The organism is Mucilaginibacter metallidurans, from assembly GCF_003286435.2.
In the GTDB taxonomy this organism is placed as follows: Bacteria; Bacteroidota; Bacteroidia; order Sphingobacteriales; family Sphingobacteriaceae; genus Mucilaginibacter; species Mucilaginibacter gossypii.
Genome location: NZ_CP043449.1, coordinates 2823680 through 2881350, shown reverse-complemented (window position 1 = coordinate 2881350; position 57671 = coordinate 2823680). Strand labels below are relative to the sequence as shown.

The following is a 57671-nucleotide window of genomic DNA, read 5'->3' as shown; positions in this document are numbered from 1 at the left end:
ACACGCGGCCGATCCGGAGTTGTATATGCGGTGGGTGCAGTTTGGTATGTTCAGTCCGGTAGCCATGGTATTTGGTATGGATCATCCGGGTTATAAAGAACCATGGAACTATGGGGCCGAAGCTTTAGCCAACTTTAAAAAATACGACGATCTCCGTTACAGGCTGATACCTTATATCTACAGCAACGCATATACACAATATCAAACCGGCATGCCGCTTATGCGCGCCTTGGTGCTGGAATATCAGGATGATCCCAACACGTACAATATAGCCGATCAATACCTGTTTGGGGATAACTTGATGGTTTGCCCCGTTACGGAAAAAGGCGCACAAACGCGTACGATATACTTGCCCCACGGAACCTGGTTTGATTACTGGACCGGTACAAAATATACCGGAAAGCAATATATCCACATCCTAACCCCTCCCGATCATTTGCCCATTTTTATAAAAGCAGGAGGTATTATCCCAATGCAACCGGCCATGAAATATATGGATGAAAAACCGGTGGATATGATCACGTTTGATATATTTCCTGACAAGGGATCGTCGGAGTTTAAATTGTATGAAGATGACGGTGTTAGTTTAAAGTATCAGCACGGCGATAAGGCGATCACTCAAATTACTTTGGCAAATACAGCCGGTAGCTATGAATTGCAGATTAAGAAACCGGCAGGTAGTTTTATCCCTGCACAGCATAGCTATCTGGCCAAAATACATTGGGCCGGTGATAAGGAACCATCTTCAATAACAGAAAATAAAGCACCACTGAAAATGGCCGATGGTGTTGAGGCATTAGATAAAGCAGCGGGCTGGTATTATGATAAAACAACTCATTTGCTTTGGATAAAAACTTCCCATAACAACAGGGAGGATATTGTTCTTAATTTCAAATAGATTGCAATAATTGTCTTCCATGAAAAAGTTCCTTCAAATCATTTTTCTTTTTGCAGTGGCAAACAATCCAATATTTGCCCAGGATAAGCATGCGGCTAAGCGGCCAAACATCATTATTATTTTGGCTGATGATATGGGTTACTCAGATATCGGCTGTTTCGGGTCCGAAACGCAAACACCTAATTTGGATGCGATGGCCAAAGGCGGTTTGCGGATGACCCAGTTTTACAATGCGTCGCGCTGTTGCCCAACCCGGGCGTCGTTACTTACCGGGCTTTATCAGCACCAGGCGGGAGTGGGCGATATGGTAAACCACCGTGATGTGCCGGCTTATCAGGGCTACCTGAATCAAAACTGCGTAACCATAGCCGAGGCACTTAAAGAAGGCGGCTATAATACGCTGATGGCAGGCAAATGGCATGTGGGTACAGACCCTTCGCGCTGGCCGGTTAAACGTGGATTTGATCATTACTTTGGTTTAATTGATGGGGCAAGCAGTTATTTTAATCCAACAATGCCTTATCGTCCTAATCAAAAACTTACCATTGCTTTAGATGATAAAGAATACACACCAGGGCCAAACTGGTATTCAACCAATGCGTATGCCGATTATGCCCTTAAATTTATTGAGGGGAATAAAGGCACGGGCAAGCCATTCTTTTTGTACATGGCTTTCACCAGTCCGCACTGGCCAATTCAGGCATTGCCCGGAGATATTGCCAAATACAAAGGCAAATACCTGAAAGGTTGGGATAAGCTCAGGCAGGAGCGGCTCGAACGTCAAAAGCAATTGGGGATCATTGCTAAGGATGAAAAACTTTCGCCAAGGGATAAGAGCGTACCGGAATGGGATAGCCTTACCCCGGAAGAAAAAGAGCAGTTTGATACTAAAATGGCAGTATATGCTGCTATGGTTGATCGGATGGATCAGAACATAGGCCGCATCAGGAAAAAACTTAAGGAGTTGGGTGAGGATAAAAATACAGTGATCATGTTCCTGTCGGATAATGGGGCCAGTAACGAAACTATTGCCGGGCCGGGTTTTACCCCCGAAGTCCTGGCCGCAAACAGTAAGCCTGCAAGTGATCCAACATCTTTTACATCGTACGGAGCATTGGGTGCCAATGTAAGTAATACACCGTTTCGCTTATTTAAGCATTGGGAATATGAGGGCGGTACGGCTACCCCTTTTATAGCTTATTACCCCGATGTGATTAAACCCGGCTCAATTGTTAATAAGCCCGCTCATATTATAGATCTGATGGCAACCTGCCTTGATTTGGCCGGCGCAACTTATCCTAAAGTTTATCATGGAAATAACATTACTCCAACAGAAGGTATAAGCCTGGTGCCAGTATTTAAAGGCCAGAAGTGGCAAGGGCATAACGGGCTGTTTTTTGAACACGAAGGCAATCGTGCTGTAAGACAAGGCGACTGGAAACTGGTTTCTCAACGCCCCGAAAATAAATGGGAACTATATAATATCAGCACGGACCGCTCCGAGTTAAATGACCTGAGTGTCCAATATCCTCAAAAAGTAGCCGAGCTTGAAGCAATGTACAAGCTATGGGCCACCAGGGCAGGAGTGGTGGAGTATGATAAATTAGCAAAAGCGAAAGGCGAATAATTAAAAAGTATAAATTAGCCTTAAGTTTGTGTATTCCTGCTTCCAGCTTTTACCAATGCCAATGTTTTAGCTCAGTTCCACATAGTACCGTTAAGGCCCATCCACAAACCGATGAAATAACGAAGGCCCGCCGCCCCTGTTTACACTGCTGCTATCGGCGAGCCGTCTATTTTTCTATGGTGAGGTAGAGGAACTGCAATTATCAATTTGTTGTTTTCATGGTGATGTTATTATAACAAAAAAAAAGGTGATTTTCTTTTACTGCGAAGCCGGGCTCTGCCCGGAGGAAGATAACTGATGTTGTGCTTGGGTTTACTTTTAATAGGTGTCGCCTTATCCGTTTACTACTTCGCCGCCGTTCACATGGATTACCTGGCCTGTAATAAAGGAAGAGTCGTCTGAAGCCAGAAAAACATAGGCGGGGCCAAGCTCAGAAGGCTGTCCGGCACGTTTCATAGCCGTTTCGCTGCCAAACTTTTTGATCTTTTCTTCGTCGAAGGTGGATACAATAAGTGGGGTCCAGACCGGTCCGGGTGCTACGGCGTTAACCCGGATCCCTTTTTCTGTCAGGTTGGTAGCCAGTGATCGTGTAAAGGTAGTGATAGCGCCTTTGGTTGATGAGTAATCAATAAGCGAAGGCGAAGAACGATAGGCGGTTACCGAAGTGGTATTGATAATGCAATCGCCGGCATGCATATGATCTAAAGCAGCTTCTGCAAAATAGAAATAGGCAAATATATTGGTGCGGAAGGTAACATCCAGTTGCCCGGGATCAATTGCCCTGACGTCTTTTTGCGGGAATTGCATACCTGCATTGTTCACCAGGATATTGAGCTTGCCAAATTCTTGTATGGTTTGTTGTACCGCGTGTTTGCAAAAGGCCGGGTCTTTTACGTCCCCTTTAATGAGCAGGCATTGCTGGCCTGTTAATTCAACCAGGTCCTTTGTGATTTTGGCATCTTCGTCCTCATCCAGGTAAACGATGGCCACATTAGCACCTTCCTGCGCAAAATGTACGCTTACCGCGCGGCCAATTCCACTGTCGCCCCCGGTAATGAGGGCTATTTTTTCCTGCAACTTGCCGGCAGCTTTATAGTTGTCTTTAATGTATTCCGGAGCCGGATGCATCTTTGCTTCAATACCTGGCTGCCTATCCTGCTTTTGCGGTCTTTCTTCTTTGGTTATCATAGATTCTTTTAAAAAAGTGTTGTTGTTGAGTTGACTAACGAAAGCCGAAACACAGACGCTTATTGAAAGTTGTTTAAACTTTCTTAAAAAATCGTTAGCTGTAAAGCTTTCGAAAAGGGGGGAGTTAGCGCCATTAAAAATGCCTGGGCAACTGTTTAATAAAAGCCGTCATCAGCAGGATGACGGCCGGTAGTTTTTTTTAAGTATTTCAGGCCCTTTTATTATTATCAGGATAAATACTCCATTGCGCCACGCCTTCGGGCTCGGCATCCTTTACTTCGGTACTTTTTTCCTGGCTCATTTGCTTATTCAGCTTTTCGGCCTGTTTAAGTTCCCTCGCCTTATCGTCTTCCAGTTGGGTGAGGCCCTGTGTTTCCCTGACGTGCTTGATCGGGTCAGCTATGTAGATGAATTCTTTTTCCAAATCAGGCATTTCGCCTTCATTCCACGGTCCGTGAACGTCGGCACCATTAGACAGATTGAAATACTGCTGGGTAAAGCGTGGATCGGCCGCCAGTACGCCTGGTGGAAAGTTCGGCTGGATATCGTTTAAAGCCGCTTCAAACATCTTGTAATGTGCCACTTCACGGGTCATCAGGAAAGACAGTGTTTCATGAATGTAAGGATCATTAGTGAACTTCATCAGGTGTTCATAAACCAGTTTGGCGCGTGACTCTGAGGCAAGGTTACTGCGAAGATCGACAGTCAGGTCGCCATTTGAATGGATATAACTTGCACACCATGGTATGCCCTGGCTGTTGCGGGGCGTAACACCGCCGCCTGTAATAACGCCAAACTGTGGATTGGCGAATACCGCCTGGTGAATTATATCTTCTTTGGCAGCTTTACCATTCAAAACCTGCATGATCTCAGAACTGTCGGCAGCGTTCTTAAGTTCGCCATTAACGCCTTTGAGCAACATTTGAATAGTGGCGCCCACAATTTCAAGGTGACTGAATTCCTCGGTGGCGATATCCATCAGCATATCATATTTGTCGGGGAATGGAACCTTGGCTCCAAAGGCCTGCGTGAAGTATTGCATGGCTGCGGCCAGTTCGCCGTTTTCTCCGCCAAACTGCTCCAGTAATAAATTGGCAAACTGTGGGTCGGGGCGCGATACGCGCGCGTTAAATTGTAGTTCTTTTACATGGTGAAACATAACATTTGATTTTGGTAGATAGTGTTATGATACAACCATGGGTAGTGCTTTATGTTTTATAATTTAATAAATTTATTTAATATGAAAATAAAAGTGATCTATTTTACCAATCATTAATATGATTACTGTTTCAATAAACTGCAAAATTTGAGCATCGACTGCGGAGTAATGCTCCAGTTAGGGGCTTTAATATCACCCCAGGCCTTGGGGTTGTCATATAAATTAAAGTAGCAAACGCCAAAAATATGAGGGTTCGCATTTATTGTTTCAGCGGCATCGGCAAGCCATTTGTCCTGAAAGCTTTCTGATCCCTTTACACCGAATTCGGTTATGAACAAAGGCTTATCAAGAAACCTCATCCGAAAATATTTTCGGTTAAATATGGTGCTGAAGGCTTCCTGCTTATCCTGATCGGTAATGTTTTTATCCGGCAAACCGTAAATGGCTATACTGATATAATCTACTACATCGCTTCCGGGCCAAAAATCCGCCGAGCCCCGGTCGCCGGCAGGTCCCCAAACCTTTCTGACATTTTTGCCCGGCCCTCCGTCAAACTGCATAAAATATCTGAAGGCATTGATGTAGTTAACCGGATCCTGACTTTGCCACTTGTACCGGTGGATAGGGATCTCCATTTCATGCATCCATCTGAGATAAACGATATTCTGTGTGGCAGAAATTATACTAAATAATTTTTTGATCTGCTTATTATAACGGCCGTTTAAAATACTTTCCGTGACAACAGTATCCGATATTCCGCTGGTGTCACGCCATGGTTCCATGGTTACAATAACGTCATGGTGACGGCTAATGACCTCCGAGAATTTTTTCTCAAAATCGCCTCTTTCAACTTCGCCCCAATCTGTAAAAAGATGTTCTACACTAATTCTTGGTTGATTGAGCAGTTTTTTATTTGGGTCAAATACCCCAATCTTGAGCGAGGCCCTTACCGGCTTTTTAGCGGCACTATCCGCGTAGTTGTCGGCACTGTATACGGTATTCCGGTATTTTATAAAATAGTCTTTTTGTTCGTTTAGCCAACTGTATTTAAAAGGTGTTTTTCCGGTATTATTGTCTATGATCAATACCGGTTTGTCTATAAACCTTAAGCGATGGAGCTTATGTTTTAACATATCAGAAACCGCACTGTCTTTTGGATAAAAGTTAGTGCTATCTTCTGATTTGCTTCCAATTGTTATACTTACATAATCAACAGCCCTATTGCCGGGCCAGTATTCGGTATCGCCGGGATAACCTGAGGGTCCCCAGATGATTTGTGCCCTTGGGGCAATCATTTTAATTTTTTTTGAAAAATAATTAAATGAAGTAATATAGTCTTTAGGCGATTTATATTGCCAGGGAAATACACTGGCCGGTACTTCCATGTCAGGATTCCAGCGGATAAAAACCTGATGGTGACTTTTTGCCGCCAAAACAGCCAGCTCATGGATCTGCTTATCAAAACCACCATTAAGCACTTCAGTTAAAACGTTGTTTTGATAATTTACGCCTTTAAGCCAGGTTTCCACGGTAATTAATACATCATTGTTAGCCAAAGCTGTTTCAACATTGCCCCGGCTTGACCTTATAGCCGTATTTTTAAACACTGCCGTGTAACAACTAATGGGTTTGGCCGGTAAGGTATCACTTAAATTCCTGCGGTTAAATATGCCAACCACCTGCTCGTTGCTGCGGTAGTAGTCATTTGTAAAATAATCACTGCGAAAAAGTTTAATTCCCCAAAAGGATATAACGAAGATTATACCTAAACTGATCGCTAAATAAATCTTTACGGACTTTTTTTTCATTGACGATTAATTTTGAAGAGGGGTATTTAATGTTGCGTAGTCAACAGTTACATTATCGCCATCGGTTGCAACAAGGTACAGCCTGTATCTGTCATCATTTTTTGGGATTGTAACGTATACCTCCGGACTGCTTCCTACCTTTTTCATGCCGGTTGCATTACCCCAATTGTCTGTTTTGACAAGATACCATTCAAATTTCAACCCGGTTTTTAAATAGGCGGCGATGTTCCAGTGACCGTAGGAAAATACCAGGGCGTTATAGCGCAGGGATGCTCCGGGAATAGTTGTTAATGCAGGTTTTAGTATTTTAACATCGGGCAAATTATAGAAAGGTGTATTGCCATTCCAGTTCCTGCTTATTTTATAAAGGTAACGTTTATTTCTGCCCCATACATCTTTTAAGCCGTCAAACGTGACAGCGATGCCGCTTTGTTGATCCTGCCAGTTAGCGTAAAAAATTCCGCCGGAATGCTGTACACCTTCGAGTGCGCCGGGATCAGTGCAACTGAAAAAATAAGGTGTTTTAAAATCACGGCTAACATATTTCAATGACTGTTTATTATCAACAATTACTCCGAAAGCATCAATTGCCGGTATTTGCTCCTTTAATATTTGCATAGCAGGGTTAAGTGTGGGAGAGGATAAAAGGTCAATGGTTAATGGCCTTGTTGGGTCTTCATGTTTGATTTCATTTACCAAACGTTTTAACAAATTGATATAATGCTGTTGGGCCCAGTACAACTGTGGCCCATGATAAAATTGGGATAGCTGCTGGTAGGTACTATTGCCTAAGTTCCAGGCACTGATGTTAGGGTTTAATTTATTTTTATTTATGGTGTTAAGGATGATATTGAATTGCTCGTGCAGGTAGGTGGTATCATTAATGAAGCTTGATGGGGCAGGCACCCAGAAGCTATAATTAATTTTTAAGCCCTTTTGTGCCGCTGCTTCAAAAATTGAGTGATCGTAAATATTGGGCCCATATATTTTTACAGTATTTATCCCCGCTTTTCGAATGTCTTCAAAATCATTAACTATCATTTTTTTGGTTAGCGGAGCTATGTTCTTGTACCAGTAGTTTCCTTTAGAGTAGATAACGCCTTTTACTGAAGAAAAAAATGGAGGGTTTACTGATAAACGTTTTTGACCGGTGACTGGATCTTGTTCAATAATATTTATCGAAGTATCTGAAGTCGCTCGCGAAGTGCTATTGTAAAGTCCCGATTGCCTGATCAATTGCGATAACCCGGTGGTGTCTGATGAAGAGATGAACTCTGAAGACTTTTTGCTATTATCATTGTTAGCATCAAAACCACGCGCAACATTAAAGTTTGCATCTTCATCCGATTCCTGAGACACATATATACAGATGGCAACCACTAATATGCTAAGTATCAGGCTAACTTTCCTTACACCGAAATATATCTTTCTTCTTAGCAGCCAAAAAAATATTTTAACATGCTGTATTTTTGAAACGACCGTAAATAATGTGGTATGTTTATCCAGGTAGGCCTGAAACTTGAGTTCTGAACTTGCGATAAGCATAAATATCATGAACATACAGTTCAGACCAACGATGCCGGACATGAAAAGTGTATAAGGGTTCCAGTCGTTGTAAAGGCCGTAAATAATAGCCGCGATGGATACAGCCAACACTACAATATTGGGTAAGTTGTTTTTTAAATTCTTTTCATCTTTGATATCCTTTGGGGTTGCTATGTAGGGAACATTCTTCCTGATAACAGTATAGACAAAACCTAATATAAAAACCCACCATGTACCTATAAGCAGTAATCCCCCACCACATGAAACCCCGCTCATTATCCTCCATTACCCATTGCTGAACAAAATGCCTGATCAGAACTACTGAAGTTATAAAAGGAACACTGATAACTAAAAACTCAGAAAAGTCCATCCTTAACGGAAAAGCATCTGTGAACAGGGATATAACCGGAATTGAGAAATTAATAAGAAATACAAAACCAGATAAGTAAAATAGAGGTAAAAGACCGTAATGAAGTTTCTGCCGCCAGTTAAATTTTCTAAAAAGTTTAACGTAGGAAGTCACAAGAAGCTCAAAAACACCCCGCGACCATTTCAATTGTTGCTTATAATAAGCTGACAAAGTAGCCGGAACCAGGCCCCGGGTCAATACAGCGGGTACATAAACGGATTTCCAATTGCGTGCATGGAGCTGCATTGCCGTATGCATATCTTCAGCCAGCCCGGCCGCATGTCCGCCAATGGATTCCAAAGCTGTTCGCCTGAAAGTACAATTGGCGCCTATAGCCTGCACAGTGCCATAACTGTTCATGCACATCATCATAGGGCCATAAAACTGATAGGTTTGTTGTGCCGCGCCTTTAGCTATCCATCCAATGTCATGATTGTAATAGGCCTGCACAATTTGCACATAACCAATTTCCGGGTTATCAAAATGAGCTATTATCGGATCCAGAAATTCGGGTACGGGTATATGGTCAGGATCAAGAATTACACATAGTTCGCCTGATGACTGGGCTAATGCGTTATTAATATTGCCGGCTTTGGCGTTGATTTTTTTAGTTCTTGTTATGTGATGAACGCCCAGTTCTTTACAAACTGATTTCAGGTAAGGATCATCGGCCTCGTCACACAAAAAGGTTTCATGAGGATAATGTATAGCCTGAATTGCAGTAAGTGTTTCAACAATCATTTCATATGGTTCACCGGCGCAAAACGTGGTAAATATGTCTACCGTATATTGTTTCGTTATGGGTAAAGCAGGCGGAACGCTTATTGACCAATAATGATACCACTCATATATTACCTTAAAAAAGGTATAAACAAAGGTTGATATTAATAGCCAATATAGTGGCCGATAACCAATAACTGATTGTCTGAGCAGGCTATGTATTAAAAAAAACATACAAAGTAAACCGATGATAATCATCAGCCTTAAATAAAATAATTGCCGTTTGGAAGGTGGTTTTATAGTATTGTTCATGGATTTTTTAATACATAAAAGGGAGTGTTTGAGGTAGCAAAAGAGCCCTTTTGATCATATACATAAACCAATAAGCGATAAGGGCCTTCTGTGGCGGGTACTTTAAACTTCAAGTCCGGCCCGCTTTGCCCGATTATTAAATTTTTAATCTCCTTTGGTTTCTTTTGGTTAAAAGCGCCATTGGGTTTGAACCAATCCTCCGCAAATATTTCCCATTTAAATGTTAAGCCGGTGGTGTCCGGATCTTCAATATACACTTTGCTGTTTATTGTTATGCCAGGCTTAAATAAGATATTGTCCCTGGCTCCTTTTCCATCTACCAACATATATTTCAAGACAGGGGCCTTCTTAGGCGCTTTTTGGCCCGTCCAGATATAATGCATTACCTGAACGGCCTCGGTTTCAGCGCCATTTTCATCAAACATACTGAACCAGGTTGGGGTTAGTTCCTGTTTTTGCCCCAATAAAATACCATCGACCCAGAAACCTGGAATTATTAATCGGCATATACTTTTCATAGGTTGAAAGATATTGCTCTGCCTTTTTTGTACTGGTATTTTCAATATAAGCCCCCATGCATTTTGACTGTCGGCGGTCCAGGGACCTTCAATTCCCCATTCTGTTATTAAGAACGGGCCATCCCAAAACCAATTGAATTTCTGAAGATCTTCATTTAAAGTTTGGATCGAACCAAAAATATTGAACGAGATGAAGTCAATCTTGGTCCGTAGCTTAATATTGACAATGTTTTTCTTTTGAAAGGACATAATGGTTGTAGTAACCGGGTGCTGCGGATCGTCCTGGTGGATCATGTCGACTACGTCATTAAATATGGTATAAAACTGATTGTATTTCGGCTTGTAAGGGAATGCAAGCTCATTGCCCACGCACCAGCTCAAAAGCGCGGGGTGATGCTTAAATCTATTAACAATCCCGGCAATCTTGCTCACATGGGCACTGGCCTTCGGGGTTTTATAAAAGTCATCTATGCTTTCGCTTGGAGGCATTGGCAAACCTGCTATTACAGCTAAATGATGTGCCTGCGCCGAATCCAAAATACTTCCTAAATTTAAGGTATCCCAAACCCTTATCGTATTGCCTCCTGCCTCGTTTAATCGTTTTAAATTGGTAAAACCGGAAGCTCCTTTTATGAAAAAAGGCTCACCATTACGGTACAGTGAATATTTGCCATTCTCATTTTTGATGTAAACTCCATCTTTATTGACATTACGAGGCTGTGATCGATTACAAGATAAAGAGAAAAGGCAAAGTATCAGACAGCTAATAATTAATCGTAAAAGAGGACATCTCATAAATAGTAATTCGGTTCATTTAAAAAAGCAAACGATATTTTTGTAGTTATATATAAAACTCTTAGTTTTTGAAGAAAAAGAAATTCCAACTGCAGGTTTTGGTTCATGTTGCGAATATTCAAAAAATCATGTAAATATTGACTGTATACGGAAAGTATAATTAATTGTTTATATGTAGACCAGGAATTAACAGGAGGAGGCCATGGGTTAGCAGATACACCTTACCGCTGGCATGATTGGGGGCCATTTGCAGGATAAATTACCCGAATTTATCGAACATACAGGTAAGACGGCAAGAAATGATGTGTATATTGTGCCTGATAGCTTAAATCGTCAGTTCGCGTTTTACCAACGGCAAATTAGGCGCGGGCAAATACAAAAATACAGATACCTGTGAAACCGGAAAAACATGATTATGATGCAATAATAGTAGGCTCGGGGCCAAATGGCCTTGCTGCGGCGATATTGTTGCAACAAAACGGACTTTCGGTATTACTACTTGAAGGAAAAAGTACTATTGGCGGCGGTTTACGTACTGAAGAACTAACCCTGCCTGGTTATAAGCATGATGTTTGCTCAGCTATTCATCCACTGGCTGTTGGTTCGCCATTTTTTGAAACACTGCCACTGCATGAGCATGGCCTTGAATATATTTATCCCACAATATCTGCAGCGCATCCCTTTGATAATGGAACGGCTGCGGTACTTAAAAAATCCATTGTTGAAACTGCCAATCTGTTAGGTGCCGACAAGGATACCTACATTAAACTGATGGCACCCCTGGTAACTTCGTGGCCCGGTTTGTCGCCTGATGTTTTAGGTCCGCTTACTTTTCCCAAACATCCTGTCGACCTGGCTGCTTTTGGGCTGGCTGCTTTAACTTCAGTAAACTATTTGGCCAAGCGCTTCAAAACTGAGGAAGCCAAAGGGCTTTTAGCCGGGATGGCTGCTCATGGCATTCTACCGCTAACAAATCTTACCACATCTGCAATTGCTTTAGTGTTGATGGTTAACGGGCATCTAAAAGGCTGGCCTGTGCCTAAAGGCGGCTCGGTAAAAATAGCGGAGGCACTGGCATCATACTTTACATTAATAGGGGGCAGGATAGAAACTAATACCTACATCAATAATTTTTATCAGCTGCCATCGGCAAAGACAATTTTGTTTGATGTTACGCCAAAACAACTGCTGCAAATTGCCGGGCATAAATTTTCATCATTGTATAAATGGCAACTGGAACGTTATCGTTACGGAATGGGTGTTTTTAAAGTCGACTGGGCTCTTGATGATGTTATTCCGTTTAAAGCAGGAGAGGCCCGGCAAGCAGGAACGGTACATATTGGCGGTACGCTGAAGGAAATTGCTGCGTGTGAACAGCAGATCTGGGGCGGCTTGCACCCCGAAAAACCATTTGTACTGCTGGCCCAGCAAAGCCTTTTTGACAATACCCGTGCGCCCCAGGGTAAGCATACCGCCTGGGCATACTGCCACGTTCCCAACGGATCAAACAAAAACATGACCGATTTTATCGAAAAACAAGTGGAGCGTTTTGCCCCTGGTTTTCGCGAACGCATCATAGGCAGGCATACTTTTAACACAGAGCAACTGGAAAACTATAATCCCAATTATATCGGAGGTGATATTAACGGCGGGGTAATTGACATTGGCCAGTTGTTTACCCGGCCGGTATTGCGCCGCTCACCATACCGCACATCGGCAAAGGGGATTTATATCTGTTCATCATCCACATCGCCGGGAGGAGGGGTACATGGTATGTGCGGCTACCATTCGGCCAAACGTGCTTTAAAAGATGTGTTTAACATCAGCATTCAATCATAATTATTAATCAAAGCTCAGAAGTCCCAATAGCTCTTCATATTTAAAATGACGTTAGGCCTCGCAAAGTCGTGCTCCACCTCCCCCGCATTATTTAAAAAACATATAGTACAGGCAAAGCATCGTTGAAACTTGCTTGAAACAGCCCCTTAGGTGTTTCAAAGCCACGGTTATCTGGTTTTCAACCGTTCGTTTGGATATTCCTAAGCGGGCGGCAATTTCCTGGTTACTCAGGTTTTCCATGCGGCTCATATAAAATATTTCCTGGCAGCGTTTGGGCAACTTCTCCAGGTAATAACTCAGTTCCTGTAAAAACTCCTGATTCTTGATCCGGAAATCACCCTGGTTGTAGTCGGGGAAAATGCCTGCTTCCAGATTATCCAATTCTAGAATGACCGGGGGCTTCGCTGCACGCATACGATTATAAACCTGGTAGCGGATGGCCGAGAGCAGAAAATTGGGGACAGATTCTATTTCCAGTTGACACCGGCGATCCCAGATATTCAGGAAAACATCATGTACTGCTTCTTCACTATGTTCACTGTCTTTCAGGTACCGGAGGGCAGTCTTATATAACCTTACCCAGTACCGGTCAAAAAGTAGGGCGAACGCGTGCTCATCGTCATTACGTACGGCAAGCCACAGTTCCTGATCACTAATATGAGAATTGTACATACAATTGGTTGGATAAAATTAGGAAAAGCCGATCAAAATTATTTAACCTTTAAGCCTGGGCGTGAAAAAAAAATAAAAATGTATGTGTGTGCCGGTATAAAATTTACACTAACACCATATAAACCTGCAATTGCAACCTGATGATAACTAAGAACGAGTTCCTTGCGCTGTATGAAAAATACATAAGCGGCCAATGCACCGATGCTGAAAAACAGCTATTGGATGCATATCGCGATGAAATGCAGTTAGCCGACGAGGTTTGGGATGATGAAGAGGTAAGTGAAGCAGATGTACATGCGCGGATTTGGAAAAAATTAACTGAAAGCAGACAAAAGGCTATTGTCATAAAACCTCTTAAACAAACGAGCTACAAATGGCTATGGGCGGCTGCTTCAATAGTTGCTATAGCTGTATTGGCTGGCTTGCTGTTTATGCCTGTTAAAAAGGATAATACCACAGGTACAATAGTTAAGAATACTAAAACAAACATATTACCTGGAAGCAACAAAGCATATCTCACTTTGGCCAATGGCAATAAAATAGTACTTGATGACGCCAAAAATGGTCAATTGGCAGCAGGGACGGGCGTAAAAGTAAGCAAAGCAGCCAACGGTTTAGTGGTTTATAAATTTGACCGAAAGCCAAACGAACAAGGGCAGGCAGGCATCCCACAAATCAATACCATCACCACACCGCGGGGCGGCCAATACCAGGTAGTATTGGAAGATGGCACCAAGGTGCAGCTTAATGCAGCATCGTCAATCAAATTCCCGGAGTATTTTACCGGGGCGAACCGCGAAATTGAATTAAACGGTGAGGCCTATTTTGAGGTAGCAAGGGATAAAGCTCATCCATTTATCGTTAAGGCCAACGGTACGCAGGTGCAGGTATTTGGTACCCATTTTAATATTAATGCTTATAGCGATAATCAGGATATAACAACTACTCTGCTTGAAGGCTCGGTTAAGATGAGTAAAGGCTCGGCAGCAGTAATGCTTTTGCCTGGCCAACAGGGAACTGTAAACCAAAGTGGTTCATCAATAAAAGTACAAAAGGCCGATGTTGAAGCCAATATGGCCTGGATTAACGGCTTTTTTATATTTCATGATCAAAGCATTGTAAATATCATGAAGCAGGTAAGCCGCTGGTACGACGTGGATATTGAATACCAGGATGCCCAGGTTCAGGAAAATGAATTTGGCGGTACCATCTCAAAATATAAAGACATTAAAGAATTGCTTGATAATATCAAGCTTACCGGTAGCATTCACTATAAAATTGAAGGAAGGAGGGTTATCATTATGAAGTAACCTCATACTTACATAATGCTATCCTTAATGAAATAACCAGGAGCGTTCGCACCGCTCCTGGCACAATGCTACGGATAGCAATCAGGTCAGTTAACGATCATTTTTCTCACAACCAATTATTTAACCTAACATTCAAATGTACAAAAATTCTACTGCATTAAAGCGCGGGCAGATACCCCGTGCCGTATCAAAATTATTTCTGATCATGAAATTGTCGTTCTTTTTGTGTCTGGTTTCGATACTTCAGGTAAGTGCCTCAACCACGTTTGCGCAAAGGATAAGTCTTAATAAAAATAACGCTTCGCTTGTTGAAACGCTTAAAGACATCCACAGGCAAAGCGGATATAGTGTACTCTACAATTCCAAAATGTTAAAAAAGGCACTTCCTGTGAACGTCGACCTTAAAGATGCGGGATTGGAAGAAGCATTGCAGCAATGTTTCCGTGATCAGCCTTTTAGTTATGTAATTAACAACACTACCATTGTAGTTACCCCCAAACCCGCCGAAAAGAAACCGGCACAGGTAATAACGATTACCGGTACGGTAAAAGATCAGAAAGGCGCGTCTTTACCGGGTGTTACAGTAAAGGTTAAAGGTACCAACACGGGTGTACAAACCAATATTGATGGCAATTATACTGTTACTGTGAATGACAATAGCGCAGTGTTGGTATTCAGCTTTGTGGGTTTTGTTACCCAGGAGGTTTCTGTAGGCAATCAAACCAAAATTGATGTAACGCTTAAAGAGCAAACATCGGCACTAAACGAAATTGTAGTAGTTGGTTACGGTACGCAAAAGAAAGCAAACCTTACAGGTGCTGTATCATCGGTATCCGGCGAGACATTGAATAAACGCCCTGTTGTTAACACTGCGTCTATGCTTGAAGGTCTTGCACCAGGTGTGCAGATCAACACAGGCTCAGGCGAGCCTGGAAATGAGGCTGTATCTATCCGGATCCGCGGTAACAGCACATTCAGTGGCGCCGGTTCTGATCCGTTGGTATTGATAGATGGTGTTCCCGGTAACTTCAGCGATCTTAACCCAACCGATATCGACAATGTATCTGTTTTGAAAGACGCTGCATCTGCATCAATATACGGTTCAAGGGCTGCCAACGGCGTGGTGCTTGTAACCACCAAGCAAGGTAAGGCCGGACAAATGTCTGTTACTTACGATGGTAACTTAGGATACAACAGTCCTACCAAAATGTTTAAATTAGTTACCAATTCTGCCCAGTATATGGAGATGTTTAACCAGGCACGCATCAACAGCGGCACAACAGATCCTAACTCACTTTATCCGCAGGACCAGATCGATCTGTATCGTAACGCTACAGATAGGGTACGCTATCCTAATACCGATTGGCTGAGCCTGATATTCAGGACTGCTGTAACACAAAACCATAACCTGACATTTAACGGTGGCAGTGAAAAAACTACGTATAACGTGTCATTGGGATATGTTAACCAGGACGGTATTGAAAGGGGCTTTGATTATAAGCGATATAGCGCACGGATCAACTTAACTTCAAAGATCAATGACCATATAAAATTTGGTACCAACGTATTGCTAAAATCAGGCACCAGGGGTGCTGTGGCCGGTAATCCTTCATCACCCAGCCAATGGGATGGTTCTTCGATGGATCTTTTCCTTTCGGCCATGTCGCAGGCGCCTACTTATGGTCCATATTTAGCTGATGGTAGCGGGCGGTACACCTACAAAGCTTATGACTTTGAGTATAACAATAAAAACCCGATAGCTGTACTTGATCAAAACTTCAGAAGGATCACTAATGATTATGCTGTAAATGCTCAGGGCTGGTTTGAGGTGCAGTTTACTAAAGATATTTCCTGGTATACTAAAGGTGCTGTGAACTTTAACATGGATAAGTACAAGGACTTTAAAGCTACGCTGGATGAGTATAATTTCCGCACTAATCAACTGGCAACATCTCTTGACCTGGGTAAAGGTTTAACAGATCAGGACGAGCAAACCGTATATACCAACCTGTTCAGTTACCTGAACTATGGACACAATTTTCATGGGCATAATATTAAAGCACAATTTGGTTATAGTATTGAGCAAAGTAAATATCAGTACTTATCAGGTTACCGTAAAAACTTTGCCGATCTGGACCTGCAGGAGTTAAACGCAGGTGGTTCTGATATTCAAAACGCAAACGGAACCAGTAACCAATGGGCCTTAATGTCTTATTTCGGTCGTGTAAATTACGACTATAAAGGGCGTTACCTTTTAGAGGGCAATATTCGTGATGACGGAAGTTCAAAATTCGCCGGTAAAAACAAATGGGGAGTATTCCCCTCATTTTCAGCCGGCTGGAGGTTTACTGAAGAGCCTTTTGTAAAAGCCATGAATTTAACCTGGCTGGATAATTTCAAATTAAGAGGTTCATGGGGACAACTGGGTAATCAAAATATAGTAATGAACGGCTATGGTGCCAACTATCCATATCAGGCTTTATTAAACTTTACCGGCAATTATTCTTTTGATAATTCGACACTGTTAACCGGCGTAGCTCAGCAAAACCTCAACAATCCGGCCATTAAATGGGAAACCACTACTATGACCGACATTGGTTTGGATGTTACCATTTTCAAAAACTTTAATTTAACTGCCGATTGGTATAATAAAACAACGTCTGATATTTTAAGGCAGGCACAGGTTACCGCAGCTGTGGGCTTAAGTGCACCTACCATTAATGACGGATCGGTAAATAACAGGGGTATTGAGCTTGGTATATCGTACAATAATGTAATAACTGATGGCGCTTTAAAGGGCTTAGCCTTTAATGTAGGCGCAAACGTTGATCATAACCGTAACAAACTGGTGAAATTTGGTCAAACAGAAATTGGAGATTATACCATCAATCAAAACGGGCAGCCGTGGAACTCATTCTACATGCTGCAGGTTATCGGGATCTTCCAGTCGGCGCAAGAGGTAGCTAATTCCCCCAAACAGTTTTCTGATTCTACCTTACCGGGCGACTTAAAATATAAAGACGTAAACGGCGATGGTAAAATTGATCAAAATGACCGTACAATTATCGGTGGTGTTTATCCAAAATTAAACTACTCGTTTAACTTGTCGGCCAGCTTTAAAGGCTTTGACTTATCAGCCATGATGCAGGGCGTTTACGGTGTTAAATCTTATGTATCAGGTTGGGGCACTATACCATTTGTACAAGGTTCGTCACCAACTACCGATTGGTTAAACGCCTGGACTCCTGAGCATCCTTCAACCACTATGCCGCGTCTTTATTTCGGGCAAAGCGCACCGGATAAAATCGGCCGCAGGTCATCGTATTTCCTACAGGATGCATCGTATTTGAGGCTTAAAAACCTGGTGTTTGGTTATACCCTGCCGTCACAACTTACCAAAAAAGTGGGTATTAACCGGTTAAGGGTTTATTTCGCAGGCGATAACCTGTTAACCATAACCAAGTTTAAAGGCCTTGATCCTGAACGTTATGGTAGCGGAGACCAGGTGCAGTACCCGCAAAATAAAATCTACTCTTTTGGTTTGAACGTTTCCTTTTAATTAGCCCACATGAAAAATCGAATTATAATAACCATCATATTAATTGCATCGCTGTTTTTAGGCGCATGTAAAAAGGCTCTTGATCTAAACCCCAACGATCAGATAGCCACTTCAACTTTCTATAAAACTAAAGCAGACTTTGACGCAGCTTTGGCAGCGGTTTATGCTTCCCTGCAACAAGAAGAATTTTCTTATGGCATGGGTTTCAGAGATGGCTTTACCGATAATGGATACAATCAGTTTAATTCGGGTGCTGCCAAGGATTTTGTGCAAGGCAATTTTAATCCTACTACCGGTGGTTACGAAACCGCTATTTATAACGACAGTTATGTAGGTATTACAAGGGTAAACCTTTTTCTCAAAAACTTAGGCACATATAAAGGTGCTGATATTTCTGATAGCCAGCGTAAAATTTATGAAGGCGAAGTAAGGTTTATCCGCGCTTTTCTTTACTTTCAGTTATATAGCATTTATGGCGATGTTCCATTGGTGACACAGCCACTTGATTTGAGTAATCAAAAGCAGCCTAAAGTGCCTGCGGCACAGGTGCTTGCTCAAATTACTGCCGATCTTGATTACGGCATTGCTAATTTGAGCACCAATGCTTATTACGCCAACGGTGGTCATGCGGCCGCGTCATCTGCAAAAGCATTAAAAGCAAGGGTTTTGTTATTTGCAGCATTTGGCAGCACCGGTACGCCTGATGCCGCCATGCTAACCCAGGTGCGGAACCTTTGTTTGGATTTAATGGGCCAGTATAAACTAAGCACCAATTTTGAGGATATTTTCAGAGATGCTACCCAGAAAAATAATACCGAGATCATGTTTTCGGTTAACTTCCTGGCTCCAAACAATACGGCTCCATGGGATATGTATTATGGCGACTGGGATGCTTGTGCGCCTCTGCAAAATATGGTAGACGCTTACGAGTGCACCGATGGACAACCATATGGTATCTCGCCATTAACTGATACAAAAAATCAGTTCAAAAACCGCGACCCAAGGTTGGCCAAAACTGTATATGCCGATTCAGTATATTTTGGTCCGGGCAAGGTTCACCATCCTTCAAATCTGAGGCCTACAGGCTATGGGATTATAAAATTCCTCGAACCTAATAACATACCTTACGGCTTTTCAACTCTTAGTCAGCAGGATGCGGTTATACTGCGTTTAGGTGAGGTGATGCTGATGTATGCAGAAGCTCAAAATGAAATTGCCGGCCCTGATGCAACAGTTTATAAAGCTATGGCCGATTTGCGCGCACGGGTAAATATGCCGGCTTACCCGGCCGGGTATACCAAAGATCAGATGCGTGAACGCATCAGGCATGAACGCCGTGTGGAGCTTGCTTTCGAAGGCTTGCGCCACTACGATCTGTTAAGATGGCATATTGCCGGCCCGGTACTTAACGCGGTAAAAACCAGCCTTATCAATTATCATTTTGAGGATAAGTTTTACCATTGGCCGCTGCCTCAAACAGAAATTGACAAGAGCGGAGGTGTACTTATACAAAATCCGGATTACAAATAGCAACCAGATCTTGAAAGCCAGAGGCGGCCTGTCAATGAAGCGCATGCCGAAATCTGGACAACAGTCTTAATTATTCATGTGATGAGCCCGGTATTTTATCGGGCTCATTCTTTTTAGGTCGGGTTTCACCCATTCCAAAAGCCTTTGACCCGATAATGCCGTACTTTATATAAAAGCTAAAAGCAGAACGCATAAAGCCTAAAGTTTAACGTGTTGATTATTAATGTTATGCAACTCAATGATGTTCAAACCTGCCGGTGACCTTGTCTATCCTGATCTTATAGACGATCAGGTCGATCTTGTCGCCAATATCATACTCATTTGCGGTTATACCATGGGATGGATGGTCTGTAGCATGTTCCACCATTGGCATAACCCGGTGGATCAGTAACTGCATTGTCTGCTCTTGTTCCGCTATGTCTGTAATTTCTTCAAATGTACCCCAGGCTATGACACTTTTCCAGCTAAAGATGTTTTTTATATCATCAACTTCAAAGCAAACTTTAGGGTTTTTTCGCATCATTTCAATTTTCTTTCCCGGCCCGGAATGCGCATAGATTACGCCATACTTGTATACATAGTTTACGGGTACTACGTACGTGGTGCCCTCGGCATGACACCCTAAACGGCCGGTTACCTGCCGGCTAAGCAACGCTTCAATTTCCGGTTGTTCCAATTTTCCTAACATAACGGCGAATATTAATTGACCAAAGCTAAGCTCATCACTGTTTAAACAAAATGCTGCAGGTCAGTTAAGGGCATGATCGCGGTCACATTGTGTCAGTGTCCTTCGGGCTGTTGATGTTATGATGCATGCTGTGCATCCCGATCTGCTGGCTGTTGTACATCGTCGCAATCACAGGTAAATATCCTTGTGATTGTTTTTTATGTTGCTTTATTAATCAATTGATCCGGTTTCGGGTGTACAATCAATTGTATAAGTGACGGCCGTCACTATTTTGACCTGCTGAACATCGCAACTTTACCTCATAAAAATAATGTTATGAAAGTAGTTGAGGTAAGCTATGCCGCCAGTAAACGAACGATCATTTCCCTGTTATACAATTTAAAGTTTGGAAGGCGTGAATAATAAGAGCAGCATAACTGGGATCGAAAACTTTTACGCGGTCGGAATTAATTATAAAAAATCGGATGCTCGGCTTAGAGGCCGTTTTGCAGTTTCAAACGAACAATATGAAGCCATATTGAAACACGCCGGCAATTATGGCGTTAGCTCATTATTTATCTTGTCGACATGTAACCGTACCGAAATCTACGGAGTAACCAATACGCCAGATGAACTGGTTAACCTGTTATGCAGTGTTACCAATGGCGAAATAAAAGAATTTAAGAGTCACTGCTATAAAAAGGAAGGCATCGGCGCGGTTGAACATATGTTTAATGTTGCAGCTGGTTTAGATTCACAGATACTTGGAGATTATGAAATTATCGGGCAGTTTAAACAGGCTGTAAGGTTTGCGAAGGACCGTGGTTTTATCAATACCTTTTTGGAAAAGCTATATAATACTGTTTTGCAAGCTTCAAAGCAGATCAAAAATCAAACGGGCCTCAGTAAAGGAACTACTTCCGTATCATTTGCAGCTCTGCAATCCATTAAGCAATATCATGCTAATGCCACAAGTATTTTGATTGTAGGGGCAGGTAAAATGGGGCAGCGTGTATGTAAAAACATTAAAGATTACCTGGGGCAAAAGGTTCGTATTACGTTGGTTAACAGGACTGTTAATAAGGCAGAGCGGCTTGCCGAAGAAATGGATATTAGTTATGGCCATATAGCAGATTTGCCAATACTCATTTCCCGTGCAGATGTTATCATTGTTGCCACCGCTTCCGCTACACCTGTAATTTTTAAAGCTGATCTTGAACATTGCAGTGAAAAACTGATCATAGATTTGGCGATACCCAACAATGTTGAACCCGCAGCATCAGAATTACCGCACATTAAACTGGTTAATATTGACGAACTCTCGCTTGTTAACAGTGAAACTATTCAGAAAAGGCAAAGCCAGGTTATTGCCGCGCGAGAGATCAACAACCATTTCATCAACAGGTTTGTTGAATGGTGCGAACTGCGAAAAAGCTGCATAGTGGTGAATGCCATTAAAAAACAGTTAACCTCCATTTGTTTAAGCCAATCCAAATCCGCCGGCTGTGTTGCGGGCTTTGTATCTTCCACGGATGAGCAAAGAATACAGCAAATATTAAACGGAACAGCGGGAAAAATGAAAGGCGCTAACAAAGCCGGCTGCCATTACCTGGAGGCTTTAAATGAATTTATGTCGCCCCCGGGTTTACCAACCAACATATTAAATCCTGAGCGAACGTTAATATAAATAACAATAGACAGCCAAAGCAGATGATTGAGGTTATCGGATAAACGGAAGTAATATCAATTTTGCCAGAATATAACCGGGCATGAAAGAGATTACTAAATAGCGAATAAGAAAAAGAGGATTTCCGGCGTTCAAAATATCGTAGTACCTTTATTACTAAACATATTTTGCAGTATTGCCTGATACAGTACGATTTTTGTTAGTTATTGATTATCATCTTACCTAACTTCGCTATGGAAACCGCAAATCAACACCGCAGGGATTTTATTAAGACAGCCGCCATCACCTCATTAACCGGGCTGACATTGTTGTCAGCTTGTAATGACAACGATGATGACGGGGATCAAAAAGTATCGCCGCCCGAGGATCTTATGCAGGAGCACGGTTTACTGAACCGGGTGCTGCTCATCTATGACCATTGCAAAGGCTTGCTAATAGATAAGCAGGATTTCCCGATGGAAGCATTGTTAAACTCGGCTGGCATTATTCGCACCTTTGTTGAGGATTACCATGAAAAGCAGGAAGAAAACTACCTGTTCCCGCGTTTTCAAAAGGCCAACCAGTTAACTGATCTTGTACAAACGTTGCTGGCTCAACATAAGGCTGGGCGTACTATTACGGATGAGCTCATGCAATTAACTAAGTCTCAAAACCTAACCGATACGGAAAAACAGCAGCTTATTACCTTGTTGAATAATTTCAACAGGATGTACCGCCCGCATGAAGCGCGCGAGGATACCATTTTATTCCCCGCCTTCCGCAAGATCGTATCCCATCATGAATATGACGCGCTGGGTGAGGAATTTGAAAATAACGAACATAAACTGTTTGGCAAAAACGGGTTTGAAGGCATGGTTGAGAAAGTGGCCGGTATCGAAAAGTCTTTAGGCATTTATGAGCTGGCCCGGTTCACGCCAGGCACCTAACTGCAAATTGCCAACTATTTTTTGTTACCTATCGATAAAAGGCTGGCATTAATAGCCACCACTACCGTGCTCACTGTCATGAGTACCGCGCCAATTGCCGGGCTTACCATAATACCCTGATTGTACAGAACGCCTGCCGCCAGTGGCAGGGTTATCACATTATAACCAGTTGCCCAGGCCAGGTTCTGTGTCATTTTACGGTAGGTGGCTTTACCAAACAAGATCAGGTTAACGATGTCCTTAGGATTGCTGTTTACCAGCACAATGCCGGCGGTTTCAGCAGCAATGTCACTGCCCGAACCAACAGCAATGCCAACGTCGGCCTGGGCAAGTGCAGGGGCGTCGTTTACACCATCACCTGTCATTGCTACAAACTCGCCCTGTTGCTGTAATTCTTTGATCTTTTCCATTTTTTCATGCGGCAGTACTTCGGCAAAAAAACCATCCATTTTCAGCTGTGCGCTAACACTTTCGGCAACCTGCTTATTATCGCCGGTCAGGAGTATCGACTTGATACCGTTTTCGTGGAGGGTTGCTATCGCTCCATTTGATTCCTCCCTGATGGCATCGGCAAGGGCAACAAACCCGGCAAGGTTTTCACCGATCAATACAAATACCACAGTTTCGTTACTGGCCACCTTGAAATTTGCGGGAAGGCTGATGCTATTTTCTTTCAGATAACCGGGACTGACCACTTTGATGTGCTTTTGCTCTGCAACTGCTTCAATGCCTTTACCTGTGATTGCTTTAAATTGTGTGGCTTCGGGAAGGGTTAGTTTTCTTTTTTTAACTTCACTTAAAATGCCTGTGGCTATCGGATGTTCTGAATTGCTTTCCAATGCCCCCGCCAGCCTAAGTAATTCATCTTCGCTTTTCAGTACTCCTTCGGTAAACACCATCCTGGATACCTCAAATTTTCCTTTAGTTAAAGTGCCGGTTTTATCAAAAACAATAGAAGTGATCTTTCGTGCATTTTCAAAAGCAGTCCTGTTTTTGATCAGCAGGCCATGTTGCGCCGATAAGGATGTTGATTTAGCTACAACGAGGGAACAGCCAGGCCAAGCGCATGCGGACAACAGATCACAATAACGGTCACCATCCGCTCCATGGCAAAAGCCAGGTCGTGCCCAGGCTAATCCATACCACGAACGTAGTTATACCGGCTAAGAGTGCAATGATAGTTAGCCAACGGGCCGCTTTGTCTGCTAACAACTGCGTGTTTGATTTAGCGTTTTGCGCATCGCGGACAAGATCGATGACTTTGAACAAATAGGAATCTTTACCGCTATGTGTAACGCGAACTTTTAATGAACCGTTACCGTTCACCGATCCGGCAATCACTTGCTGGCCTTTTGTTTTTTGCACCGGGGCAGATTCCCCTGTCAGCATGGACTCATTCAGGTAACTCTCGCCATCTTCCACCATACCGTCGGCGGGTACCTTTTCGCCTGGTTTAATTAAGATCAGGTCATTTTCTTTCAGGCTTTCCGTTTTCACGTCCTCTGTAATGTCTCCTTTAAGCACGTGCGCGGCTGAAGGCATGAGCTGGACCAGCAATTCGAGCTCGCGCGAGGCGCCGGCTATCGATTTTATTTCGATCCAGTGTCCCAGCAGCATAATGAGAATAAGCGTGTCCAGTTCCCAGAAGAAATCCATGCCCTTAAGCCCGAATACGGTAGCCGCACTGTACAGGTAAGCAACGGATATGGCAAAACCGATCAGGGTCATCATTCCGGGGTTTTTCGCCTTTAGTTCCGAGAGCCACCCGGTCAGAAAAGGCCGGCCGCCGTAAAGAAAAACTGCCGTCGATAGCGCAAAAAGTACGTACCGGTCGCCCGGGAAACCAATTTGCAGGTGCAGCCAATGCCGGATCATTGGCGATAGCGCCAATATAGGTAGGGTGAATGCCAGCACTACGTAAAAACGCTTACGGAAATCAGCAATCATGGCTCCGTGATCATGTCCGGCGTGGCCCATGTCTCCATGCCCCATACCATTCCTTTCCTGATGTTGTGCATGATCGTGACCTTTCATTTCAGGCATTTCGTGCTGGTGTTCATGATGCTGATGTTCCATAGTCGTTTGTATTAATTAGCTTTACTTACTGATAACTACTAATAGGTTAATGTTAATCCGGCACCTAAGCCCATATCACTGTCATAGTGGCTGGAGAAAGAAAAATTCTTATTAACGATGTAGCGCAATCCGGTGCTATATTCTTTATCGGTATTGCCTGTAATAGAAAACCGGAGCCTGCTGGTCAATGCAATATCCTCCCGGCCAAGTTGAAACCTGAGTTTGCCATTGCCATCAATGCGGGCATCGACCACAAACAGTAATGGCAAAGTGTAGGCCAAACCTGCAACTACCGTATGCCGGTTGTTTTTACTGCTGAGCTGGCCGAACAGGTTTTTTTCCTGTTCGTTTGTTTTTTTATAATGATAATCAAATCCTGCATAAGCATACAGCCATTGCATACGGCCAAAGTACCTTCCAAACATCGTTTCACTCTCGTATCCCCTGGTATTGTTTATTCCAAGGTGCCACATGGTAGAAAATTTCCAGCGGGTATTTGCTAAAGCCGCGTTGCCATCGCTGCCGTTTGTTTCCAACCCAGTTTGGCCGATGCATAGTATTTACGATCGTCGGCAGCTACTTTCTTAAATCCAGCTGCCGGGTCGGGCACTTCGGGGTTAGGTGGCGAGTTTTCGTAACTGAAGATCCGCCCCATACCGCTCATCATATGGTATAGGATATGACAATGGAAAAACCAGTCGCCGCTTTCGCTGGCACGGAATTCGATGGTATCCCTTTCCATTGGCATAATATCCAGGGTGTTCTTCAGCGGCGAGTATTCTCCCTGTCCGTTTAATACCCTGAAATAATGCCCGTGAAGGTGCATAGGGTGGCGCATCATGGTATTATTATAGAGAATGATACGAACATTTTCTCCCCGCTTAATCAGGATCTTGTCAGATTCCGAAACGGTTTTGTTGTTGATCGTCTAGACATAGCGGTTCATGTTGCCGGTTAATTCAAAATTGAACACTTTGGTTGGTCCGGTAGGAAGCGTTGTCGGTTGAAGGGCTTTCAGCATACCATAGTTCAGGGTAACCGGCGGCTTGCCTTTGTCAAGTTCGGGATACATTACGGTGTTCATGTCCATTACTTGGGTAGTCATTTTCATTCCCTCCATTTCCTTCATGTTACCCTGAATATCCATCATATCATTCATCATTTTCATGCCCTCAAAATATTTCAGTTTAGGCAGCTTTTTAGCTGCGTGTTTGACTCCACTTCCCAGCCAAAGCGACGTATATTTAGTACGATCTTCAGGTGTCGCCAGGAACTCATAACTGCCATCAGCGGGAATAGTAACCATCAGGTCATAGGTTTCCGCAACACCTACGATCATCCGGTCCACTTCAACCGGCTGAACATCTTCGCCATCATTGGCAACCACTTTCAGTTTGCCGCCCGCCCAGCCGAGCCAGAAATAGGTAGAAGAACTTCCGTTAATTACCCGCAGTTTTACCTTGTCGCCGGCTTTAAATTCGGGAGCTTGGTTTTCGGGCTTGCCATTGCTAAAAAAACGGTCGTAGTAAACATCACTTACATCCATGGCAGTCATGCGTTTCCATTCATTGGCCAGCTTTGTTTTGAAGTGTCCGGTTTGTATCGCCTGCAAATAATTCTGGGTACTTCCTTTACGGATAGCATACCAGTCTGTGGCATTATGGAGGCGGCGCTGTACCTGTTCCGGGTTTTCATCGGTCCAGTCGCTCAGCAGCAGGGTATATTCTTTTACAGGGGATGGTTGTTTTTCATGAATGGTGAATGCGCCGTACAGCCCGCTTTGTTCCTGCGTCATGGTATGGGAGTGGTACCAGTAGGTTCCGTGCTGCACCAGCGGAAATTTAAACAGGTGCGTTTCACCGGCCTTGATGGGCGTGGTGGTGAGATAAGAAACACCGTCATACCGGTTGGGCAGGATCAGTCCGTGCCAGTGGATAGAGGTTTCCATCATCATTTCATTGTGCACATAGATCTCGGCAGTATCGCCTTCGGTAAATTCCAGTTCAGGTGCAGGGATACTGCCATTTATAGCCATAGCCGGCTGCTGTTTGCCGGTATAGTTAACGGTAGTATCATTGATGTATAAGTGGTATATCTCCCGGCTACCTGTTTTGGTGAAAAACGGAAGATGCTTGCTCTGACCAGTTGGCTCCATTTTCATCCCCGAATGCTGGGCAATGGCGCTGGCAACAGGCAGCAAAAAAATGATCAATAAAATAAACTTCTTCATGGTATTAAAATGTAAGGCCGGAGTATTTGCCCCGGCCCTTTAATTACTTAGCTGCAGGTAAAGTTTCTTTTACAGCGCCACAGTTTAACATTTGATTGCCATAATAGGGATTTTGAATGGCGGCTGTTTCACTTAGCCAATATGATTTTTTCATAGGACAATAGTCGCGGTAAACAGGAGCATTGTTCAGCTTAATTGCCTGTACGGCGGCGAACATGTTTTCTGAAAGCTTGGCAAAATGTTCACGCTGATGCATGATATCATCGCTTTCCGAAATATGACGGGCATCGAACTGCAACTTATCCGCATATTTTGTCCAGGTAGTTTTATCAGCTGCCGAAAGCTTGTCGACCGGAAATGAACTGATTGCAGCCAGTAACATTTTGGCTTTGGAATTGGTTGCAGACGCGTCGCCGCTGATCAGGGCGTTTTTTACGCCATAATAGGCCGAAAGTACATCAGCTTTGGAAGAAGTGTTTTGTGCTTTAACCTGGTTAAAAGCAAATAGCATGACGATGGCGAAAACGAAAATTTGAATCTTTTTCATGATATAGAAATGGTTAAATAATGAATATCATTTCCAGCCGTAGCAGGAAACTATGGATTAAAGAAGTTTTAGGGTTGCAGGGTAGCGATAAAAAAAGCTACCGGGCTTCGGATTGAAGCAAGAGGAAAATCAAATGCGGAATGTGCAGTTGCGTAAAAAAACAGGTAGGGTAGTGACAAGCGGCGGTGACTGTCCAACCGGACGACTAATTTTCAGCGGCAGGTAATTGTAAGGCACCAACCCGAAAAGCGGTATAACCAGCAATGCGGGGCTTGTGCCCAGGCCAATCTGGCTGTACGTAAGTGAGCTGCTCTTTTCCGATTTTAGTTGCTGGTGTTTATCTGTACAGCATTTTTTTGCAGCCTTGCCCCGGTAATTCATACCGCAGGTATTGCATTTTTTGCTCTGCTCATCATGCCACAACGCAACCTTGATCAGCCTGCCCATGCAGTACTGATAATGCAATGTTGCACCCGAAGAAACCCCGAGGTACAGCACAGCTAAAAAAGTTACGAACAGTTTCTTGATCACGGTACAAATATCAGCAAATTAGTAAAGTGTTGTTTATAGAATTTCTTTTTCTTTTTATGTTTTTTTGGGATAGATCGCCTTCCAAACATAGGATAATCCATCTTTGCAATAAATGATAATTATTACTTTTTTACATGCTGATGATCAGCGACTTGCTCTTTTATATGCCGTTACTTTGGCTAAAAACAATCATGAAAAAACTAATCACAGCTATTTTGTTTATTACAGCTGCGCTATATGGAATAGTGCGTCTGCATTTGCGCAAACAGAACCTAAGAGTGTTCCTGCCAGCGAGATTCATATCAATAAAAAAGGTGAAATCCATGATCACGGCGGTACGCTGCTCGGGTATATCAGCAAAGATGATATCGTAAAAGATGCCCAGGGCAACAAGGTTTATTTTATCGACCGGGACGGTAACGTGATCGATGCCAAGGGCAATAAACTGGGCAAAGCAAGGAAAGACGGTTTTTATTTTAATAATGAGGGTGAAACCGTACTTAAAGTTAAGGATAAAGACGCCGAAGAATGCGAAATCCTTGATCCTGCAGGACATAACCTTGGCACGACCCACAAAAATTATAAACTGCATGCGTGCGCCGCGCATTGTTTCTGGCTGAAAAAGAAAAATACGCCGCACCCGGTGCATTAATTAAAGGGAGTATCAAAACATACTCCCTTTTCTGTTTGCTAATTCAACGCTGCTAATCATCGCTTTCATTGTTGTTTTTTTAAGCCAGGGATGTATCCCAATTGTCCTGCTCAGGCTATAGTTAAATATGACGGAGATCATTTTTGTTTTTGATTGTTTACCCTTATCAGATTTCATCCGGCAACGATATTTGTACTATAAAATATTCAAACGATGGAAGCACTTATCGAAGACACCGAACTGGAATTTGAACTTCAGGAAATTTACCTCACCGGTAAGCAATGGCTGGCAGACCTGGCCTTCCTGGATAATGAGCACGTCTTTTTAACAAAACTGCTGGCTGGCGAAAAAAACGCGGCCAGGCATATTGAAGAAGGGCTGCACTCGGCTATGCTTGAGCAACATGACCTGCATAAAGATATTCTTCATTTTATAAACAAAATAGAACAGTTGATCGTTGTTCCGGGAGCTGTGATCGGGTTATCGCTGATAGATGACCTTATCAGTTTACAGATCAGGGTGGGTGGCGCTTTATTGGCAATGAAGGACCTTAAATTGGCATTGACGGGCATAAGGCGGGCTGCTTAGTTCCACAAGAAAAATTAATTTATAAAGGTTTTGACAAAAAGTATTTATATCACTTCGGCCGAACCCTATAGCGGCAAATCAGTTATTGTATTGGGTTTGGTGGCTATGCTGCTTGGCCGGGCACAAAAGATAGGTTATTTGAAACCCATTATACCTTTCGGCCCGGAAGAGCAGCCAGACACCCATATTGAAACGGTCCTTGCACATTTCCAACTACCGCAAACTTATCGGGATACCTATGTATTTACCCGGCAGGGGGCTATGCAGCAGATCAAAGATCAGCACCAGGGCGACATGATCGACGCGATTATCGCACGGTTTAAGGCCTTAGAAGCGACGTGTGATTTTACTGTAGTTGAAGGGAGTGATTTTGAAGGGCAGGGAACGGCATTTGAGTTTGAAACTAACCGGCTCATCGCCAAAAATCTGAACTCCCCCGTCTTACTCCTTGTATCGGGCGTGGGGAAAACCACTGCCGAAATCGTTCAGGATGCGCTGAATTTCAGGCAGGCTTACCAGGTGCAGGATATTCAGGTATTAGCGGTTGTTGTCAACAGGGTACAGGCCGATCAGGCTGCAGATGTACAACAATTGCTGCGTGCGCAATTGTCCGAAAATATACTTATCGCCGTTGTACCCGCTGATCCGGGCCTGGAAAACCCAACTGTTCGCGATATTTTTGAAAAGTTGGACGGCAGGTTGCTGTTTGGCAGTGAACACCTCGGAAACCAGGTTGATAACTTTGTGACCGGCGCCATGCAGGTGCCCAATTTTTTGAATTATCTGAAGGAGAATGTTTTGATCGTTACACCTGGCGACAGGGGGGATATTGTCATCAGCTCGTTGCAAGCCAATCAGTCTGCCAGTTATCCCCGCGTGGCCGGCATTATACTTACGGCAGGCGCAATTCCGGAAGAACCGGTGATGAGGTTGATTGAAGGATTGCAGAACGTTGTCCCTATCCTCGCTGTCGGGGCCGGCACTTTTGAAACAACCAATCAGGTGGCAGCAGTTAAAGCCCGTATTACAGCGGATAATACTAAAAAAATACGGCTTGCTATAGAAACATTTAACCGTTATATAGATATCGCCGCCCTTGATAAAATGCTGGTAACATATCATTCCAATGTGATGACGCCGCACATGTTTCAATACCAGCTCACTCAATGGGCTAAGCGGCAGCGCAAAACTATTGTACTGCCCGAAGGGAATGATGACCGCATCCTGCAGGCGAGCGCAAGGCTGATTGCCCAGCAGTTGGTTAACATTATCCTGCTTGGCGATCCTGCAGAAATAGCCGCTTCGGTGAAACGGTTGGGCATTGACCTTGATCTCAATAAGGTAACCGTTATACCCCCGGCCAGTTCGCCTCATTACGAAGATTATGTTCAAACACTGTATGAGCTGCGTAAAAGTAAAAACATAACCCTCGAAATGGCGAGGGACCTTATGACGGATGTATCTTATTTTGGAACGATGATGGTTTATAAAGGGCACGCCGACGGAATGGTTTCCGGGGCAGTTCATACCACTCAGCATACCATACGCCCCGCCCTGCAGTTTATTAAAACAAAGCCCGGCATCTCTACGGTGTCATCTGTTTTTTTTATGTGCCTGGCCGACCGTGTTTCTGTATTTGGCGATTGTGCGGTAAATCCCGACCCTACTGCCGAAGAACTGGCCGAGATAGCTATCTCGTCGGCAGATAACAGCCTGCGTTTTGGCATTGAACCGCGTGTTGCAATGCTTTCATATTCATCGGGTACATCAGGTTCAGGTGCCGATGTGGAAAAGGTTAGGCGAGCTACCCAATTGGTGCGTGATAGACGGCCCGATATTAAAGTAGAAGGGCCTATACAATATGATGCCGCTGTAGATCCGGTAGTTGGCAGCCAGAAAATGCCCGGTTCAGAAGTTGCCGGCAAAGCAAGCGTATTGATTTTCCCTGATCTGAATACCGGGAATAACACTTATAAAGCGGTACAGCGGGAAACGGGAGCCCTGGCCATTGGGCCGATGCTGCAGGGGTTGAATAAACCGGTCAATGACCTTAGCCGCGGTTGCACTGTTGATGATGTTTTTAATACCGTTATTATCACTGCTATACAAAGTCAGGATAGCCCGGCCTCATTATAATTTTACATATGGAAATATTTGTTATCAATTCGGGCAGCAGCTCTATCAAATACCAGTTATTTTCTCAGGATTCAAGCAGCCCGCTTTGCAGTGGCCTGGTTGAACGCATCGGTCAGCCAGATGCGCTGATCACTCATAAATACAGGCAACATGACGAGGAAAAAGTGTTGTACATTCAACAACAGGTACCCGATCACGAAGCCGGCATGCAGGTTGTGGGCGAACTGCTCACCAGGGATGGTATCGCGGTGATCCGCGATTCGGGACAAGTGGGCGCGGTTGGTCATCGTGTAGTTCATGGCGGCGAAAAACTTACCGGTACCACAGTCATTACGCCCGGGGTAAAAGACAAGATCAAAGCACTGTACCCACTGGCGCCTTTGCATAATCCGGGGCATATAAAGGGTATCGAAGTGTCGGAAAAGATTTTCCCCCAGGCTGTACAGATTGCTGTATTTGATACCGCTTTTCATACATCGCTACCCGAAAAAGCTTTTAGGTATGCTATACCCGACTCTTTTTATAAAAACCACGGCATTCGTGTTTATGGCTTTCATGGCATAAGTCATCAGTACGTTAGTGGTGAAGCAATGAAATATCTTAATCATACAGATGCAAAACTCATTACCATTCACCTTGGTAATGGCTGCAGCATGGCCGCTGTTAACGGCGGAAAGAGCGTGGATACAAGTATGGGGCTTACTCCACTTGATGGGTTGATCATGGGAACAAGAAGCGGATGCATTGATGCCTCGGTATTATTATACCTTGCAGAACGGGAAAATTACAGTACAGAACAACTTACTACCTTGTTAAACAAACAAAGTGGCATGCAGGGGCTTACCGGTCATAACGATATGCGGGATATCAGCGCGCTTTATAATAATGGGAACGCCCGGGCGGAGCTTGCTTATGAGATGTATGCCTACCGAATTAAAAAATTTATTGGCGCTTATGCCGCTGCAATGAACGGGCTTGATGCAATTGTGTTTACGGCTGGGGTTGGTGAAAATGATGCCCTGGCACGCGACCTCGTTTGCCGGAATATGGATTTTTTAGGCATTAAGCTGGATAACGAAAAAAATTCAGAAAAAGGCAATGGGATTCGTGATCTTAGTGCACCGGCCTCCCGTGCCAGAATATTGGTGGTGCCCACCAATGAAGAATTGGAAATTGCCCGGCAGTGCAGGCAATTGCTCGGTGAAACCACCGGGCGGTAACTGATCCCCAGGCAAATATTTTATAATTCTGGCGATCATTACTTAAGTTCATGAACTCATCGGAACAGCAAGTAACGGTATGTTAAGCCCGGTAGCCATTTGGCGGGTTTTACTTCGGTGAAGAAGTGAAGACCAGAAGCCGTGCTTTTTGGGGATCATGATCAACAACTCGGCGCCACAAGTAATAAGCTCTTTTTTTAATTCGGCAACGATTTTATTTGAATTAGTTTCTCTATAAACACAATCAATACCAGCTGCCTGGAAATTATGCGGTACTGTGTCCTGAACAGGTTTTATTTCAGCTGCTTCTTTATTAACATAAAAAATCTCCACCGGCGATTCGAAAGCAATAACTTCATTCCGAATCATGGATAGTAACTGTACCGGCTGGTCATTAGCCACATCACATGCCAGCATGATTTTCTTTAGCCCTTTGAACCGGGCGCCAATGGGGACGACCAGCACAGGGAAAGCCAAATTTTTGATGGCAGTTGTAGTTGTATTGCCTAAAACCCATTGATCCTGACTTTCAGGGGCCATGCCAAGCACTACCAGCGAAGCATTGTGCTTTTTTACCAGGTTTTGTAATTCATCTGTAACCGGCGTATAACTGGTTTCATAACTGACAGTGATGTCGTGAATCAGTGCAGTTATTGCTGCTTGTTGTGCAAGCCGGTCTTGATTTTTTGCCTCCAGGTCGCTTACAGTTGAAGCTGGCAGTAGCGTATTCGATTCGTGCAGGGACAAGCTGAAGGCATTAAAAAGCAGGAGCCTGTAGTTGAAATGTTTGGCCAAAGCGGCGGCATAGGTTACCGCGTTTTCAGCAGCTGGCGAATAGTCTGTTGCAGCAATTATAGTTTTCATATGAGTGACTGGTTGTTTTGTTAATATTCATAAAACCATTAAATACGGGCTAGTAAAAGTAGAAGACCCTTTGTACCATAAATAGCTTAGTTAAACAGCGCGACCTGTTCTGCTTTTTTATCGGTGGTTTCTTAAAAACAAAGATCAAGAATGGCTTTAAACTTCAACATGACGTTGATCAGCTTAAAAAATGATCACAATTACTAACAACTGCAGGAAAATCATAAGGCAATCGGGGAGAAGATCAACTGCCATAGCATCGGACCATTTGAAAGTTTATTTTAGGAGATAGGGGCTTTTTTACAAATAGCGTAGATAATCTGGGCAGAGAGAGAACAGGAAACCAATTGTTGGCAGCCATTTGATCGATGGGTGACTGACGTAAAAAAAATATCGTAGCCGGGTAAACGTAATCTTTGCGTCACCTTTCTAAACAATAAAAGACAATTTTATCTTTTATTATTTACATTTGTCCATCAACTCATAAAAAAATGGAACCGTCAGAAATACACATTGTATTGAATGCTAATAGCCTAATCAGTGATCTGCTGAAGTATAACGAAGAGCTGATAATCCAAAAACTTACCGAACTCAATAAAAATTTTAACCGGCTGAAAAATCCTGTGCTCAGAAAGGTTTTAGCCAAACGGGTATCCGTTGCTCAGGCTTGCAGGATAGCAGGCTGCTCGTTGAATGAATTTTTTGACGTCCTTAGACCGCTTGGATTTAAAGCGGCGCACGAAGCTGTTGAAGTTGACAGGTTACCGCTTCCCCTTGCCGCTTCTTTTACTAAAATTATTGATCTTGATGTCAGACCGATTTTGGCGGCAGGAAATGACCCTTTAAAAATCATCCTCACAGCGGCGGCCGGGCTTAAAAATGGCGAGGTGCTTAAAGTGATCAATACTTTTGAACCTGTGCCGTTAATCAGTCTTCTGGAAAATAAGGGATACCGTTCGTTTATGGACATCGCGGGACCGGAACTTGTGAATACTTATTTCCTAAAGAATGAGGCCGAACCTGATGAGCTCATAATGGATATATCAGAATTATCGGTTGAAGCAGATGGGTTCACGGAACTTATGAAAGCCTACCAATTGCACATTATGGATGTCAGGCCTTTCCAAATGCCCAAGCCTATGACTATGATCCTGGACAAGCTGGAAACGCTGAAAACCACTGAAGCCTTGTATGTCCGGCATCGAAAAGTCCCCGTTCATCTGCTCCCGGTATTAAAAGAAAGAGGTTTTGACTTTCGCATCATGGAAACAGCGGAAGCAGTTATCCTGTTTATCTATAGGCCATGAATATGATCACTAAACAGCATCCCGGATTATACCCTATTGTATGGGCTCACTACCTGGCTTCAGCGGTTTGTTTTGTGCTTATCGGTGTCTTGTTTTTCTTTGCGTCGGCAGATTTTGCCGGGCACTATTTTCAGCCGAAATTATTAGCCATTACCCATCTTGCCGCGCTGGGCTGGATTACCATGGTTATTTTCGGGGCAGCGTATCAACTGGTACCGGTCATACTTGAAACAGGGTTGTCAAGCTATCGTTTGCCCTGGCTATCATTTGTCGCTTTTTTGAGCGGGCTTGTCCTGTTGGTTTGTTCTTTCTGGCGTTTTGAACCAGGTTTATGTATGCAGGGAGGGGCACTGCTGCTGCTAACCGGCATGCTTGGCTTTACCATTGTTATTTTTCTTACTGGAAAAAGGTTAAAGAACAAAAAGGAGAACATTCATCAGGAAATGATCAATACTTCCTGTATCTGGTTGCTTGCCACCGGTGTTCTTGGGGTTCTGCTGGTATTCAACCTCAGTTACGCCTTTCTGCCGCAGGATCACCTTCAGTTTTTAAGGCTCCATGCGCATATGGGAATGGGAGGCTGGTTTTTATTGTTGGTAATAGGGGTAAGCAGTAAATTGGTGCCAATGTTCCTGGCGTCCCGCAAACAGAATTTGCAGCTGCTTGATTGGGTTTATTATCTGCTGAATGGCGGCCTGCTTGCATTTGTGATTGATACATACCTGGAAGGTATCAATAACCGTACCTATCTCATCGCACTGCTTCCAGCTGCAGCGTTTATCATATATTTCATTTATTTAATCCAATGTTACCGGTCAAGAATGAAAAGAAAGTTGGATTTGCCCATGATGTACACCATGCTGTCTTTTATATTGCTGCTGGCTGCATTGCTGATACAGCCGCTTATTATTAACGCACATGTTCAAAATACCACACAAGGCATTGCACTTACTAAACTATACGGGTTATTGGTGCTAATGGGCTGGCTTTCTTTACTGATCCTGGGGCAGGCGTTTAAAACTTTGCCTTTCCTGGTTTGGCTAAAAATTTATGGACCAAGAACTGGCAAAGAACCTACACCTTTACCTTCGGATCTATACAGTCAAAAATTACTGATCATCCAGGGTATCGCCTTTACCGGTTTTATATTATCCATGATCACTATGGCGTTATCTGGCCTGGCTGCGCCTGCGCGTATTGCCTCAGGTTGCCTGCTGTTAACGGCGCTTTGCTATCTTTTAAATTTAACCAGGGTCCTTACCCGCAAAAAAACAACCGGCCATGCATAACTTTGACGTTACCAATCCTGATACCTATATAGAAATGGAAGCATGGGAGCGCTTACGATCCATTATTGACCCTGAACTTCATGTCAATATCATTGATTTGGGACTTGTTTATACTATCAGGGCAAATAGCACAGTGAGGATGCTGGTGGTGGTAATGACCTTATCGTCACCCAGTTGCCCGGTAGGTGAGGCCATTTTGCAGGGGGTGGCCAATTGCCTCGAAGCCAGATTTGTGGACTACAAGACAGATGTGCAACTCACCTGGGAGCCAGTATGGGGCTTTGATAATATTACCGAAGAAGGCAAAAAACAGTTGTGGGGATAATGGACTGGATAAGTAAAGGCAGGTATCATTATTGGGCAGGAGGCAGCTTTGTGGTGCTTGCTGTTTTTGGCGTGTTGCTCAGGCTGATGCATATTGCCTTTGTGCCTCATTTAAACTATATTTTTTTACTGCATGCTCACTCGCATTTCGCTTTTGCCGGGTGGGCTTTTCTTGGATTGGCCATGCTATTGGCCGGACGGGTTTCGCCTGTTGAAAGACGTCGGAAGTTCCTGTATGCCCTTAATGCAACACTCGTAAGTGCTTATGGCATGCTGGTTAGTTTCTCCTTTCAGGGCTACAAAACAGTCTCTATTATTTTTTCGACATTTTTTATTTTAAGTACTTATTATTTTACCCGGCAGTTCCTGAAAAGTTTAAAGGAAACCCGGCAACTTTCAAAGGGCGCGCGCCAATTGGCCCTTGGCGCTTTGTTTTTTCTCTGCTTTTCCTCACTTGGCCCTTTAGCCCTGGGGCCGCTTATGGTTATGGGATTAAAAGGCACGGCAGTGTACCAGGATGCAATTTATGTTTACCTGCATTTTCAGTTGAATGGCTGGATGCAGTTGGCGGCCATTGCGTTAGTTGAAATCACTTATTTCAATATTTGCCCAACCAATCCGCAGCGTTGGGTATATCAACTATTAATCTGGTCGAACTTGCCGCTGTATTTAATTTTTACCTTGTGGAGCAACCCTGCCGGTTGGGTTTTTCTGATAGCCGGAATTGCGGCTGCGGGTAATCTTACTGCGTGGTTTATGATATGCCAGGGTCGGAAAACGCGGCTGTTGAAACTGCCTTTGCTGTTAAAAGTTGCATTTTTAGCCATTACCTTAAAAACCGTTTTTCAAACCCTGGTATGTATTCCCGTCATTGGCAGATGGGCTTTCAGTGACCGTAATATCATCATTGGCTATATTCATTTGTTGACATTGGGCATCGTGACACCAGTCATACTCGATCAGTTTAAGCAAGCCGGCTTTTTCGGCGCCGGAAAAAAATTGCAGATCATAAACGGAAGTTATATAGTGTTGACTTTCGCATATCTCGTGATATTATTTGTTGAACCCGCCTTAAAACTTGTCGGAATAATAGTTCAGGAGGTAGAGCCCCAATTATTGTTGCTATCCATACTGTTGCTGCTATGCGGGGTCGGCTATTTTGGGCTGCTAGTTTTAGGTAGTTCAAAAAAAAGTGAGGCAGTTAGCGTGTAAAATCACACTCCAATTTTTATTTTTGGATTAACACGCCGGATATGAAAAACAAAGTTCTCCTAATCGAAGACAACCAGGACATTCGGGAAAACGCAGCAGAGCTGCCGGAGCTTTACGGTTTCGAAGTGCTGGTTGCCGACTGCGGCGAGGCCGGATTATACCTGACTGATTTAACCCGGACTTGATCATTTCGGATGTAGTTATGCCGGGTATTAGTGGATACGATGTGTTCAATCAGCTTCAAGAGGATTCCTTTAAAAAAAACATCCCCTTCATCTTTACTACCGCATTTTCCGAAAAGAGGGACCAGGGCATAGCAAAAGTGATGGAAATACAAAACTATCTCATTAAACCATATGACGAAGCTGAGATTATTAACTGTATCCGGAAGTGCCTGGACATAATCTGATTCCCCTTCGGTTGAACGCCCGGTAATTTGCCTCAAATATCGGGTTAACGTGCCATGACTATTTTTTACTGAAATTACGGCAATGCTTTTCAAAGTTTCAGGCGGAGCTAATGAGCGCGGTCACTTTTACGCTTTAAAAGTTGATTGTTATCACATTTACGAAAAAAGAACAGCCTAAAATATACAAGAACAATAATAAAGGATAAATTTATCTTCTATTAAATTAATAACAAATGGAAACACAAATTTTGGATGTAACGGTCATTGAACCAAAACTAAAACATCCCACTATTTTTAAGAGATTCGACGAACTGACCGGCGGTGAGGAATTGATCATTCACAATGATCATGACCCCAAACCGCTTTATTATCAGTTGCTGGCAGAGCGCGGACAGATCTTTAACTGGGAATATCTGATGAGCGGCCCGGAGGTTTGGCGGGTTCTGATTGGTAAAAAGAACCCGGATAACCAGGAAGAGACAATTGGTGAGATTGTTGCTAAAGACTATAGGAAGGCTATGGTTTTCAAAAAACTCGGCATTGATTTCTGCTGCGGCGGCAAAAAAACATTAACAGAAGCCTGCGTGAAAAAAGGGCTTGCCGTTGAAGAAGTGAAGCTCGCACTGCAGTCGGCGGATAGCGGAGAATATGTAAATGCGCATAATTTTCAGGACTGGGCTCTTGATTTTTTAAGTGACTACGTAGTAAATGTCCATCATAAATATGTGCGTGACAATATCCCCTTTATTGGTGAACTTGCAACAAAAGTGGCGCGTGTACACGGGGACAAACGCCCCGAATTGATTGGGGTGGCTAACGTATTCGCTACGGTGGCACAGGAACTGAGCATGCACATGATTAAAGAGGAGCGCATCCTTTTTCCTTATATCAGGGATATGGTGACAGCCCGGGAATTAGGTACCGCTGTGATGCCGGCACCATTTGGCGGGGTAATGAATCCCATTCAAATGATGGAGATGGAGCATGAAGGAGCGGGAGAAGAACTCGAAGAGATCAGGCAAATGACAAATAGCTATACGCTTCCGGAAGATGCCTGTACCTCGTATCGTATCCTTTTCCAAAAGTTGCAGGAGTTTAAAAATGACCTGCACACACATGTACACCTCGAGAACAATATTTTGTTTCCAAAGTCGGTTCAACTCGAACAGCAGTTAAAAGATAATTCTCAATTATAAGTTTTAAGTTGAAAGGATAGTAGTGTTATTATCTAAATCATGTGAATATGCCATCAGGGCGGCAGTATATGTTGGTTATAAGACCTTGAACAAAGAAAAGACCGGCATGTCAGAGGTCGCTGAAGCCATAGGTGCACCTGTACATTTCACTGCCAGGATCCTGCAGGGGTTATCCCGAAAGCGCGTCATTTCCTCCAGCAAAGGTCCGCACGGAGGTTTTTATATTGAAAACTCCGCCAAGGTTTACCTGATTGATATTATCCGGGCTATTGAAGGGGACGGGCTATTCAATGCCTGCATACTTGGACTTAAAAACTGTTCCGACACGAAGCCTTGTCCGGTGCACGACGAAATTAAGACGGTACGGACACAACTGCTCCTCGAATTTAACAAAAAATCCCTTCGAGACTTGGTAAGCGATTACCAGCAAAATAAGTACGTTTTAAAATAAGCAAATTTTTATTCAACAAACAGGAGGGGACAAGTTTAAAATAATAAAAGATAAAAATGTCTTGATTTATAAAGGGTGGCTTTGAGGCTGAATCTATAAGTATATTATATATCATATAAAATGCTATTTAAATGATGTGTATCACTAAAAAAACATGATTTAAGTCATAAAATAGTCAAAATTAATAAAGCAATTTCGAAGTATTATAAATATGAAAATAATGAAAATTTCAACCAGCTTTATCCGGGCCGCCTTTATAGGAGGTATGGCCCTTTTGGCCGCTTGCGGCCCTTCCAATGGGGGTGATAAACAGGCGACGGAATCTGCTCCGGCTGCCAATGCCGAAAATAGTTCGGCCGCATCTTCAGCAGACGTTGACCCAGCCGCCAAAAGTGACAGCAAGGGCGTAGGTAAGTTCACAAGCGTGGAGATCGGCGCAATCGACAATGCAATGGCCGACAAAGGCAAAGGAGTTTTTACTGCCAAGTGCTCCGCCTGTCACCAGATCACCGATCAGAAGGTAGTTGGGCCCGGTCTGAAAGGGGTAACCAAACGCCGTACGCCGGAATGGATCATGAACCAGATCACCAATCCGGTAGAAATGGAACAAAAAGACCCCGTGGGTAAAGCGCTTTTAGCAAAATATCTGACTCAGATGAGTTTTCAGAATGTAAGTGACGATGAAACCCGACAGATACTTGAGTATTTGAGAAAAAACGATCAATAACCTCTTTATATGTTTAAACCATGAAACGAATTTCACAAACTACCCTGCTGTTAGCGGGACTGGGGGCGATTGCCATCGCCAGCGGTTGTAAAGCAGGTAAAACGGGGCAGGCGGCCACCGATGAAGATGCTGCCAAAAAAGTATACGTAGCGCCCGGCAAGCATGATGAATTGTACATGTTCGCTTCCGGTGGCTTCAGCGGCCAGATTGCAGCGTATGGTATTCCTTCCGGCAGGTTGCTTAAAGTGATACCTGTGTTTTCCCAGAACCCGGAAAATGGTTATGGCTACTCAGAAGAGACCAAACCAATGCTCAACACCTCGCACGGATTTGTGCCCTGGGACGACACGCACCATCCTGAACTTTCCAAAACCAATGGCGAAGATGATGGCCGCTGGCTTTTCATTAACGGTAATAACACGCCACGCATTGCCCGTCTCAACCTGGCAACTTTCAAAACGGAAGAAATTCTGGAATTACCAAACGTTGCCGGTAACCATGCCTCTCCATTTTGTACAGAAAATACCGAGTATATAGTAGGTAACACTCGTTTTAGCGTACCGCTTGATGGAGATAAGGATGTATCGATAGGTGATTTCAAAAAGAAGTTTAAAGGTGCCGCGACTTTTATCAAAGTAGATAAGAACACGGGCCGCATGAACATTGCCTTTCAATTGATTGTTCCTGGCTTTAATTATGACCTGGCACATGCCGGCAAAGGCCCCTCACATGATTGGATCTTCTTTACCTGTTATAATACGGAGCAAGCCAATACCTTGCTTGAAGTTAATGCCAGTCAACGCGACAAGGACTTTATAATGGCGGTGAACTGGAAAAAAGCAGAAGAGTTGGTGGCCCAGGGCAAGGGGCATAAAGCGCCTGCTAAATACGCGCATAACCTCTATAACGAGCGCACCCACTCAGCTACTTCAACCATGGAAAACGACGTGACCATGCTGGATGTAAAAGATTATCCGGGACTAATCTATTATATTCCATGCCCAAAATCACCTCACGGTGTTGATGTGGAACCCAACGGCGAATACTTTGTTGCCAGCGGTAAACTGGCCGCGGTGATTCCTGTATTTTCGTTTAAGAAGATGCTTGGTGCTATTGACCAAAAACAATTTGAAGGGGACTTTGACGGTATTCCGGTATTGAAATATAATACTGTATTGGAAGGTGAAGTGCAAAAGCCGGGTTTAGGTCCGCTGCATACCGAATTTGACGGTAAAGGTTATGCTTATACGTCCATGTTCGTGTCTTCAGAGATTGTAAAATGGAAAGTGGACACACGTGAGATCATCGATCGTATTCCAACTTATTATTCTATCGGCCACCTTTCGGTACCGGGCGGCGATTCCAGGCATCCATATGGTAAATATGTGATTGCATTGAACAAGATCACCAAAGACCGTTATCTGCCCACCGGCCCTGAGTTAACGCAATCTGCCCAGTTGATTGACATTACCGGCAACAAGATGAAACTATTGCTTGACTTCCCGACCATTGGTGAGCCGCACTACGCGCAGACCATACCGGCGGAGAAAATAGAGAAAAATTCTGTGAAGTTTTTTAAACTGGAAGAGAACGATAATCCATACGCTGCTAAATCAGAGAAAGAAGCCCGCGTAGTAAGAAAAGGCAACCGGGTGGATGTATACATGACTGCTATCCGGTCTCACCTGGCCCCGGACAATATAGAAGGCATAAATCAGGGTGATGATGTGTATGTGCATGTGACCAACCTGGAGCAGGACTGGGACGTTCCGCACGGCTTTGCCATCAAAGGTTCCAATAATTCAGAATTATTGATCATGCCTGGCGAGACAGCCACACTGAAATGGGCACCTGACCGGACTGGTATTTTCCCATTCTATTGTACTGACTTCTGCTCTGCATTGCACCAGGAAATGTCTGGTTACTTTAGGGTATCGCCTAAAGGCTCAAACGTACCACTTACTTTCCACCTGGGAGAAAACCTCGCGGCAAGGTAACAGATCTTTTATTCAACGGGAGGGCCCTGTGTCCTCCCATTAATACCAATAATATGAAAACCGGTTCAAGAATAGCAATAGCTGCAGCCATGGTGCTGCTGCTAACAGCGTATTTTCTTCCTTTATGGGAGATTACCTTGTCCGCACCACAATACCCCGAGGGCCTGAGTATGGATATATGGCTGAATGGTATCACAGGAAACGTGCTGCAGATCAATGGGCTTAACCATTATATCGGCATGCAGCATATCGACCCGCAGAACTTTGCCGAATTTAAGATTGCCCCCTATGTGTTCGGGTTACTGATCCTGATCGGGTCGGTTGCTTCAGTAAAAGGCAGCAGAAAACTGCTGATTGGCTTGCTGGCGCTGATGATCGTTTTTGCCGCCGCCGGATTTATTGATTTTTACCTATGGGAATACAACTATGGGCACAATCTTGATCCTCATGCAGCCATTAAAGTTGAAGGCATGTATTATCAACCTCCGCTGGTTGGGTATAAACAACTTCTGAACTTCCTGGCAGGGTCTTTTCCTGCTACAGGGGGGATGCTGATCGGCCTGGCGGGAATAATTACCGCTGCTACATTATACATCGAAATAAGAAATGGTAAAAGAAATGAAAAACAGAGGAATGATCGTGCTGCTGGCGCTTTGGATCACCGCCTGCAGTCAAAAGCCTGAGGCCCTGCAATATGGAAAAGATGCCTGCGTACACTGTATGATGACAATTATGGACCGTAAGTTCGGTGCAGAGATCGTAACTTCCAAAGGCAAGGTTTATAAGTTCGATTCTGCAGAGTGTATGCTGGGTTACATCAGCGAAAAACGCGGGCAGTTTGGCGATGCAGATACTTACCTTGTTGTAAACTACAAGTCAGGCGGTACACTTATGGATGCCCGCAAATGCACCTATATACATGACCAAAAGATCAGTTCTCCGATGGGCGGTAACCTCGCGGCCCTTGCTTCCGAACAAGAGGCGAAAATCTTTCTTGGCAACGGAAACGGGAAACTGCTGACCTGGAATGAACTTGTTAAATAAAAGATTGCATGAAAAGGATCTCGCTCATTTGTCTTTTTGCCCTGGCGGTAACTGTTGTTTCGCATGCACGCACACTTATAGTGGCCGTGGATACTGCCCTGCCTGATTTAAAGGCAGCTGTTGCGGAGGCTGCCGATGGTGATACGATCAAGGTGCAGAAGGGGTATTATTATTCGTACAATACACTTATCACCAAAAGACTGACCATCATTGGCGATGGGTATCCTGTGCTGGATGCAAATTATAAAGAAGAGGTAGTGACTATCCTGGCGAATGGTGTTACATTCAGCGGCTTTGTGCTCAAAAACTCTAAAACCGGTTCGATGCGCGACTATGCTGGCATCCGCCTGCATAAGGTACACCATGTTACAATCAGTAATAACAGGTTAATCAACAACTTTTTTGGGATTTACCTGTCCGATTGCGATCATGTGTCTGTTATTGGTAATACAACCAGTGGCACCGGTACCGAGCTTACGGCCGGTAACGGCATTCATGCCTGGCAATGTCATGATGTTATCATTATGAATAATTATTCTACCCGCCACCGCGACGGTATCTACTTTGAATTTGTGAAAAAGAGCAGGATCATCAGTAATACCAGTGAACGGAACTTTAGATATGGGCTGCATTTCATGTTTTCGGACGATGATTTGTATCAAGGAAATACTTTTCGCAATAACGGATCAGGTGTCGCGGTGATGTATTCCAAACTGATACGAATGTTTGATAATTTGTTTATTGAAAACTGGGGAAGCTCCATTTATGGTTTGCTGCTGAAAGATATTACCAGGTCTCAAATTGTTGGCAACCGTTTCGTTAGGAATACGACGGGTATTTACATGGAGGGTTGCAACCTCATGACGGCTAACAATAATACCTTCATCAATAATGGTTGGGCTATGCGTATACTGGCTAATTGTGAAAACGGCACGTTTGAGCGGAATAATTTCGAGTCGAACTCTTTTGATGTGACAACCAACGGGTTGCTCAACCTTAATAAATTTGATCAGAACTACTGGGATAAGTATGAAGGTTATGATTTGAATAAAGATGGCACAGGTGATGTACCCTACCGGCCGGTTAGCCTATATGCGCAGATAATGGAGCAAATTCCGCAAAGCGTGATGTTGATGCGGAGTTTTATGGTCAATCTTTTAGATAAGGTTGAACGGGCTATCCCATCTCTTACCCCTGAATCTGTTAAAGATATAAACCCTAAAATGAAACCATGGACACGTTAATTGAACTAAGCCACATTAAAAAGGCATTCGGCAAATTGCAGGTGCTAAAAGATATTAGTTGTCATTTTGAAAGCGGCAACATTGTGTCTGTTTTGGGGCCAAACGCCTCCGGAAAAACAACCATGATCAAAAGTATACTCGGTATGGTTATACCCGACGAAGGCGACATCCGGTTTCGCGGGGCCAGAGTCAACAAGACTTTTGATTACAAAAAATATATCGGCTATATGCCACAGATCGGGCATTACCCGGATAATATGAAGATTGGCCAGTTGTTTGACATGATGCTTGATATTCGTAACTGCAACAAAATACCTGATACGGACCTGATTGAGGCTTACCGGCTGAAAAGTATGTACCATAAGCCTATGAGGGCACTTTCCGGAGGTACCAGGCAGAAAGTGAGCGCCGCCCTTGCTTTTATGTTTAATCCTGACGTGCTGATACTCGACGAACCCACAGCTGGTCTTGATCCCTTTGCCACCGAGATTTTAAAACAAAAGATCCTCGCCGAAAAAGCAAATAACAGGCTTGTGATCATTACCTCACATATCCTTTCAGAGTCGGAGGAGTTGGCCGATACCGTGATGTACCTTTATGAAGGCAAGATCAAATTTTATGAGCCGCTGGCTGCGCTGCAAATGGAGACAGGTGAGCAGAGACTGGGTAAAATATTGACCAGATTATTAACTGAAGAACATGTTTAAGATAGCCAAATATATTATTCTCGACATCATACGCAGTAAGGTACTCATTGCCTACACGTTGTTGCTCGCTACCATTTGTACAGTGATCTTTCTGTCAGACAGCGATGTGATTAAAGGACTGGTAAGTATTACAACCATTGTGATGATCATTGTGCCGCTGGTCAGCATTATCTATGCAACCACCTATTATTTCAATGCAGCGGAGTTTACCGAATTGCTTGTTTCCCAGCCTATCAAACGCAGGGACATTTTATTGGGAGAATACCTCGGCATCAGCAGCTCTATTCTCGGCGCTTTTGTGCTTGGAGTTTGCCTGCCGGTTGCTTTGTTTGCACTCTCAGCTACGGGCATCACGCTAATGGTTGCCGGAGGTTTGGTAACCTTAAGTTTTACTTCACTCGCTTTCTGGGCTTCCACCAAAACCAGGGATAAATCAAAGGGGATTGGGCTTGCGCTGATGATTTGGTTCTATGCGGCCATTATTTATGATGCCCTGGTGCTGCTGTTCCTGTTCACCTTTAGCGATTATCCGTTGGAAAAGGCGATGATCGTGCTCACGGCCTTAAATCCGGTAGATCTGGCAAGGATCATGATCTTGTTAAAACTGGATATTTCTGCTCTGATGGGTTACACCGGCGCGCTTTATCGACAGTTTTTCGGAAGCGGTACAGGCATTGCCTTCAGTGTTTCGATGTTATTTATCTGGTCTGTTTTACCCGTACTACTGGCGCTTAAAATTTTCTCCAAAAAAGATCTGTAAGATGTTCCGCCGTTTCACCGCCATATTACTCCTGTTCTCAGTACTGGTTATGAACCTGAACTCGCTATGGTTTTATGCGGGGTTCCGGCTCAACCAGGATTATATTGCGGCAAAACTTTGCGCCAATAAGTCAAGGCCCATGCTACACTGCAACGGCAGGTGTTTCCTGAGCAAACAGCTTAAAAAGGCTAATAGTGAAGAGAAAAGCAACGAAAACCGAACCGCTAAAGAAATCATTTTTGAGGCTTATTATCACGGCGTTAATCAATTTACTGTACACATCAAACTGCTGGCCATTTTTACGTCCCTGGTAAGCTTCGCCCTGCTGCTTCGCCCGCTTGGAGCTATCTTCCGGCCCCCCGCTGCATCTTCAGTTCACCGTTACATGCTCTCCTGAGCAAATTCAATTTTGGTTTAACAAGAAGATGTTTAAAAATGAAATACTTTATCGTGTTCTGCTTTGCTATTGCCTTTACTTTACAGGCATCGGCGCAAAAAATACGGGGTGTTGTTGTCGACGCCCAAACCCAGGCACCCGTTGTTGGTGCCAGTATCCGTGTCAAAGGAAGCAAGCTGGGTACCTCAACGGATTTATCAGGCAAATTTATATTGGCGCATAAAAATAAAACTGATTCCCTGATGGTTAGCTGTACCGGTTATGGTACTTGCTGTATCAGGTGCGATAGCTCGCTCACAGTTCAACTAAAACCGGTGATTGCCGGCCTGGAGGAGGTGGTGGTAACGGCGGGCCGCCAGGAGCAGCCCCGCAAGGATATACCGGCCGCAATCAGCAAGATAAGTTCAAATACCATCCGCGAAGCGCATGCAACTGCTCCTTATCAATTATTGAATAAAGTTGCGGGGGTATATATGGTTAACCTCGGTAATGAGCAGCATACCATGGCCATCCGCCAACCGATTACTTACAACGCGCTTTACCTTTACATGGAAGATGGTATCCCGATCCGACCAACGGGCATATTCAATCATAACGCTTTATACGAGATCAATACCGATGGTATCCGGGATATTGAGGTGATTAAGGGGCCAGCTTCGTCTTTATATGGCAGTAACTCAATAGGTGCGGCTGTTAACTTCAATACGGCAAAAGAATCCATAACCCCGGCAGGGCAAATCAATGTACAGGGAGATAAATACCATTACCTGCGGGCTGGTATTCAAGGGGGGCTCACTGCGGGAAAAGTTGGGTTTTATATGGCAGGATATGCCACACACCAGGAAAAAGGCTGGCAGGATTATACCGATTTTGATAAGTATTCTCTTTCTGCTAAAGTTAGCTATCCGCTGGGGGCCGACAGTAAGCTAACGGTATATGGTACCTATAATTATCTTAACACACAAACACCCGGAAGCCTTGATAGTGCACGTTTCTATAACCGATCCTACAGTAGTAATCAGCGTTTTGCCTACCGCAGGGTGAACGCATTCCGGGCCAGCAGTCGTCTTGATCATAATTGGAATGATGATAATCACACCTTTCTAACGCTTTTTTACAGAAACAATTCCACCGGTCAATTACCCAGCTATTACATTTCTGATGTCCGCAACAATAAGGGCCAATACTTAAAGTCAACAGGTCAAATAAATGAGCTGAGTTTTTACAGCTTTGGCTTACTTGCCCAGCATACGGTAAAGTTAAATTTTATGCACTCACAATTGATCGCAGGCATTTACCTGGATAATAGCCCAAGTTCGTTTTATGCTAACTTCCTGAATATTAAAAAAGATATTGCTGCTCAATATTATACCGGTTATATCAACACTGATTCGCTGATTGATAATTATAAGATTCATCTTTTTAATGCCGCATCCTATGTACAGTATATGGCAGAGCCGGTTAAGCGGATAAAAATTACTGCCGGACTGCGTTATGACCTGCTCATTTACAATTTTGACAACCAGCTTCCTCCTTTAAAAACCAAGTACAAACAACAGGAGCATAATCGATATGATGTGTTGGCGCCAAAGCTTGGCGTAACTTATGACCTGCAGAAAGTGCGCGGCTTTTATGTCAATTTCAGTATGGGCTTTCAGCCGCCTGAAACTAATACCCTTTACAATTCCAGGCAATTAACACCGCTTAAACAGGCCACTTATAATAATTATGAACTGGGCGGCTGGACATCATTGTTGTCTCAAAAGATCAGGTTTGAGCTAACTGCTTATTACCTGCAAGGGAAAGATGAGATCATCAGCTTGCTCCAGGCAGACAATACTACACAATATGCCAACGCTGCTGCTACTACCCACAAAGGCTTAGAGTATAACCTCCTCGTTGGCTCCGTAAAAAACCTTGCCTTTCGCATCGGTGGAACGTTTGCGTCCCATACCTTTGATAAATACAGTGAAATTAGTGCTGGAAAATCCATCGGCTATGACGGTCATCAAATGACCAATGCGCCAAAATGGATTGCTAATTCGGAGATTACCTGGAAACCCGCTTTTATTAGTGGCTTCAGAACCGGTGTTGAATGGCAACATTTGGGTAAATACTTTACAAATGCAGCTAATACCAAAACCTACAGCGGTTATGATCTTTTTAATTTACGCACTGCCTATCGCATCAGCAGCGGCAGCGCAAAGGGGCTGGAAGTTTGGTTTAATGTAATGAACCTGACCAATAAGCTATATGCAACTACTGTTACTGGAAATAGCTATGGGGATACTTACACGGCGGCCCCTCCGCGCACCTTTTCATTAGGTATCAGTCATTCTATTTCAAAACTATGATCATGAAAAAAATATCCGTTGCGAATCCGGTTAGATTGCGATATATCATTCATTCTCGTGAAATCACGGTATATCAAAAAGCTTAAAAAAATATGTTAATTACAAATATTTGACGGTTAATTGCTTAACAAATGGCACGTGTTTGGTGTTATGGATAGTAAATTACCACATCACTAACGCTAAACAACCCAAACATGTCAAAAAAAGTAGCCGAGCAACTTGTAGAAATGCTGATACAGGCCGGCATCAAACGTATTTACGCCATTACCGGCGATAGTTTAAACGAACTTAATGATGCCGTACGCAGAACGCCCGAATTAAAATGGATCCACGTACGCAATGAAGAAGCAGGCGCTTTTGCAGCTTCGGCCGATGCGCAACTGAGCGGGCTTGCCTGTTGTGCAGGAAGCAGTGGTCCCGGGCATGTGCACCTGGTGAATGGCCTTTATGATGCTCACCGATCAGGAGCACCTGTTTTAGCCATAGCATCTACCTGTGCTACTAAAGAGTTTGGCAGTAACTACTTCCAGGAAACCAATGTTGTAAAACTTTTTGACGATTGCAGTTATTATAACCAGGTGGCTGCCAACAACAAGCAGTTGCCCCGTATGGCACAGGCCGCTATCCAAACCGCTATTCAGCGCAAAGGTGTTGGCGTATTGGGTTTACCGGGCGATGTGGCAGGGGAGGATGCTGTTGAAATCGATTCGTCAGTAAATAACTTTTTTTGCAAGGCCAACATTACCCCGGTATGGGAAGAATTGGTGCAGCTGGCCGACCTGATTAACCGATACCCCAAAGTTTGCATTTTTGGCGGGATAGGCTGTGCCGGTGCTCATGATGAAGTAGTTGAACTGGCGGCACTGATTAAAGCGCCGGTTGGTTATTCGTTTCGTGGCAAAATGTTTTTGGAGCATGATAACCCATACGAGGTAGGTATGACCGGCCTGCTTGGCTTGCCCGCTGCGTATCATAGCATGCATGAAAGCGATTTGGTTATCCTGCTTGGCACCGATTTTCCTTACACGCCTTTTTATCCCCAGGATAAAAAGATAGTGCAGATTGACATCAAGCCCGAAAATCTTGGTCGCCGCGCAAAACTAACGATGGGGCTCTATGGCGATATAAAATCTACAATTAAAGCGTTGATCCCTTTAATTAAAGAAAAAACCGACAGCAGCTTTTTAGATGCGCAATTGCATGTACATGCTAAAGTAAAAGAGCAACAGCAAGCCTATATTAAGGATTTTGGTGAACATGATGCTATTCATCCCGAAGCTTTAGCCGCTATTGTAGACGAATATGCTTCTGTTGATGCCATTTTTACCTGCGATACCGGGATGTGTAATGTTTGGAGTGCCAGGCATATCAGCGCTAATGGGCGGCGTTCGATGATCGGGTCGTTTGTTCATGGATCTATGGCCAATGCTATGCCGCATGCTATCGGCGCGGCGCTGGCCTGTCCCGACAGGCAGGTTGTGGCCATGTGCGGCGATGGCGGCATTTCCATGTTGTTAGGCGATTTAGCCACTATTAAACAATATGATCTGCCTATAAAGATTATTGTATTTAATAACAGGAGCCTTGGCATGGTAAAGCTGGAAATGGAAGTAATGGGCCTGCCCGATTTTGAAGTGGACATGCGCAATCCTGATTTTACCATGATCGCGGAGTCAATGGGTATAAAAGGGATCACTATTAATGACCCGCAGGACCTTGAACAGGGCATAGCCGAAGCTTTTGCACACACAGGACCAGTTTTAGTAAATGTTTATACCGACGGAACCGCCCTTGCCATGCCGCCGCATATCGAACTTAAAATGGTTAAAGGAATGGCCGTCTCCATGACCAAAATGATGCTTGGTGGTAAATTTGATGAGGTGTTGGCAACTGTGAAAGGTAACTATAAGCATCTGCCCGAAATATTTGATTAATGGTGGCAATACGTATAACCGGGAGATGTATGCTGTTTATATCTTCCGGTTTTTATATCGATGACTTGATAGGAAAGCCTTTTTGACAATACCCGTCATAAGGTTAGCTATAAAAAGCAATTGCGCAGTCAGCAATACGGTTGTTGCAATAGTAATTATAGTGTTAATGTTGACTGCTTCCCGGATCTGACCATCGGTATAGTATTTATGCGGACCGCGGATGGATAGCTGTGCGGAAAAATAAGAAATTATAATTAACGCAATCAATGTAACCAGCACGTGTCCCCATTTTAACCAAACTACAGGCAATATCGGTTCGGTTATTGTATAAATAACCCATAAGATAAAAAATATTAGGCCTATTAAGCGGCATAAATGAACCGCTGATACTACGAAATAAGTGTCATGAAGATTGATATCTATTGTTGCGGCAGTCGTAAAAAATGAAAGTATAATTGATAACAATGCCGCAATCGCGAATATGTGCTGGGGACGGGTTTTGATGTTGAAGAAAGGATAAGGTTTCAAGGCGGTATATATGAATAAAAAGTGTTGACTTACAATTTCAAATGCGCAACAATGTTATTGTCCCTGATCTGTATAAAATTAATATGCTCATCAGCCGGATCGTAATCGATACTTAAAACAAGGTTAGCTATTTTGTAATGGTCTACCAGGAAGGGTTTATCCAGTATCGGCGAATCTCCGTGTTTGGTTTGTGTTGGCTCACCTGCTTTTTTGAAGACTTCTTCACGGGTATCGTCGAATGAAATCTCAAATGGGAGTATATATTGCAGATCCGGGTTAGGGTAAATATTCAAATGAGAAAACACCGGTTGGCCGGGTTCTAATACAATCAGCTCATCTTCGTCAATAACCGCATCTTCGTTAGTGAAACCTAAATCAATATGCAATAATTCTGATCGCATATAATCGCTTTTCAGGATATCGTATGAGCTGAGATCAGTAAATGTATCGGCTAAAAATGCCTGGAAACTATCATTATAAAGATACGAGCCGAATTGGTTTGTAAAATGGAGGTAGGTGAACATGCTATAATCTTCTGTTCTTAAAGCTACAATAAATTTTATAATGATGTTTCCCTGATATACAACTCAACCAAATTTCCCTACTTTTAAGCCCGTAATGGAAGCAAAAAATAACAAGAAAACCATTTGGGCCTGGTGCATGTTTGACTGGGCCAATCAGTCATATAACATCGTTATCACCTCTACCATATTCCCCGCATACTTTGTGGAGGTTACCAAGTTCAATTCAAAAAATACCCAAATGGTAACCTTTTTGGGGCACAGGTATGTTAATACGGTTTTATCAAATTATATTCTTGGTTTATCCTACCTTATAGTTGCAGCTATTTTGCCCATCCTTACTTCCATAGCCGATTACCGGGGCAATAAAAAATCATACCTGCAATTATTTACCTGGTTGGGTAGCCTCGCCTGTGCGGGTTTGTTTTTCTTTAAGCCCGGCACGGGGTTGGAAATCCCGATGCTTTGCTTTGGATTGGCTTCTATAGGTTATTGCGGCGGCTTTGTATTTTATAATTCTTATCTCCCCCAAATAGCCACGCCCGATAAGCAGGATGCTGTAAGTGCCAAAGGTTTTATTTACGGCTATGTGGGCAGTATTGTAGTGCAGGTATTATGCTTTATCGTAGTGCTTCAGCCCAATTGGTTCGGCATCACCGACGACTGGCTGCCGGCCCGGATCTCGTTCCTGATGGTTTTTGTATGGTGGATAGGTTTTTCCATTATCCCGTTCCGCATGTTGCCGAAAGGGCAGCCCAATGCGGGCAAGCATAGTTATAACGTGCTTACCGGCGGCTTTAAAGAACTGGCAAAGGTTTTTGGCAAAGTGCGCAAAATGCCGCTGCTCAAACGCTTCCTGGTGTCGTTTTTCCTTTACTCGGTTGGTGTACAAACCATTATGCTGGCTGCGGCTAACTTTGCTGCTAAGGAATTACATATGCCCGATGCTGCCCTGATCTCTATTGTGCTTATTATCCAGGTGGTTGCTGTGCCGGGGGCATTAATTGCATCCAAATCATCGGAAAAATTCGGGAATGTGCGTACGCTGGTAGGTTTGGTGGCAATCTGGTCGGCCATTTGTTTGTATGCTTACTTTATCACCAATTCTACCCAGTTTTATGTTGCCGCGGTGATCATTGGCATTGTAATGGGAGGGGTACAATCCTTGTCACGCTCAACCTATTCTAAATATTTGCCCGAAAACATCCCGGATACGGCTTCATATTTCAGTTTTTATGATGTTACCGAAAAGATATCGATTGTGGTGGGCCTGTTTTGTTTTGGCTTTGTGGAGGCCGTAACTAATGAAATGCGCGATTCGACACTTGCGCTTGACGGCTTTTTTGTGTTGGGGCTTATTATGCTCATCGTGCTGATGTTTAAAGAAAATAAACTTCGTAAACAGCGGGTTTAAGTTGAGGCTTAAACAATTTGGCGGCAGGCTTGTACTATCAATAAATAAAAACATAAGCCATGATCCACACAGTTAACCACAATGTTACCGGCGACAACGGCACGCAGAGAAATATCATTATTGAGCCGGTGCTGCATCAATCAACAAATCATGAATTAAATGCCACCGGCTTGTACAAACTTTATAAAGGTGGGGCCGATGGGGAAGCTACACTTTTTGAAATTCAGGAAATAGCTCCCGAAATTGGTGAAAGCAAGCCGCTGCTGGACGATAACAAAAATCCGGATTATTTAGGACAGATCCGCTTTGAGGGTGATGTTACTTCTAAGTGGCATTATTCGGAAGGTACTTTATCGAATTATGAACAGCAACAGGTGGTGGAGTTTATCCAAAATACAAATTAGTTAGTTTTCCTTTTTTCCTGCTGACATAGGGCTGTCACCATGGTGTGGTTACTTTGTATTGTAATCAAAAACAAAACTAAATTACAATGGAAACCAACGCAATTCAACAACCAACAACAGAAGCTCCTGTTTATACACCCGATCAATTTTTGCAAGGCTGGCTTGGTCAGCGCCGTGTAACCCGCCGCCTTATCGAGGCATTTCCTGAGGAAGCGCTTTTTAACTATTCAATTGGTGGGATGCGCCCCTTTTCGGAAATGGTTAAAGAGATCATTAGCATGAGCGGACCGGGTGTTAAAGGTCTTGCAACTAATGACTGGACATCAATTGCAGGGCTGGATCATCATACCGGAAAAATAGAAGCGCACTCAAAAAACGATTTATTGAGGTTATGGGATGATGCTACTGAGGCCATTACCACTTACTGGGCGCAAATTCCGGTTCAGCGTTTTCAGGAAACCGTATTGGCCTTTGGACAGTACGAAGGGGTAGGCAACAGCATTATCCAATATATTATCGATAATGAAATTCACCACCGCGGCCAGGCGTATGTTTATCTCCGTTCTTTGGGAATTGAACCACCGGCGTTTTACGACAGAAGTTAAATTTGATTTTTAAACGTATTTAAAGGCTTCCGCTAAGGAGGCCTTTTTTATGATATCTTTAGCAGGACTTCTACGATAAAATTTAATGATAACAGTTATCCGCTCTTTTGCTTTGTTTTTATTGGCCGGTTTATTTGAAATAGGCGGCGGCTATTTGGTTTGGCTTTGGTTAAAAGAAGATAAGCCGCTTTGGCTCGGAATAGCGGGCGGAGTGATCCTGGCACTTTACGGTATAGTAGCAACGTGGCAAACCGCTAATTTCGGCAGGGTATATGCTGCTTATGGTGGTATTTTTATTGTAATGGCATTATTCTGGGCCTGGAAGGTGGATGGATTTAAGCCCGACCGTTATGATATTATAGGTGCTTTGATTGCATTGGTGGGTGCTTGTATCATTGTTTATGCACCGCGCGGGCATTGATAAGTACTATTGTTGCACTTTTTTGCAGTTTCTAAAATTTGCATACATTTAGTGAGCAAATGGAAAATAAAAACAACAAAAAAACCATCCGCGCCTGGGCTTTCTTTGATTGGGCCAACTCAGCGTATAACCTTGTCATCACATCAACCATTTTTCCGGCATACTATGTAGCCATCACAACTAACCATGCCAACGGTGATAGGGTCAGCTTTTTTGGAAAAAGCTTTGTAAATACTGCTCTTTCAGATTATGCTTTATCGGCCGCTTACCTGGTAATGGTTTTGCTGCTGCCTATATTATCATCCATCGCCGACTATAAAGGCAATAAAAAGATCTTCATGATGTTTTTTACCCTGCTTGGTTCGGCCGCCTGTTGTGCGCTCTTCAACTTTGATAAAGACCATCTGGAGTTAGGTATCATTTGCTTTGCGCTGGCGGCTATAGGTTATAGTGGTGGCTTTGTGTTTTACAATTCATACCTGCCCGAAATCGCCACTGTTGATATGCAGGATAATGTGAGTGCCAAAGGTTTCACCTATGGATACATCGGCAGTGTACTGCTTCAGCTTATTTGCTTTTTGTTTGTGCTGAAAGGGGAGTGGTTTGGTATTGTTGACAAAACCTTCGCGCCCCGATTGTCGTTTTTGCTGGTAGGCTTATGGTGGATAGGTTTTGCCATGATCCCGTTCAGCGTATTGCCTAAGGGCAGCCCAAATGCGCAAAGCCACAACCATCATATTATAAAAGGCGGTTTTATCGAATTAGGGCACGTTTGGAGAAAGGTTAAGGAAATGCCGTTGTTAAAAAGGTTTTTACCATCGTTCTTTTTCTATTCGATGGGTGTGCAAACTATTATGCTGGTGGCAACCGGTTTTGCTGCCAAAGAGCTTAAAATGGAAACTCCGCAGCTCATCACTATCATTTTAATTATTCAACTGGTTGCTATTTTGGGTGCTACGCTGATGTCGCGCCTGTCTGGCAAATATGGTAACGTAAGGATTTTAATTAGTGTGGTGATCCTGTGGATCGCGGTTTGTATAGCTGCTTACTTTACCTATACACAAACACAGTTTTACATCATAGCAGTGGTGGTTGGTTTGGTGATGGGCGGTATCCAGTCCATGTCGCGCTCAACGTATTCAAAATATCTGCCCGAAAATATTCCTGATACAGCTTCCTTTTTTAGCTTCTATGATGTTACCGAAAAGCTGGCCATAGTAGGCGGGGTATTTAGCTTTGGCTTTTTTGAAGAAATAACCGGTAGTCCGCGAAATTCGGTTTTGGTATTGGGTGTATTTTTCATTGTTGGTTTAGTTTTGTTGTTTTCTTTGCTGAGGGCTGAACGAAACGTCAATAAAAATTTGGATTTTAGCGCCCGTTAACTAATTTGTGCCGATGAAGGTTGAATTGTTTATACCGTGTTTCATAGATCAGTTGTTTCCGGCAACTGCTTTTAATACTGTAAAATTGTTGGAGAAAGCAGGTTGCAAGGTTAGTTATAACCCGGCGCAAACCTGCTGCGGTCAGCCGGCTTTTAATGCTGGTTTTTGGGATGATGCCAAAGAGGTGGGAAGCAAGTTTTTAAGCGATTTTTCGGAAGACAGTGTTATTGTTTCGCCTTCGGCCTCATGCACCGGAATGGTGAAGAATTACTACAACGATCTGTTTACCAATACGGCTGTTCACAATAAATGCAGGGCTATTCAAGGGAATATCTATGAGCTATCAGACTTTTTGGTAAATATCCTGGAGTTTGACTATTTCGGTGCCGAGCTTGATGGCAAGGCTGTGTATCATGATAGCTGCGCCGGCCTGCGCGAATGCAAAATAAAGGATGAGCCACGCCAGCTCCTCTCCAAGGTACTCGGCCTCGAACTGCTTGACCTGAAAGACGGTGAAACCTGCTGCGGTTTTGGCGGTACCTTTGCTGTTAAGTTTGATGGCATTTCAACCGCGATGGCGCAACAAAAGGTTAATAATGCCCTTGACGTTGGTGCTGAATACATTATCTCAACCGATACCTCATGCTTGATGCACATGCAGGGGTATATTGATAAAAATAACCTGCCTATCCAAACCATGCACATTGCTGATGTTTTGGCCTTAGGTTGGGGGAATGTTTAATTTCTGTCATTCTTTAATCAGTTTCAACTTCAAGGTATCATCATATACTTTGGTATCCCATTGCATTTGCTTACCGTTGTAGTTGCTGATCTTTACCTTTGTTGTATCGTTATTTGTGCCGCCATCAAAATGTATATTGAATATTTTTTGTTTAGCGTTATAATTATAGCGGCCAAACCATGCCCGGTTTGCCTCAAAAACGTAAGGATTTGCACAAAATGATATTCTACCATCATCTTCAATATATATGTAACACCAGTTTTGCGCGCCATTCATCCAATCATTTTCA

General features: G+C 43.6%; 53 protein-coding genes (2 of these 53 running past the window's edge). 36 read left to right on the top strand and 17 right to left on the bottom strand.

Annotated elements, in window-relative coordinates; genetic code table 11:
* Window positions 1-898 carry the 3' portion of a glycoside hydrolase family 31 protein gene (locus DIU38_RS34000; protein WP_244311292.1) on the top strand. Its footprint begins 551 nt before the window's first position, so the window shows 898 of its 1449 coding nt (coding positions 552-1449); its start codon lies off the left edge, out of view; its stop codon occupies window positions 896-898.
* Between the two features lie 19 nt (window positions 899-917).
* On the top strand, window positions 918-2525 hold the full coding sequence (locus tag DIU38_RS12315) for an arylsulfatase (protein ID WP_112654986.1): 1608 nt from the start codon (window positions 918-920) through the stop codon (window positions 2523-2525).
* A gap of 333 nt (window positions 2526-2858) precedes the next feature.
* On the opposite strand, the gene DIU38_RS12310 is transcribed toward DIU38_RS12315, so the two are convergent.
* From DIU38_RS12310 to DIU38_RS12290, 5 genes are all read right to left on the bottom strand, one after another.
* On the bottom strand, window positions 2859-3713 hold the full coding sequence (locus DIU38_RS12310; RefSeq protein WP_112654985.1) for an SDR family oxidoreductase: 855 nt from the start codon (window positions 3711-3713) through the stop codon (window positions 2859-2861).
* A 208-nt stretch (window positions 3714-3921) separates the two neighbouring features.
* Window positions 3922-4872, bottom strand: a complete 951-nt coding sequence (locus tag DIU38_RS12305; RefSeq protein ID WP_112654984.1) for a manganese catalase family protein — start codon at window positions 4870-4872, stop codon at window positions 3922-3924.
* A gap of 122 nt (window positions 4873-4994) precedes the next feature.
* A complete protein-coding gene (locus tag DIU38_RS12300) occupies window positions 4995-6680 on the bottom strand; it encodes a glycoside hydrolase family 26 protein (protein ID WP_112654983.1) in 1686 nt (561 codons plus the stop codon).
* A gap of 1690 nt (window positions 6681-8370) precedes the next feature.
* Entirely contained in the window at window positions 8371-9375 is a 1005-nt protein-coding gene (locus tag DIU38_RS33525) for a glycosyltransferase family 2 protein (RefSeq protein ID WP_208809232.1), read from the bottom strand.
* A gap of 287 nt (window positions 9376-9662) precedes the next feature.
* The gene (locus tag DIU38_RS12290; RefSeq protein ID WP_167516153.1) at window positions 9663-10721 is read right to left on the bottom strand and encodes a glycoside hydrolase family 2 TIM barrel-domain containing protein; all 1059 of its coding nucleotides are present in this window, start codon (window positions 10719-10721) and stop codon (window positions 9663-9665) included.
* A gap of 651 nt (window positions 10722-11372) precedes the next feature.
* Between DIU38_RS12290 and DIU38_RS12285 the strand changes: the two genes are divergently transcribed.
* Window positions 11373-12818, top strand: coding sequence for a phytoene desaturase family protein (locus DIU38_RS12285; protein ID WP_112654980.1), 1446 nt, complete (start codon window positions 11373-11375; stop codon window positions 12816-12818).
* A gap of 87 nt (window positions 12819-12905) precedes the next feature.
* Here the strand turns inward: DIU38_RS12285 and DIU38_RS12280 are convergent, their stop codons facing one another.
* Window positions 12906-13490, bottom strand: a complete 585-nt coding sequence (locus DIU38_RS12280; protein ID WP_112654979.1) for an RNA polymerase sigma factor — start codon at window positions 13488-13490, stop codon at window positions 12906-12908.
* Window positions 13491-13630: 140 nt separating this feature from the next.
* On the opposite strand from DIU38_RS12280, the gene DIU38_RS12275 reads away from it, so the two are divergent.
* The 3 genes from DIU38_RS12275 (at window position 13631) to DIU38_RS12265 (ending at window position 19889) form a co-directional block, all read left to right on the top strand.
* Window positions 13631-14800, top strand: a complete 1170-nt coding sequence (locus tag DIU38_RS12275) for a FecR family protein (RefSeq protein WP_112654978.1) — start codon at window positions 13631-13633, stop codon at window positions 14798-14800.
* Window positions 14801-14936: 136 nt separating this feature from the next.
* Window positions 14937-18359: a TonB-dependent receptor gene (locus DIU38_RS12270; protein ID WP_167516152.1), complete on the top strand. Its 3423-nt coding sequence runs from the start codon at window positions 14937-14939 to the stop codon at window positions 18357-18359.
* 9 nt (window positions 18360-18368) lie between these two features.
* A complete protein-coding gene (locus DIU38_RS12265) occupies window positions 18369-19889 on the top strand; it encodes a RagB/SusD family nutrient uptake outer membrane protein (protein ID WP_112654977.1) in 1521 nt (506 codons plus the stop codon).
* A 235-nt stretch (window positions 19890-20124) separates the two neighbouring features.
* On the opposite strand, the gene DIU38_RS12260 is transcribed toward DIU38_RS12265, so the two are convergent.
* On the bottom strand, window positions 20125-20577 hold the full coding sequence (locus tag DIU38_RS12260; protein WP_112654976.1) for a pyridoxamine 5'-phosphate oxidase family protein: 453 nt from the start codon (window positions 20575-20577) through the stop codon (window positions 20125-20127).
* Window positions 20578-20971: 394 nt separating this feature from the next.
* Between DIU38_RS12260 and hemA the strand changes: the two genes are divergently transcribed.
* Together hemA and DIU38_RS12250 are read left to right on the top strand one after the other, a co-directional pair.
* Window positions 20972-22243: a glutamyl-tRNA reductase gene (hemA, locus tag DIU38_RS12255; protein WP_208057831.1), complete on the top strand. Its 1272-nt coding sequence runs from the start codon at window positions 20972-20974 to the stop codon at window positions 22241-22243.
* A gap of 233 nt (window positions 22244-22476) precedes the next feature.
* The gene (locus DIU38_RS12250; protein WP_112654975.1) at window positions 22477-23169 is read left to right on the top strand and encodes a hemerythrin domain-containing protein; all 693 of its coding nucleotides are present in this window, start codon (window positions 22477-22479) and stop codon (window positions 23167-23169) included.
* 14 nt (window positions 23170-23183) lie between these two features.
* Here the strand turns inward: DIU38_RS12250 and DIU38_RS12245 are convergent, their stop codons facing one another.
* The 7 genes from DIU38_RS12245 to DIU38_RS12230 form a co-directional block, all read right to left on the bottom strand.
* A complete protein-coding gene (locus DIU38_RS12245) occupies window positions 23184-24245 on the bottom strand; it encodes an HAD-IC family P-type ATPase (protein ID WP_262714358.1) in 1062 nt (353 codons plus the stop codon).
* A gap of 16 nt (window positions 24246-24261) precedes the next feature.
* Window positions 24262-25245, bottom strand: a complete 984-nt coding sequence (locus tag DIU38_RS34455) for an HAD-IC family P-type ATPase (protein WP_262714357.1) — start codon at window positions 25243-25245, stop codon at window positions 24262-24264.
* A gap of 38 nt (window positions 25246-25283) precedes the next feature.
* Window positions 25284-25781, bottom strand: a complete 498-nt coding sequence (locus DIU38_RS33995; RefSeq protein WP_244311291.1) for a hypothetical protein — start codon at window positions 25779-25781, stop codon at window positions 25284-25286.
* Complete coding sequence (locus tag DIU38_RS33990) at window positions 25745-26104, bottom strand: multicopper oxidase domain-containing protein (RefSeq protein ID WP_244311307.1); 360 nt, start codon at window positions 26102-26104, stop codon at window positions 25745-25747. The genes DIU38_RS33995 and DIU38_RS33990 overlap by 37 nt, the downstream gene beginning before the upstream one ends.
* A gap of 69 nt (window positions 26105-26173) precedes the next feature.
* Window positions 26174-27475 (bottom strand): multicopper oxidase domain-containing protein, encoded by a 1302-nt coding sequence (locus tag DIU38_RS33985; RefSeq protein ID WP_243770759.1) that lies wholly within the window; start codon window positions 27473-27475, stop codon window positions 26174-26176.
* Between the two features lie 43 nt (window positions 27476-27518).
* Window positions 27519-28022, bottom strand: a complete 504-nt coding sequence (locus DIU38_RS12235; RefSeq protein WP_112654973.1) for a DUF3347 domain-containing protein — start codon at window positions 28020-28022, stop codon at window positions 27519-27521.
* A 129-nt stretch (window positions 28023-28151) separates the two neighbouring features.
* Window positions 28152-28553 (bottom strand): HYC_CC_PP family protein, encoded by a 402-nt coding sequence (locus DIU38_RS12230; protein ID WP_112654972.1) that lies wholly within the window; start codon window positions 28551-28553, stop codon window positions 28152-28154.
* A gap of 112 nt (window positions 28554-28665) precedes the next feature.
* Between DIU38_RS12230 and DIU38_RS12225 the strand changes: the two genes are divergently transcribed.
* From DIU38_RS12225 to DIU38_RS12210, 4 genes are all read left to right on the top strand, one after another.
* The gene (locus tag DIU38_RS12225) at window positions 28666-29205 is read left to right on the top strand and encodes a DUF3659 domain-containing protein (RefSeq protein WP_112654971.1); all 540 of its coding nucleotides are present in this window, start codon (window positions 28666-28668) and stop codon (window positions 29203-29205) included.
* A gap of 213 nt (window positions 29206-29418) precedes the next feature.
* The gene (locus DIU38_RS12220; protein WP_112654970.1) at window positions 29419-29793 is read left to right on the top strand and encodes a hypothetical protein; all 375 of its coding nucleotides are present in this window, start codon (window positions 29419-29421) and stop codon (window positions 29791-29793) included.
* 30 nt (window positions 29794-29823) lie between these two features.
* Window positions 29824-31929 carry a phosphate acetyltransferase gene (gene pta, locus DIU38_RS12215; RefSeq protein ID WP_112654969.1) on the top strand — a complete coding sequence of 702 codons (2106 nt, stop codon included), beginning with the start codon at window positions 29824-29826 and terminating at the stop codon, window positions 31927-31929.
* An 8-nt stretch (window positions 31930-31937) separates the two neighbouring features.
* Window positions 31938-33149, top strand: coding sequence for an acetate/propionate family kinase (locus DIU38_RS12210; protein WP_112654968.1), 1212 nt, complete (start codon window positions 31938-31940; stop codon window positions 33147-33149).
* A 48-nt stretch (window positions 33150-33197) separates the two neighbouring features.
* Here DIU38_RS12210 and DIU38_RS12205 read toward each other — a convergent pair whose 3' ends face one another.
* A complete protein-coding gene (locus tag DIU38_RS12205) occupies window positions 33198-34013 on the bottom strand; it encodes a universal stress protein (RefSeq protein WP_112654967.1) in 816 nt (271 codons plus the stop codon).
* A 491-nt stretch (window positions 34014-34504) separates the two neighbouring features.
* On the opposite strand from DIU38_RS12205, the gene DIU38_RS12200 reads away from it, so the two are divergent.
* From DIU38_RS12200 to DIU38_RS12120, 18 genes are all read left to right on the top strand, one after another.
* Complete coding sequence (locus tag DIU38_RS12200) at window positions 34505-35320, top strand: DUF2249 domain-containing protein (protein ID WP_112654966.1); 816 nt, start codon at window positions 34505-34507, stop codon at window positions 35318-35320.
* A gap of 2 nt (window positions 35321-35322) precedes the next feature.
* Window positions 35323-36609 carry a hypothetical protein gene (locus tag DIU38_RS12195; protein ID WP_146752295.1) on the top strand — a complete coding sequence of 429 codons (1287 nt, stop codon included), beginning with the start codon at window positions 35323-35325 and terminating at the stop codon, window positions 36607-36609.
* Complete coding sequence (locus DIU38_RS12190; RefSeq protein WP_112654964.1) at window positions 36602-36934, top strand: metal-sulfur cluster assembly factor; 333 nt, start codon at window positions 36602-36604, stop codon at window positions 36932-36934. The genes DIU38_RS12195 and DIU38_RS12190 overlap by 8 nt, the downstream gene beginning before the upstream one ends.
* Window positions 36934-38145, top strand: coding sequence for a hypothetical protein (locus DIU38_RS12185; protein WP_112654963.1), 1212 nt, complete (start codon window positions 36934-36936; stop codon window positions 38143-38145). Before DIU38_RS12190 ends, DIU38_RS12185 begins: the two co-directional genes overlap by 1 nt.
* A 41-nt stretch (window positions 38146-38186) precedes the next feature.
* Complete coding sequence (locus tag DIU38_RS33005) at window positions 38187-38330, top strand: hypothetical protein (RefSeq protein ID WP_167516151.1); 144 nt, start codon at window positions 38187-38189, stop codon at window positions 38328-38330.
* A 17-nt stretch (window positions 38331-38347) separates the two neighbouring features.
* Entirely contained in the window at window positions 38348-38554 is a 207-nt protein-coding gene (locus tag DIU38_RS34880; RefSeq protein ID WP_112654962.1) for a response regulator, read from the top strand.
* A gap of 233 nt (window positions 38555-38787) precedes the next feature.
* Window positions 38788-39750 carry an iron-sulfur cluster repair di-iron protein gene (gene ric / locus DIU38_RS12175; RefSeq protein ID WP_112654961.1) on the top strand — a complete coding sequence of 321 codons (963 nt, stop codon included), beginning with the start codon at window positions 38788-38790 and terminating at the stop codon, window positions 39748-39750.
* An 85-nt stretch (window positions 39751-39835) separates the two neighbouring features.
* Entirely contained in the window at window positions 39836-40201 is a 366-nt protein-coding gene (locus tag DIU38_RS12170) for an RrF2 family transcriptional regulator (RefSeq protein WP_243770760.1), read from the top strand.
* 220 nt (window positions 40202-40421) lie between these two features.
* The gene (locus tag DIU38_RS12165) at window positions 40422-40928 is read left to right on the top strand and encodes a c-type cytochrome (RefSeq protein ID WP_223266067.1); all 507 of its coding nucleotides are present in this window, start codon (window positions 40422-40424) and stop codon (window positions 40926-40928) included.
* A gap of 20 nt (window positions 40929-40948) precedes the next feature.
* Window positions 40949-42925, top strand: a complete 1977-nt coding sequence (gene nosZ, locus DIU38_RS12160; RefSeq protein WP_112654959.1) for a Sec-dependent nitrous-oxide reductase — start codon at window positions 40949-40951, stop codon at window positions 42923-42925.
* A 53-nt stretch (window positions 42926-42978) separates the two neighbouring features.
* Complete coding sequence (locus DIU38_RS12155) at window positions 42979-43608, top strand: hypothetical protein (protein WP_208057833.1); 630 nt, start codon at window positions 42979-42981, stop codon at window positions 43606-43608.
* Window positions 43544-43969, top strand: a complete 426-nt coding sequence (locus DIU38_RS12150) for a nitrous oxide reductase accessory protein NosL (protein WP_167516150.1) — start codon at window positions 43544-43546, stop codon at window positions 43967-43969. Before DIU38_RS12155 ends, DIU38_RS12150 begins: the two co-directional genes overlap by 65 nt.
* An 8-nt stretch (window positions 43970-43977) precedes the next feature.
* Complete coding sequence (locus DIU38_RS12145; protein WP_112654957.1) at window positions 43978-45213, top strand: nitrous oxide reductase family maturation protein NosD; 1236 nt, start codon at window positions 43978-43980, stop codon at window positions 45211-45213.
* Entirely contained in the window at window positions 45201-45920 is a 720-nt protein-coding gene (locus DIU38_RS12140) for an ABC transporter ATP-binding protein (RefSeq protein WP_112654956.1), read from the top strand. Before DIU38_RS12145 ends, DIU38_RS12140 begins: the two co-directional genes overlap by 13 nt.
* A complete protein-coding gene (locus DIU38_RS12135) occupies window positions 45913-46680 on the top strand; it encodes an ABC transporter permease subunit (RefSeq protein ID WP_090525226.1) in 768 nt (255 codons plus the stop codon). Before DIU38_RS12140 ends, DIU38_RS12135 begins: the two co-directional genes overlap by 8 nt.
* 1 nt (window position 46681) lies before the next feature.
* Window positions 46682-47077, top strand: coding sequence for a hypothetical protein (locus DIU38_RS12130; RefSeq protein WP_112654955.1), 396 nt, complete (start codon window positions 46682-46684; stop codon window positions 47075-47077).
* Window positions 47078-47115: 38 nt separating this feature from the next.
* On the top strand, window positions 47116-49431 hold the full coding sequence (locus DIU38_RS12125; RefSeq protein WP_112654954.1) for a TonB-dependent receptor: 2316 nt from the start codon (window positions 47116-47118) through the stop codon (window positions 49429-49431).
* 194 nt (window positions 49432-49625) lie between these two features.
* On the top strand, window positions 49626-51365 hold the full coding sequence (locus DIU38_RS12120) for a thiamine pyrophosphate-dependent enzyme (RefSeq protein ID WP_112654953.1): 1740 nt from the start codon (window positions 49626-49628) through the stop codon (window positions 51363-51365).
* A 557-nt stretch (window positions 51366-51922) separates the two neighbouring features.
* On the opposite strand, the gene DIU38_RS12115 is transcribed toward DIU38_RS12120, so the two are convergent.
* Window positions 51923-52417 (bottom strand): hypothetical protein, encoded by a 495-nt coding sequence (locus DIU38_RS12115; protein ID WP_112654951.1) that lies wholly within the window; start codon window positions 52415-52417, stop codon window positions 51923-51925.
* A 94-nt stretch (window positions 52418-52511) separates the two neighbouring features.
* On the opposite strand from DIU38_RS12115, the gene DIU38_RS12110 reads away from it, so the two are divergent.
* From DIU38_RS12110 to DIU38_RS12085, 6 genes are all read left to right on the top strand, one after another.
* Complete coding sequence (locus DIU38_RS12110; RefSeq protein ID WP_112654950.1) at window positions 52512-53828, top strand: MFS transporter; 1317 nt, start codon at window positions 52512-52514, stop codon at window positions 53826-53828.
* A gap of 59 nt (window positions 53829-53887) precedes the next feature.
* A complete protein-coding gene (locus DIU38_RS12105; RefSeq protein ID WP_090525244.1) occupies window positions 53888-54232 on the top strand; it encodes a hypothetical protein in 345 nt (114 codons plus the stop codon).
* 86 nt (window positions 54233-54318) lie between these two features.
* Window positions 54319-54837, top strand: a complete 519-nt coding sequence (locus DIU38_RS12100; protein WP_112654949.1) for a DinB family protein — start codon at window positions 54319-54321, stop codon at window positions 54835-54837.
* Between the two features lie 85 nt (window positions 54838-54922).
* Entirely contained in the window at window positions 54923-55258 is a 336-nt protein-coding gene (locus DIU38_RS12095; protein ID WP_112654948.1) for a YnfA family protein, read from the top strand.
* A gap of 59 nt (window positions 55259-55317) precedes the next feature.
* On the top strand, window positions 55318-56640 hold the full coding sequence (locus tag DIU38_RS12090) for an MFS transporter (RefSeq protein ID WP_112654947.1): 1323 nt from the start codon (window positions 55318-55320) through the stop codon (window positions 56638-56640).
* Window positions 56641-56653: 13 nt separating this feature from the next.
* The gene (locus DIU38_RS12085) at window positions 56654-57382 is read left to right on the top strand and encodes a (Fe-S)-binding protein (protein WP_110583823.1); all 729 of its coding nucleotides are present in this window, start codon (window positions 56654-56656) and stop codon (window positions 57380-57382) included.
* 6 nt (window positions 57383-57388) lie between these two features.
* On the opposite strand, the gene DIU38_RS12080 is transcribed toward DIU38_RS12085, so the two are convergent.
* Window positions 57389-57671: the end of a hypothetical protein gene (locus DIU38_RS12080; RefSeq protein ID WP_112654946.1), read on the bottom strand. It continues 824 nt past the right edge of the window; only the last 283 of its 1107 coding nucleotides appear in the window; the start codon falls outside the window, past its right edge; it ends in the stop codon at window positions 57389-57391.

Bases quoted from the DNA above. Each gene is read 5' to 3' on its own strand.
- DIU38_RS12315 (WP_112654986.1), top strand. From the start codon at position 918: ATGAAAAAGTTCCTTCAAATCATTTTTCTTTTTGCAGTGGCAAACAAT.
- DIU38_RS12155 (WP_208057833.1), top strand. From the start codon at position 42,979: ATGAAAACCGGTTCAAGAATAGCAATAGCTGCAGCCATGGTGCTGCTG.
- DIU38_RS12150 (WP_167516150.1), top strand. From the start codon at position 43,544: ATGAAAAACAGAGGAATGATCGTGCTGCTGGCGCTTTGGATCACCGCC.
- DIU38_RS12135 (WP_090525226.1), top strand. From the start codon at position 45,913: ATGTTTAAGATAGCCAAATATATTATTCTCGACATCATACGCAGTAAG.
- DIU38_RS12275 (WP_112654978.1), top strand. From the start codon at position 13,631: ATGATAACTAAGAACGAGTTCCTTGCGCTGTATGAAAAATACATAAGC.
- DIU38_RS12140 (WP_112654956.1), top strand. From the start codon at position 45,201: ATGGACACGTTAATTGAACTAAGCCACATTAAAAAGGCATTCGGCAAA.
- DIU38_RS12090 (WP_112654947.1), top strand. From the start codon at position 55,318: ATGGAAAATAAAAACAACAAAAAAACCATCCGCGCCTGGGCTTTCTTT.
- DIU38_RS12265 (WP_112654977.1), top strand. From the start codon at position 18,369: ATGAAAAATCGAATTATAATAACCATCATATTAATTGCATCGCTGTTT.
- DIU38_RS12270 (WP_167516152.1), top strand. From the start codon at position 14,937: ATGTACAAAAATTCTACTGCATTAAAGCGCGGGCAGATACCCCGTGCC.
- DIU38_RS12210 (WP_112654968.1), top strand. From the start codon at position 31,938: ATGGAAATATTTGTTATCAATTCGGGCAGCAGCTCTATCAAATACCAG.
- DIU38_RS12185 (WP_112654963.1), top strand. From the start codon at position 36,934: ATGGACTGGATAAGTAAAGGCAGGTATCATTATTGGGCAGGAGGCAGC.
- DIU38_RS12225 (WP_112654971.1), top strand. From the start codon at position 28,666: ATGATAATTATTACTTTTTTACATGCTGATGATCAGCGACTTGCTCTT.
- DIU38_RS12305 (WP_112654984.1), bottom strand. From the start codon at position 4,872: ATGTTTCACCATGTAAAAGAACTACAATTTAACGCGCGCGTATCGCGC.
- DIU38_RS12195 (WP_146752295.1), top strand. From the start codon at position 35,323: ATGATCACTAAACAGCATCCCGGATTATACCCTATTGTATGGGCTCAC.
- DIU38_RS12145 (WP_112654957.1), top strand. From the start codon at position 43,978: ATGAAAAGGATCTCGCTCATTTGTCTTTTTGCCCTGGCGGTAACTGTT.
- DIU38_RS33985 (WP_243770759.1), bottom strand. From the start codon at position 27,475: ATGAAGAAGTTTATTTTATTGATCATTTTTTTGCTGCCTGTTGCCAGC.
- ric (WP_112654961.1), top strand. From the start codon at position 38,788: ATGGAAACACAAATTTTGGATGTAACGGTCATTGAACCAAAACTAAAA.
- DIU38_RS12235 (WP_112654973.1), bottom strand. From the start codon at position 28,022: ATGAAAAAGATTCAAATTTTCGTTTTCGCCATCGTCATGCTATTTGCT.
- DIU38_RS12190 (WP_112654964.1), top strand. From the start codon at position 36,602: ATGCATAACTTTGACGTTACCAATCCTGATACCTATATAGAAATGGAA.
- DIU38_RS34455 (WP_262714357.1), bottom strand. From the start codon at position 25,245: ATGGAACATCAGCATCATGAACACCAGCACGAAATGCCTGAAATGAAA.
- DIU38_RS33005 (WP_167516151.1), top strand. From the start codon at position 38,187: ATGAAAAACAAAGTTCTCCTAATCGAAGACAACCAGGACATTCGGGAA.
- DIU38_RS12165 (WP_223266067.1), top strand. From the start codon at position 40,422: ATGAAAATTTCAACCAGCTTTATCCGGGCCGCCTTTATAGGAGGTATG.
- DIU38_RS12310 (WP_112654985.1), bottom strand. From the start codon at position 3,713: ATGATAACCAAAGAAGAAAGACCGCAAAAGCAGGATAGGCAGCCAGGT.
- DIU38_RS33525 (WP_208809232.1), bottom strand. From the start codon at position 9,375: ATGATTGTTGAAACACTTACTGCAATTCAGGCTATACATTATCCTCAT.
- DIU38_RS12300 (WP_112654983.1), bottom strand. From the start codon at position 6,680: ATGAAAAAAAAGTCCGTAAAGATTTATTTAGCGATCAGTTTAGGTATA.
- DIU38_RS12200 (WP_112654966.1), top strand. From the start codon at position 34,505: ATGGAACCGTCAGAAATACACATTGTATTGAATGCTAATAGCCTAATC.
- DIU38_RS12085 (WP_110583823.1), top strand. From the start codon at position 56,654: ATGAAGGTTGAATTGTTTATACCGTGTTTCATAGATCAGTTGTTTCCG.
- DIU38_RS12260 (WP_112654976.1), bottom strand. From the start codon at position 20,577: ATGTTAGGAAAATTGGAACAACCGGAAATTGAAGCGTTGCTTAGCCGG.
- DIU38_RS12125 (WP_112654954.1), top strand. From the start codon at position 47,116: ATGAAATACTTTATCGTGTTCTGCTTTGCTATTGCCTTTACTTTACAG.
- DIU38_RS12205 (WP_112654967.1), bottom strand. From the start codon at position 34,013: ATGAAAACTATAATTGCTGCAACAGACTATTCGCCAGCTGCTGAAAAC.
- nosZ (WP_112654959.1), top strand. From the start codon at position 40,949: ATGAAACGAATTTCACAAACTACCCTGCTGTTAGCGGGACTGGGGGCG.
- DIU38_RS12100 (WP_112654949.1), top strand. From the start codon at position 54,319: ATGGAAACCAACGCAATTCAACAACCAACAACAGAAGCTCCTGTTTAT.
- DIU38_RS12115 (WP_112654951.1), bottom strand. From the start codon at position 52,417: ATGTTCACCTACCTCCATTTTACAAACCAATTCGGCTCGTATCTTTAT.
- DIU38_RS12280 (WP_112654979.1), bottom strand. From the start codon at position 13,490: ATGTACAATTCTCATATTAGTGATCAGGAACTGTGGCTTGCCGTACGT.
- DIU38_RS12105 (WP_090525244.1), top strand. From the start codon at position 53,888: ATGATCCACACAGTTAACCACAATGTTACCGGCGACAACGGCACGCAG.
- DIU38_RS12130 (WP_112654955.1), top strand. From the start codon at position 46,682: ATGTTCCGCCGTTTCACCGCCATATTACTCCTGTTCTCAGTACTGGTT.
- DIU38_RS12120 (WP_112654953.1), top strand. From the start codon at position 49,626: ATGTCAAAAAAAGTAGCCGAGCAACTTGTAGAAATGCTGATACAGGCC.
- DIU38_RS12110 (WP_112654950.1), top strand. From the start codon at position 52,512: ATGGAAGCAAAAAATAACAAGAAAACCATTTGGGCCTGGTGCATGTTT.
- DIU38_RS12250 (WP_112654975.1), top strand. From the start codon at position 22,477: ATGGAAACCGCAAATCAACACCGCAGGGATTTTATTAAGACAGCCGCC.
- DIU38_RS34880 (WP_112654962.1), top strand. From the start codon at position 38,348: ATGCCGGGTATTAGTGGATACGATGTGTTCAATCAGCTTCAAGAGGAT.
- DIU38_RS12220 (WP_112654970.1), top strand. From the start codon at position 29,419: ATGGAAGCACTTATCGAAGACACCGAACTGGAATTTGAACTTCAGGAA.
- DIU38_RS12095 (WP_112654948.1), top strand. From the start codon at position 54,923: ATGATAACAGTTATCCGCTCTTTTGCTTTGTTTTTATTGGCCGGTTTA.